This window comes from Arthrobacter sp. UYEF20 (genome assembly GCF_040546335.1).
Taxonomy (GTDB): Bacteria; Actinomycetota; Actinomycetes; order Actinomycetales; family Micrococcaceae; genus Arthrobacter.
In genome coordinates this window covers 1-48271 of record NZ_JBEPNP010000025.1, presented here as the reverse complement: position 1 = coordinate 48271, position 48271 = coordinate 1, and the positions used below count along the sequence as shown (strand labels likewise).

At 61.0% G+C, this 48271-nt stretch carries 52 protein-coding genes and 1 pseudogene; 31 read left to right on the top strand and 22 right to left on the bottom strand.

Annotated elements, in window-relative coordinates; all coding sequences use genetic code 11:
- From ABIB26_RS20545 to ABIB26_RS20535, 3 genes and pseudogenes are all read left to right on the top strand, one after another.
- Window positions 1-488, top strand: a pseudogene (locus tag ABIB26_RS20545) (transposase); the annotation flags it as partial.
- 275 nt (window positions 489-763) lie between these two features.
- Window positions 764-1984 carry a sensor histidine kinase gene (locus ABIB26_RS20540; protein ID WP_354247480.1) on the top strand — a complete coding sequence of 407 codons (1221 nt, stop codon included), beginning with the start codon at window positions 764-766 and terminating at the stop codon, window positions 1982-1984.
- Window positions 1977-2660, top strand: a complete 684-nt coding sequence (locus tag ABIB26_RS20535; protein WP_354247477.1) for a response regulator — start codon at window positions 1977-1979, stop codon at window positions 2658-2660. The genes ABIB26_RS20540 and ABIB26_RS20535 overlap by 8 nt, the downstream gene beginning before the upstream one ends.
- A 172-nt stretch (window positions 2661-2832) precedes the next feature.
- On the opposite strand, the gene ABIB26_RS20530 is transcribed toward ABIB26_RS20535, so the two are convergent.
- The 3 genes from ABIB26_RS20530 to ABIB26_RS20520 form a co-directional block, all read right to left on the bottom strand.
- The gene (locus ABIB26_RS20530) at window positions 2833-3396 is read right to left on the bottom strand and encodes a dihydrofolate reductase family protein (RefSeq protein ID WP_354247474.1); all 564 of its coding nucleotides are present in this window, start codon (window positions 3394-3396) and stop codon (window positions 2833-2835) included.
- A 970-nt stretch (window positions 3397-4366) separates the two neighbouring features.
- Window positions 4367-5326 carry a S66 family peptidase gene (locus tag ABIB26_RS20525; RefSeq protein WP_354247472.1) on the bottom strand — a complete coding sequence of 320 codons (960 nt, stop codon included), beginning with the start codon at window positions 5324-5326 and terminating at the stop codon, window positions 4367-4369.
- A 148-nt stretch (window positions 5327-5474) separates the two neighbouring features.
- Window positions 5475-6527, bottom strand: coding sequence for an SDR family oxidoreductase (locus tag ABIB26_RS20520; protein ID WP_354247469.1), 1053 nt, complete (start codon window positions 6525-6527; stop codon window positions 5475-5477).
- An 87-nt stretch (window positions 6528-6614) separates the two neighbouring features.
- Here ABIB26_RS20520 and ABIB26_RS20515 point away from each other — a divergent pair, with 87 nt between their 5' ends.
- Window positions 6615-6929 carry an ArsR/SmtB family transcription factor gene (locus ABIB26_RS20515; RefSeq protein ID WP_354247466.1) on the top strand — a complete coding sequence of 105 codons (315 nt, stop codon included), beginning with the start codon at window positions 6615-6617 and terminating at the stop codon, window positions 6927-6929.
- 60 nt (window positions 6930-6989) lie between these two features.
- Here the strand turns inward: ABIB26_RS20515 and ABIB26_RS20510 are convergent, their stop codons facing one another.
- From ABIB26_RS20510 to ABIB26_RS20485, 6 genes are all read right to left on the bottom strand, one after another.
- Window positions 6990-7493, bottom strand: coding sequence for a GNAT family N-acetyltransferase (locus ABIB26_RS20510; protein WP_354247463.1), 504 nt, complete (start codon window positions 7491-7493; stop codon window positions 6990-6992).
- Window positions 7494-7641: 148 nt separating this feature from the next.
- Window positions 7642-8613, bottom strand: coding sequence for a membrane protein insertase YidC (gene yidC, locus ABIB26_RS20505; protein ID WP_354247461.1), 972 nt, complete (start codon window positions 8611-8613; stop codon window positions 7642-7644).
- A gap of 354 nt (window positions 8614-8967) precedes the next feature.
- Complete coding sequence (locus tag ABIB26_RS20500) at window positions 8968-9363, bottom strand: hypothetical protein (protein ID WP_354247459.1); 396 nt, start codon at window positions 9361-9363, stop codon at window positions 8968-8970.
- Window positions 9364-9651: 288 nt separating this feature from the next.
- A complete protein-coding gene (locus tag ABIB26_RS20495) occupies window positions 9652-10137 on the bottom strand; it encodes a DUF2306 domain-containing protein (protein ID WP_354247457.1) in 486 nt (161 codons plus the stop codon).
- A gap of 38 nt (window positions 10138-10175) precedes the next feature.
- A complete protein-coding gene (locus ABIB26_RS20490) occupies window positions 10176-10640 on the bottom strand; it encodes a VOC family protein (protein ID WP_354247455.1) in 465 nt (154 codons plus the stop codon).
- Window positions 10579-11016 carry a MerR family transcriptional regulator gene (locus tag ABIB26_RS20485; RefSeq protein ID WP_354247453.1) on the bottom strand — a complete coding sequence of 146 codons (438 nt, stop codon included), beginning with the start codon at window positions 11014-11016 and terminating at the stop codon, window positions 10579-10581. The genes ABIB26_RS20490 and ABIB26_RS20485 overlap by 62 nt, the downstream gene beginning before the upstream one ends.
- Window positions 11017-11435: 419 nt before the next feature.
- On the opposite strand from ABIB26_RS20485, the gene ABIB26_RS20480 reads away from it, so the two are divergent.
- The 11 genes from ABIB26_RS20480 (at window position 11436) to ABIB26_RS20430 (ending at window position 19394) form a co-directional block, all read left to right on the top strand.
- On the top strand, window positions 11436-11918 hold the full coding sequence (locus ABIB26_RS20480) for a MarR family winged helix-turn-helix transcriptional regulator (protein ID WP_354247450.1): 483 nt from the start codon (window positions 11436-11438) through the stop codon (window positions 11916-11918).
- Window positions 11919-12002: 84 nt separating this feature from the next.
- On the top strand, window positions 12003-12611 hold the full coding sequence (locus tag ABIB26_RS20475; protein ID WP_354247447.1) for a DsbA family oxidoreductase: 609 nt from the start codon (window positions 12003-12005) through the stop codon (window positions 12609-12611).
- Window positions 12608-13135 (top strand): nucleoside deaminase, encoded by a 528-nt coding sequence (locus ABIB26_RS20470; RefSeq protein WP_354247444.1) that lies wholly within the window; start codon window positions 12608-12610, stop codon window positions 13133-13135. The genes ABIB26_RS20475 and ABIB26_RS20470 overlap by 4 nt, the downstream gene beginning before the upstream one ends.
- Complete coding sequence (locus ABIB26_RS20465; RefSeq protein ID WP_354247441.1) at window positions 13132-13452, top strand: DMT family transporter; 321 nt, start codon at window positions 13132-13134, stop codon at window positions 13450-13452. Before ABIB26_RS20470 ends, ABIB26_RS20465 begins: the two co-directional genes overlap by 4 nt.
- 74 nt (window positions 13453-13526) lie before the next feature.
- Window positions 13527-13931, top strand: coding sequence for a DMT family transporter (locus ABIB26_RS20460; protein ID WP_354247439.1), 405 nt, complete (start codon window positions 13527-13529; stop codon window positions 13929-13931).
- A gap of 541 nt (window positions 13932-14472) precedes the next feature.
- On the top strand, window positions 14473-14889 hold the full coding sequence (locus ABIB26_RS20455; RefSeq protein ID WP_354247437.1) for a GNAT family N-acetyltransferase: 417 nt from the start codon (window positions 14473-14475) through the stop codon (window positions 14887-14889).
- Window positions 14890-15081: 192 nt separating this feature from the next.
- Window positions 15082-15858 carry an aminotransferase class IV gene (locus ABIB26_RS20450; RefSeq protein ID WP_354247434.1) on the top strand — a complete coding sequence of 259 codons (777 nt, stop codon included), beginning with the start codon at window positions 15082-15084 and terminating at the stop codon, window positions 15856-15858.
- A gap of 237 nt (window positions 15859-16095) precedes the next feature.
- Window positions 16096-17475, top strand: a complete 1380-nt coding sequence (locus tag ABIB26_RS20445) for an MFS transporter (RefSeq protein ID WP_354247431.1) — start codon at window positions 16096-16098, stop codon at window positions 17473-17475.
- A gap of 281 nt (window positions 17476-17756) precedes the next feature.
- A complete protein-coding gene (locus ABIB26_RS20440) occupies window positions 17757-18524 on the top strand; it encodes an SDR family NAD(P)-dependent oxidoreductase (RefSeq protein ID WP_354247428.1) in 768 nt (255 codons plus the stop codon).
- 61 nt (window positions 18525-18585) lie between these two features.
- Window positions 18586-18795 carry a hypothetical protein gene (locus ABIB26_RS20435; protein WP_354247426.1) on the top strand — a complete coding sequence of 70 codons (210 nt, stop codon included), beginning with the start codon at window positions 18586-18588 and terminating at the stop codon, window positions 18793-18795.
- Window positions 18796-18869: 74 nt separating this feature from the next.
- Window positions 18870-19394 carry an AAA family ATPase gene (locus tag ABIB26_RS20430; RefSeq protein WP_354247423.1) on the top strand — a complete coding sequence of 175 codons (525 nt, stop codon included), beginning with the start codon at window positions 18870-18872 and terminating at the stop codon, window positions 19392-19394.
- Window positions 19395-19558: 164 nt separating this feature from the next.
- Here ABIB26_RS20430 and ABIB26_RS20425 read toward each other — a convergent pair whose 3' ends face one another.
- The 4 genes from ABIB26_RS20425 to ABIB26_RS20410 all read right to left on the bottom strand — a co-directional run bounded on the left by ABIB26_RS20425 (window position 19559) and on the right by ABIB26_RS20410 (window position 23255).
- Window positions 19559-20464: an alpha/beta hydrolase gene (locus tag ABIB26_RS20425; RefSeq protein ID WP_354247420.1), complete on the bottom strand. Its 906-nt coding sequence runs from the start codon at window positions 20462-20464 to the stop codon at window positions 19559-19561.
- A 222-nt stretch (window positions 20465-20686) separates the two neighbouring features.
- Window positions 20687-21940, bottom strand: coding sequence for an RNA polymerase sigma factor (locus ABIB26_RS20420; protein ID WP_354247418.1), 1254 nt, complete (start codon window positions 21938-21940; stop codon window positions 20687-20689).
- Between the two features lie 7 nt (window positions 21941-21947).
- Window positions 21948-22367, bottom strand: a complete 420-nt coding sequence (locus tag ABIB26_RS20415) for a YciI family protein (RefSeq protein WP_354247415.1) — start codon at window positions 22365-22367, stop codon at window positions 21948-21950.
- A gap of 681 nt (window positions 22368-23048) precedes the next feature.
- Window positions 23049-23255, bottom strand: coding sequence for a hypothetical protein (locus tag ABIB26_RS20410; RefSeq protein ID WP_354247412.1), 207 nt, complete (start codon window positions 23253-23255; stop codon window positions 23049-23051).
- Between the two features lie 1189 nt (window positions 23256-24444).
- Here ABIB26_RS20410 and ABIB26_RS20405 point away from each other — a divergent pair.
- Window positions 24445-24786 (top strand): DUF6176 family protein, encoded by a 342-nt coding sequence (locus ABIB26_RS20405; protein ID WP_354247409.1) that lies wholly within the window; start codon window positions 24445-24447, stop codon window positions 24784-24786.
- 125 nt (window positions 24787-24911) lie between these two features.
- Here ABIB26_RS20405 and ABIB26_RS20400 read toward each other — a convergent pair whose 3' ends face one another.
- A complete protein-coding gene (locus ABIB26_RS20400) occupies window positions 24912-25325 on the bottom strand; it encodes a hypothetical protein (RefSeq protein ID WP_354247408.1) in 414 nt (137 codons plus the stop codon).
- Window positions 25326-25708: 383 nt separating this feature from the next.
- Here ABIB26_RS20400 and ABIB26_RS20395 point away from each other — a divergent pair, with 383 nt between their 5' ends.
- The 3 genes from ABIB26_RS20395 (at window position 25709) to ABIB26_RS20385 (ending at window position 27565) form a co-directional block, all read left to right on the top strand.
- Window positions 25709-26392, top strand: a complete 684-nt coding sequence (locus ABIB26_RS20395; protein ID WP_354247405.1) for a nuclease-related domain-containing protein — start codon at window positions 25709-25711, stop codon at window positions 26390-26392.
- Between the two features lie 92 nt (window positions 26393-26484).
- On the top strand, window positions 26485-26967 hold the full coding sequence (locus tag ABIB26_RS20390) for a tetratricopeptide repeat protein (protein ID WP_354247402.1): 483 nt from the start codon (window positions 26485-26487) through the stop codon (window positions 26965-26967).
- Between the two features lie 118 nt (window positions 26968-27085).
- Complete coding sequence (locus ABIB26_RS20385) at window positions 27086-27565, top strand: hypothetical protein (protein ID WP_354247399.1); 480 nt, start codon at window positions 27086-27088, stop codon at window positions 27563-27565.
- 316 nt (window positions 27566-27881) lie between these two features.
- Here ABIB26_RS20385 and ABIB26_RS20380 read toward each other — a convergent pair whose 3' ends face one another.
- The 3 genes from ABIB26_RS20380 to ABIB26_RS20370 all read right to left on the bottom strand — a co-directional run bounded on the left by ABIB26_RS20380 (window position 27882) and on the right by ABIB26_RS20370 (window position 30300).
- Window positions 27882-28835 carry a hypothetical protein gene (locus ABIB26_RS20380; protein WP_354247397.1) on the bottom strand — a complete coding sequence of 318 codons (954 nt, stop codon included), beginning with the start codon at window positions 28833-28835 and terminating at the stop codon, window positions 27882-27884.
- Window positions 28836-28963: 128 nt separating this feature from the next.
- A complete protein-coding gene (locus ABIB26_RS20375; protein WP_354247394.1) occupies window positions 28964-29965 on the bottom strand; it encodes a hypothetical protein in 1002 nt (333 codons plus the stop codon).
- Entirely contained in the window at window positions 29962-30300 is a 339-nt protein-coding gene (locus ABIB26_RS20370; RefSeq protein ID WP_354247392.1) for a PadR family transcriptional regulator, read from the bottom strand. The genes ABIB26_RS20375 and ABIB26_RS20370 overlap by 4 nt, the downstream gene beginning before the upstream one ends.
- Window positions 30301-30618: 318 nt before the next feature.
- On the opposite strand from ABIB26_RS20370, the gene ABIB26_RS20365 reads away from it, so the two are divergent.
- Window positions 30619-31371: a toll/interleukin-1 receptor domain-containing protein gene (locus ABIB26_RS20365; RefSeq protein ID WP_354247389.1), complete on the top strand. Its 753-nt coding sequence runs from the start codon at window positions 30619-30621 to the stop codon at window positions 31369-31371.
- A 189-nt stretch (window positions 31372-31560) separates the two neighbouring features.
- Complete coding sequence (locus ABIB26_RS20360) at window positions 31561-31965, top strand: VOC family protein (protein WP_354247386.1); 405 nt, start codon at window positions 31561-31563, stop codon at window positions 31963-31965.
- Between the two features lie 57 nt (window positions 31966-32022).
- Here the strand turns inward: ABIB26_RS20360 and ABIB26_RS20355 are convergent, their stop codons facing one another.
- Entirely contained in the window at window positions 32023-32448 is a 426-nt protein-coding gene (locus tag ABIB26_RS20355; RefSeq protein WP_354247483.1) for an NUDIX domain-containing protein, read from the bottom strand.
- Between the two features lie 243 nt (window positions 32449-32691).
- On the opposite strand from ABIB26_RS20355, the gene ABIB26_RS20350 reads away from it, so the two are divergent.
- From ABIB26_RS20350 to ABIB26_RS20335, 4 genes are all read left to right on the top strand, one after another.
- On the top strand, window positions 32692-33306 hold the full coding sequence (locus ABIB26_RS20350; protein WP_354247383.1) for a hypothetical protein: 615 nt from the start codon (window positions 32692-32694) through the stop codon (window positions 33304-33306).
- Window positions 33307-33365: 59 nt separating this feature from the next.
- Entirely contained in the window at window positions 33366-33869 is a 504-nt protein-coding gene (locus ABIB26_RS20345) for a GNAT family N-acetyltransferase (RefSeq protein ID WP_354247380.1), read from the top strand.
- 754 nt (window positions 33870-34623) lie between these two features.
- Window positions 34624-34854, top strand: a complete 231-nt coding sequence (locus ABIB26_RS20340) for a hypothetical protein (protein ID WP_354247377.1) — start codon at window positions 34624-34626, stop codon at window positions 34852-34854.
- Window positions 34855-35309: 455 nt separating this feature from the next.
- Window positions 35310-36380, top strand: a complete 1071-nt coding sequence (locus ABIB26_RS20335) for a hypothetical protein (RefSeq protein WP_354247375.1) — start codon at window positions 35310-35312, stop codon at window positions 36378-36380.
- Window positions 36381-36538: 158 nt separating this feature from the next.
- Here the strand turns inward: ABIB26_RS20335 and ABIB26_RS20330 are convergent, their stop codons facing one another.
- The 4 genes from ABIB26_RS20330 to ABIB26_RS20315 form a co-directional block, all read right to left on the bottom strand.
- Window positions 36539-37153, bottom strand: a complete 615-nt coding sequence (locus tag ABIB26_RS20330) for a hypothetical protein (protein WP_354247372.1) — start codon at window positions 37151-37153, stop codon at window positions 36539-36541.
- Window positions 37154-37214: 61 nt separating this feature from the next.
- On the bottom strand, window positions 37215-37793 hold the full coding sequence (locus ABIB26_RS20325) for a recombinase family protein (protein WP_354247370.1): 579 nt from the start codon (window positions 37791-37793) through the stop codon (window positions 37215-37217).
- Window positions 37790-38644, bottom strand: coding sequence for a nucleotidyl transferase AbiEii/AbiGii toxin family protein (locus ABIB26_RS20320; protein ID WP_354247367.1), 855 nt, complete (start codon window positions 38642-38644; stop codon window positions 37790-37792). Before ABIB26_RS20320 ends, ABIB26_RS20325 begins: the two co-directional genes overlap by 4 nt.
- Complete coding sequence (locus ABIB26_RS20315) at window positions 38644-39000, bottom strand: transcriptional regulator (RefSeq protein WP_354247364.1); 357 nt, start codon at window positions 38998-39000, stop codon at window positions 38644-38646. Before ABIB26_RS20315 ends, ABIB26_RS20320 begins: the two co-directional genes overlap by 1 nt.
- A gap of 851 nt (window positions 39001-39851) precedes the next feature.
- On the opposite strand from ABIB26_RS20315, the gene ABIB26_RS20310 reads away from it, so the two are divergent.
- From ABIB26_RS20310 to ABIB26_RS20285, 6 genes are all read left to right on the top strand, one after another.
- The gene (locus tag ABIB26_RS20310; protein ID WP_354247361.1) at window positions 39852-40859 is read left to right on the top strand and encodes a LacI family DNA-binding transcriptional regulator; all 1008 of its coding nucleotides are present in this window, start codon (window positions 39852-39854) and stop codon (window positions 40857-40859) included.
- Window positions 40860-40933: 74 nt separating this feature from the next.
- Window positions 40934-42337, top strand: coding sequence for an ABC transporter substrate-binding protein (locus ABIB26_RS20305; RefSeq protein ID WP_354247359.1), 1404 nt, complete (start codon window positions 40934-40936; stop codon window positions 42335-42337).
- A gap of 11 nt (window positions 42338-42348) precedes the next feature.
- Window positions 42349-43308 carry a carbohydrate ABC transporter permease gene (locus ABIB26_RS20300; RefSeq protein ID WP_354247356.1) on the top strand — a complete coding sequence of 320 codons (960 nt, stop codon included), beginning with the start codon at window positions 42349-42351 and terminating at the stop codon, window positions 43306-43308.
- Window positions 43309-43325: 17 nt separating this feature from the next.
- Window positions 43326-44192, top strand: a complete 867-nt coding sequence (locus ABIB26_RS20295) for a carbohydrate ABC transporter permease (RefSeq protein ID WP_354247353.1) — start codon at window positions 43326-43328, stop codon at window positions 44190-44192.
- Between the two features lie 103 nt (window positions 44193-44295).
- Entirely contained in the window at window positions 44296-46473 is a 2178-nt protein-coding gene (locus tag ABIB26_RS20290; RefSeq protein WP_354247350.1) for an ADP-ribosylglycohydrolase family protein, read from the top strand.
- Complete coding sequence (locus ABIB26_RS20285; protein ID WP_354247348.1) at window positions 46470-47327, top strand: ribokinase; 858 nt, start codon at window positions 46470-46472, stop codon at window positions 47325-47327. Before ABIB26_RS20290 ends, ABIB26_RS20285 begins: the two co-directional genes overlap by 4 nt.
- The last annotated feature ends 944 nt before the right edge of the window (window positions 47328-48271 follow it).

Below are 48271 nucleotides of genomic sequence, written 5' to 3'. Positions count from 1 at the left end.
CAGCGCTGCCGAACCCACTACGCGGCGAATCTGATGTCCCTCACACCCAAGACCTCCTGGCCCTGGGTGAAAACCCTGCTGCACAGTGTTTACGATCAGCCCGACGCGGACGCCGTGCACGCCCAGTTCGACCGCGTACTGCGCGCCCTGGAAGAGAAGCTGCCCAAGGTCGCGGACCACCTCGAAACCGCCCGCGCCGACGTGCTCGCCTTCACGCCGTTCCCGAAGGGCCTCTGGCGCCAGGTGTGGTCCAACACCCGCAGGAACGCCTGAACCGGGAGATCCGCCGCCGCACCGACGTGGTCGGGATCTTCCCCGACCGGAACTCGTTGATCCGCCTCGTCGGCGCCGTTCTGGCCGAGCAACACGATGACTGGATCGAAGCCCGCCGCTACCTCAGCCTGGACCTCATCCAACAGGCCCAGACCATCGGCAGCACGACCACAGAGGAGGCAGCGAACACCCCAGAACTGGCGCTCAGCGCCTAAACAAACCAAAGATCACGCGGCAACCGCGTTACACCACGCATTTGGACTTGACCCCTTGGCCTGAAGGTTGAATTGTTCTAGCTTCTGGGTGGAGATCGGCCGGATATGGCCTGATCGGTCTGGTTGCCGTGGATAGGGTGACAGGCATGGAACCAGTTCTGAAGTATGCGCGGCGTTGGGGCGCCCCTGTGGTGGCCGGCGTTTTCTTTGCCCTGTGGTGTGTGGCTGAAGCTGGCCGGATGGGACCCAACGGGGGTCATTGGGGTCCAGGAAGTTTGGATACCTGGGAAGGCACCTGGCCGCTGGTGCTGATGACGTTGGCGATAGCGGTGGCCGTCTGGCTGCCAGTGGTTTCCCTAGCGCTCACTGCCCTGTTGCTCATCGGCCAGCTCGCTCACCTGATTCCGCCCATGTACGCCAACTACTGGGCGATCTACATTGGCTCCTTCATCGCGCTGGCCTTTATCGCGTGGACCACGCAGGGACGGATGCGGTTGGCCGCTGCCGGCGCGAACGTGCTCTTCGCTTCCGTCATGACGTTCCTCATGCTGTCGTGGAGGTACGGTGCGGGAGTGGGGTGGTTCAGCCAAATTGGCGGGGACAGCGGGATCCTTCTTCGGAACGGCTGGCAGCTATTTGCCTTGCTGTTGATGATCGCTGCTGCATGCTTCACCCTGGGTCTGCTGCTGTCGCTGTATCAGGAAAGAGGCAGCCTGTTCCGCGCCCGCGACCTGGCGGAGAGGACCCTGCAGGCGACCGAGGTCGATCTAATCGTGGAACAGGAACGGACGCGCATCGCCCGGGATCTTCATGACGTCCTTGCCCATTCTCTGGCTGTTATCGCGGCGCAGGCAGACGGCAGCCGGTATTTGAGTAAGGACCAGCCAAAAGCAGTCCTGGGTGCCCTGGAAAACATCGCAGGGTCCGCAAGGACGGCGTTAGTGGACGCCCAACGGGTCATCGAAGGGGTCCGTGGTGACGGTATGGCCGTCCCACAGCCGCAGTTCAGTGATGTTGAGGGTCTGGTTGAGGGGTTGCAGCGTGGCAGTCTAAAAATTCAGACCAGTGAATCCGGAACCCGCATGGAGCTTTCGCGGGGACAGCAGGTCGCGGTCTTCCGCATTGTGCAGGAATGCCTGACGAATGCTCTTAAGCACGGCGGGCGTGGCACGGCGGTCCGTCTGCACTTCGATTGGACCGGACCTGGACTCACGGTGCACGTTGCCTCGGAAGTTGCCTCCGGCAAACACGGTCAGCCGGTGGTTGCCGGTCCACAGCGCCTTGGACGGGGTCTGCCTGGCATGCGGGAGCGTGCCCATTTGGCCGGCGGGTGGCTAACTGCAGGACCGGACGGCGAACAGTTCCGCGTCACCGCATTTATCCCTTACCTGGCAGACGTTGACGACCCCGCAGGCGAAAACACCGTCCTAGAGCACCCTGTGACGCATAACGACCTTGAAGTGGCGGCCGCAGGAAACACCGACCGCAATGACTGAAACCGCAACGCAAATTAGCGTCGCGTTGGTCGATGACCAGCCGCTGTTCCTGGCCGGTATCCGGATGCTCATTGAAAGCCAAAGCGATATGCAGTTCTCCGGCCAGGCCGCGGACGGGGAACAGGCGGTGGCACTAGCAGCCGAAAGACGTCCGGATGTGATGCTCATGGACCTGCGCATGCCTGTCATGGACGGAGTCGCCGCCACCCGCCAAATCATCAGCGACGCGGACGCGTGTAACTCTGACAGGCCCCGGATAATTGCGCTTACTACCTTCAACCGCGATCACGCCGTTCTGGATGCAGTCCAGGCCGGGGCGAGCGGATACCTGCTCAAAAGCGCCGAACCCGAATTCCTGCTCGCAGCAATCAGGACCGTTCATTCCGGCTACTCAGTCATAGCCCCAGGATCCGTGCACTCGCTGTTCGAACACGCCGCCAGCCGCGGTCCTAGTGTGGGTCCGGATCTCTCGGTGCTGGACGTCCTCTCGGTCCGTGAACGGGATGTGTTTCTCCTAGCCGCCAAAGGACTCAGCAACAGGGACATAGCCGAAGCCTTGTTCGTTTCCGATGCGACAGTGAAAACACACTTACGAAGCGTCCTAGACAAGCTGGCTCTGCGCACCAGACTGCAACTGATTGCGTTCGCTTACGAACGCAGACTCTTGGGCGACTGAAGGAGTGCGGGACCAGCGTTCTACGACGGAGACGTCCGCTGGAGGATCCCTATCCGAACGGATCGTCTGCGGTGAAGAACAGGATCCGGCAGGAACGTCACGATCGCCTCGGAACACAGCGCCACGAGATCCTTTGGTGGCCCGAAGCCCGCGCGGATTCGACGTCGGGCACTCAGCGCCTGGTCTCGTACCTGGTAAGGACCACACCGTCGGGAAACGTCCGGGTCTCCACCAGGCTCAGGTTCACCCAGTTGTCCAGGGCTGTGAAGAACGGCGTGCCGCCGCCCACCAGGACCGGATGGGTGACGAGCGCGTACTCGTCGATCAGCCCGGCCCGCATGGCCGCCGCGGCGAGTGTGGCACCGCCGATGTCCATGGGGCCGCCGTCGTCGGCCTTGAGCCGGGTGATCTCGGTGACCGCGTCGCCGGTGACCAGGCGGGTATTCCAGTCGACCGTGCTGGTCGTCGAGGAGAACACCACCTTCGGCATGTCCCGCCAGCGGCGGGCGAACTCGACCTGCGCCGGTGTGGCGCCAGGCTGCTGGTCGGCGGTCGGCCAGTGGGAGCTCATCGTCTCCCACAGTTTGCGCCCGTACAGCGCCAGGCCCGTCGCCCCCACCCGGTCGGACCACCATTGGAACAGCTCGTCGCTCGGTACGCTCCAGCCGAGGTCGTCGCCGGGCGCGGCGATGTAGCCGTCCAGGCTCAGGTTCATGCCGAAGGTCAGTTTGCGCATGGCGTCAGTCTCTCATCCAGTCAGCTGTTGTTGGAGGGCAATTCGGGAGCTCTGCCGCTAGGCGGGGGGCAACGTCATGGGTAAGAGGTGTCACTCCGAGGGCTGGTTGCGTGAGTCTTTCCTTTGCTGCCGCCACAGCCGGGCCATCCGTACAGTCAGCACCAGTGATATCAGCCCGGATATCAGTGACAAGACGTTGACGACGGCACCATCAGCGTAGGTTGCTGCAATGACCAATAGGCTAAGAGCAGTCGGAGCAAAAGCGACCGTGAGGGCGGGGATAAGCCACTTAGGCGTCCCGGGTGGGATTCGACGACCGTTACCGCTGCCGGACTCTTCAAGTGTCATCAGGCGTAGCTTAGCCCTCAGCGCAAGTGGTGCATACCATCCTGTCTAGTGAACGTGTCGACTGGGGAACCTCTACCGGGACGGTTTTCGGTCTAGTCCATGAATCGCCCGCAACGAAGGACCTACCGGATTCTCGCAGTTCGTGGTTCAGTTCAATCATGCCGTTTGAATCATCAAAATGACCGGCTGGCCTCCTAGCGGAGCAAGTCCTGAGGTGAAGCGCAGACCCCGTCGCCTCATTTACTGGAGCAAGCTTCCGAAGATAATCGTGCCAGTCTTTGCTCTGCTTCTGGCGGGGTGCGCTGCGTCGCCGTCGGATTCGTTCCGTCGTTCCTCCAGCGGCGACGGCTCCTGGAACGTCGGCGCAAGTCATCCCAGATAAAGAGCAGTTGTTTCTAATGACCTGCCGGCCTCGCAGCTTGGGATGAGACTCTTGCCAGGTTCGACGGAAAAAGACGCGGTACGTATTGCCGAATGCCTTGCCCGGACTCTCACCAGTGGAGAGATATGGATTTCTTCGCCCAGTTAAGTTCAACGAAGCAGGAGCGAAGAGGTACCCGAAACGGGGATGTCCGGAAGCGGAACCTTTAGCGGGCGATCTCACTCTTGCTCCTGCTGTTGGCTAGTCCGCGGTAATGCGGAGTCTGTTGGTTGGCCCGACTGTCAGCTCGGCTCGGCCGCCAATGGGCAGCGTGATCTGCGGCTGTGTGTGTCCGAAGTCAGCATTGGCCAGGACGGGAAGCCCTCTGAGGCCCGGCTGGGTCCTGACGATTTGCTCCAGAAGGTCCCGGGTCATCTGGCTTGCCCGCTGGAAGCGGCCAATGACCAGTCCCGTGATACCTCTGGCATCCGGCACCTGCAAAAGGGAGGTCAGGTCACGGGCGAACGTTGCCGGATGACTCTCGTAGTCATCCTCAAGGAAGAGCAGCGCACCATCGAGGGCCGGCATGTGAGGCGTCGCCTGGAGCAGATTAAGCGTGCATAGATTGCCGCCGACGACGCGGCCGGACGCCGTGCCCGGCTGGAGCGCCCACCAGCCGTCTCCGGCGAGAGTGTTCCGGTTGTCCTGGTCAAGAAACCAATCGTCGTCGGTCCACAATTCGGAAGGTTTCAAGTCCAGGGGCCGGTTGTCCAGGAGGGTTTCAATGAACCACTGTCGAGTTTGCTCGAAATGGTCTCTCATTCCAAAGCTGGACCAGTGTGGGCCGGAGTAAGTCACCAGTCCGGTGTGGGCGAGGATGGCGTTCTGCAAGGCCGTGATATCCGAGTAGCCGCACAGGATCTTTGGATTGGCCGCAATCATGTCCCAGTCCAGGTAGGGAAGTAGTTCGTTGCTGTTGAACCCACCAATGACGGTGAGGATACCTGCCACCTCTGGGTCCGCGAAAGCAGCGTGAATGTCAGAGACTCTGGACTCAATCGAGGAGGAGTCAAGGCTGTCACGTTCGTCCACGTGGGACCCGTACGAGATGCGCAGTTCCATCTGAGCGAACCGTTGCTCGATCAGGGCGCTGTGGTCATGTTCGGCTACCATTGCCCGGCTCCGGGCCGGCGCGACAACTCGGATCAAATCGCCGGGCATGAGTTTCGGAGGATATGTGACATTCATGTCAGGGACGCTAACGTGCAATGCCTTCCGAGGCCAACCGTCGGACAGGGCAGACCCCGGATGCCGCAACCACCGCCCCGGGCTAAATAAGCAGTACCGTAAGCCGATCCTCAAGCGGGCGCTAAGGGATGATGCGTTGGTTACGGAGGTCCTGGAAGATGTCCATGAACATGTCCTCGGTGCTGACGTATTCATGGAAGCCGGCGCGGCGGGATTTGGAGCTGTCGGACAGGACGTCGTAGTCCCAGGCGAAGACGAAGTCCCCGAAGCTCCAGGAGGAGACGTCTTTGTAGGGAACCGGTTGAAGGTCGTGCGTGTGCACCATGGTGTGCCAAAGCTCTTGCTTGTCGTCCATGATGGTGGCCAGGGACATGGGCAGGGGTGGGGCAGTGTCGAGGTCGAAGAACGCTGCAATCTTGGGCCACATGCTGTCCCAGCGGAAAAGGTCGCCGTTGGTGATGTTATAGGCCTGATTGGCGCAGCTGGGCTCGGTTGCTGCCCAGACGGTGGCCTTCGCAAGGAGGCCAGCGTCGGTCATCTCGATGAGGCTGGTGTAGGCGCCTGGCTTGCCCGGGAACCGCAAGGGGATACCGAGTTCCTTGCTAATGGACGCGTAGACGGCGATCACCATCGCGAGGTTCATGGGATTGCCGAGCCCGATCCCGCACACCACGGATGGGCGTAGGGCTGACCAGGTCCAGGTTTTGCCGTCTTGCTGGGCTTCGAGGAACTGCTGCTGGTCGACATTGAACTCCGGCGGCATATGCGCAGGAGCGTCCTCCCTCGCCGGGGTTGCAAAAGGCCCGAGGTGTGCCCCATACACCTTGTATCCCTGCATGAGCGACACATGCTCGAGGTGTGGTGCCACGGCCTCGATCGTCTCAACGACATTCATGAGCATCACCAGATTCGGAGCCACCAACTCAGCCCACGTGGGGCGATCCTGGTATGCGGCATAGAACACGTGCGTCGCATCCGAGAGCCCGGACAATTTCGCCTCTGCGTCACCCCGGTCAAGCAGATCTACCGCGATGTGCCGAACGCGCCCATTGTCCACTCCGCCGCGTCGGGAAAGCCCTATGACATCCCAGTTCCCGAGCTGTTCAAGGTGCGCTACCAGCTTCCCGCCGATAACACCGCGCGCCCCCACCACTACCGCTGTCTTCGTACCCATACCCGCCCCTAATCGCGATATCGTTAATTACCGATCTAATGTGTATCACGGTATCGAAAGATCGGGAAGTGCCGATATCATGGTGCGATGACTGGTTTGAGTGAAGACGAGCTAGTGCAGGTCTTCAAGGCGTTGGGGCACCCGACGCGACTATGCATCATGCGCTGGTTGAAAGAACCCGGGTCCTTCCCACCGCAGGAAAGGCCCGCTGAGGAGGTTGGTGTGTGTTTGAAGCACATCCAGGCCAGGGCCGGGGTGTCTCAGTCGACAGCCTCGCAGTTTATGGCGATCCTGCAACGCGCCGGTCTGGTGACAAGTCATCGAATCGGTCAGTGGACCCACTACCAGCGCAACGAAAAGCGCATTGGGGAACTGGGAAGCACCATCGCCACGATGATTTAGGGGGCGGAGCAGTCAGAGCCATGCACGCTGAGATCCTCCAGCGGACAGAGTCGGACGTGTCTACAGCTGCATGCTGAGGACTGTTCGGACGGGGATGCTCCCGCCTCGATCATCAGCGACGCGATGCATTCCGATTTTCTCAGCTACCCGCTCAGAAGCTCGGTTATCCGGATGGATGATAGCTATCAGTTCGGTGGCTTCAATATGTTCTCGGGCGTAGTCGCGACAAGCAGCGGCTGCTTCCGTCGCGTACCCCTGGCCGTGTAGGTCGGAACGCACGTGGTACCCGACCTCAAGCTTCTGCGCGCCGTTCACTTGCTGCCAGGTCAGGCCGCAGTCGCCTATGAACTCTCCGTCATGCGTCTCGATAATCCACAGGCCGTACCCGTGCTCCGCGCAGTTCTCCTGGTTCCAATGAATCCAGCTTGCTGCTTCCTCCTGAGACTTGGGTGCAGGGTAGAAGCGCATCACCTCGGGGTCTGCGAGCAACGCGGTCATGTTGTCGAGGTCCGCATCAGTCATCTCCCGGAACTGCAATCGATCAGTCGGTTGTGGCGTTAGCATCCAATGACTCTATTTCCATTGCGTGGCTAAGGCCCGCAAGCCGATCCCCTACCGGGCGTACTCGACGTGCGGCGGCTTCGATCAGGAGAGTGAGCGCGCCAAATGGGCGAGTTGGTCCACACATCGAGAAGGTCGACGGCCTAGGAGACTATTTCCGTTTCCTGTTCTTACGCTGCGGCTGGAGGCGCTGGCCCCTCCCTTCGATAGCTGAAGCTGCTGCTCCGGCTTGTGTTTCCTCCTCGGTCTTCCTGCCTTCCAAGATGGGCAGAGTAGGCAGGCCTTTCGCTTTACGGCGTTCGGCGAGGGCCCTCGCCGCCGGTGATCCTGGGGTGGGCATGCGTCGGATGACGAAGAACTGCTGTGCCATGGTCCAGAGGTTGGTGGTGGTCCAGTAGATGAGGACACCGATGGGGAAATTGATGCCGCCCACGCCGAAGACGACGGGCAGGATGTAGAGCATCATTTTCTGTTGGCGCATAAAGGGGCTGGCCATGGCCTCTTCGGACATATTCTTGGCCATGATCTGCTTCTGGGTGATGAACTGCGAGGCCGTCATGGCCAGGATCATCACGATAGTTAGGACCGTGACGGCGACATTGCCGGAGTCGTTGCGCAGTAGCACCGCTGACAGCGGAGCGCCGAAGATGCTGGACTCATCGAACTGCAGTACCTGTTCGTGGCTCATCGCGCCAACACCCTCACCTTCACGGGCGTTCGTGCTGATGCCGGACAGAACCTGGAAGAGCGCAAAGAAGAACGGCATCTGGATCAGCATGGGAAGGCATGCCGAGAACGGGTTGGTCCCGTGCTTCTTGTACATGGCCATCTGTTCCTGGGACATGGCCTGGCGGGACAGCTGGTCGGTCTTGCCTTTGTACTTGTCCTGAAGCTTCTTCAGGTCCGGCTGCAGGAGCTGCATGCCGCGCTGCGCCTTGATCTGCTTAACGAATACGGGAATCAGGGCGGCGCGGATGACCAGCACGAGCCCGATGATGGAAAGTGTCCAGGTCCAGCCGGATGCCTCAGGCAGGCCAATGGCGCTCAGTCCTTCGTGGAAGCCCACCATGATGATGGAGACAAACCACTTGAACGGGAACATGATCGTCTCAAAGAAGTCCATGCGATTCCCCTATTCGTCAGACCGAAAGCCCGGCCCACTCCATGAGTCCGAGCTGCCGTTGCATGTTGAAGCAGCCACGCACAACAGATTGTGGTGGATCTGGTCTTCAGGCCGAGCCCGGTGGCAGGCTTGGTACTTCATACGGTGAGCCTAACTCAGCAGCCAGCCTGGTGATCGGTGCCACCGCTGGCTGCCCACGCGGTGATTTGACGACCTGGACAGCGTGCCACGTGAGTGGACGGCTCCTGCAGGGCTGACTTTCCAACTCGGTCATGGAGCTAGGCTCTGGATTTAGTCGCTATTTGCCGGCGTTCAGTGATCGCCTAGTGTCGCACCCGCGCGTAAGAGGATCCTTTAGCGGACACCGGCCTCAGGATGAGATTGCAAGTTCGCTTCCCTGACGGATCGGGCTCCGGTGCGCTCCTTCCCCAGCCATCCGTGAAGCATGAGCACGAGCGCGGCACCTGACAGTAGCCCGTCAGCGAGTCCGGCGGGCAAAAGAAAAATCATTAGTACGAGCGTGACTACGCAGTTGATGAGTGAAAGCGCAAGGCCCCATAGGCGGTCCCGCCAGAGTGCAATACCGCCGATCACCCGGAGAATCGCGAAGACGCCGCTCATTGCCATCATGAGATAGAGGTTGTCCTGCAGGTAGGGCAGGGCGAATATCGTCGCGTTCCGGGTAATGACGTCCTGGGCGACGCCTAGGGCTAAGAGGACAAAGAGCCCGACGAATACGAGGCCCTCCATGAGAACACCCTGTGCAATGAGCAAGGCTGCCGCGCCGCGTAGCTCTCTGGTCGACCGTGGTTGCTTTTGCACGGCAGGAGTTTATCAGCGTCCGTTCGGGCCACGCACGAAGCTTAGTGTCCGTCCGCCCAATGCCGGTGCCTGCAAGCCGCTGGCTCAGCGGACGCCGCTGCGTCCGCTGAAGGAATCGGCGTACGGAACTTTGAAGTCCGTGGATCCTGACCGCCTGCGAGTACCGCAGTGTTCTGTTCCTGCTCTTGGTTCCCATGCTGCGGTATAGGGCCGGGACTAGTTGATGGGGACCGACGGTGTTTTGTGGAGCTGGGCGATGCCGATGACCGTGAGTGCGGCGGTGGCCAGCAGGACCAGGATCAACAGCCCCAGCAGGGGGAGTTCGTGGATGGCGAGCTGTGGAATGCGGCGCGAGGGCACTGCCAGGACGCCCACGAAAGCGCCGATCAAACCGAAGTAGCTACCGGTCATGAAACTGCGATGGGCCTTGATGTTTTTCTTCCAGATGGCCCACAGTCCTGCCGTCAGTGTGCAGAACGTCAGCACTGAGAGTGCGTGGAGCCAATTGAACCCGCCGTCGATGGTCCTGATTCCGAACGAGGTCAGCACCACGACATACATAGAAACAGCCCAGATTCGGCCCACGGCCCGGTGGACGCTGCCGCCTTTGGTCCGGCGCAACAGATTCACTGCTCCGAAAATCAGTGAGTAGCTGGCGGCGATTGCGTGAAGTGAGATCAGGATGGTCCAGGAGGATGACATAATCCGGAGCCTAGCGGAACGTGCCGCAGAAGGATCCTTTAGCGGGCGCGATGGACGTCAGTGGTGAAGCCTTTTCTGCTGGTGCGTTCTTGCAGTGTTTCAAGTTCTTGGAAGAAGGTCAGCTGCCAGCCAGCAGGACCTTGCACTCTTCCGTTGATGGTCTCGAACGGAGTTCTGATTGGGGGCGCGAGCACCTTCAACCCAAACTCTTCGGCGGAGGTCATCGCAGCTTCGGTGTTGTCCACCTCGAGGGCGATTCGGAGCGTAGGCCCTTCGGCAGATGGTGCGTTTTCGATAGCGTCAATGTTGCGAACGTGTGTGGGTGTGGCGAGCTCAATTGTCGCCGCGCCGACGTTCAGTATTGACACTCGATCCTCACCTTCAGTTGCGAAAGCGGGCTGTTCCGTCAGGCCGAGGACATCGCGGTAGAAGCGTAGGGCGCTATCGAAGTCGTCTGTTTCGATGATCAAACGCAATTGCTTGGGCTGCTGTGAAGGAGTCATGTCCATCATTTTGGAGGGTGACATGCGTGTCAGGTGCAAGCCCGTATCGATCCCCCAGCCGTTTCAGTTTTAGAAGTTCGGTTTCGACGGATTCCTTCTCGCTCTTCAGCCGCGCCTGCGCAGCAGTTAAGGAGGCCCGGAGCAGATCACGGTTTCTTAGGGGATTGACCAGGGCGGGAAGCAGTGTGCGAATTACGGAGCTGCAAAAACCAGCTTCAAACAAGTCTTGGATCTGAAGCACAAGTCGCTCGTCCTGGATCGAGTAAAAACGGTGGCCTGCCGAAGTGCGTTGCGGCTCAAGTAGGTCTTGCTGTTCGTAGTAGCGCAACGACCTGACGCTGACGCCAGTCTTCCTCGCGAGTTCTCCAATCCTCATGCCCCCATCTTCGCTGATTCCCGGCGCCCGTTCACCCTTCCTGTTACGGGATCGGCTAACGGACGGGCGGGGAGTGTGTGTGGACGTCGGGCAGCTCTGGCGGACGTACGCGAACGCTCGGGGGCCACGTGCTTGCTTAGGGCTTCGATGCATCGAGCAGACCTTGAAGCGAAGCTCGCGTGCTGAGTAAAGCGGCGTGCGCGAAGGACACGTCCGGGGAGCCAGCAACCAAGCACCAGAGAACGCCCGGTAACGGATCCCCTTGCGGGCTTTCCCGTGCGCCAATAGCGCTGTGAAAACGCCGTCATTTATCGCTGAAAGTCACAGATTTGGCCTGCTTGGCACTCGACAGCAGGGATCCCATAGGGGGGCCGGTGACGAATTTGCCAGACGTCACAAAATAGCGATACGGTACTTGCATGCACATGCAGGTATCTAATCATGAAGACCCAACATCGGTAGGGGGCCTCAGTGCGGCCTGGTCCCAGGTCGCCGTGTTTGCCTCGGCAATGGATGCCAGCCTCGGCAAGTGGCTGACGGATACCAGGGGGATCGGTCTCACCGACTACCGCGCCCTTGTGCATCTCAGCCAAGCCTCCGATAAGGAATTGCGTGTCAACGAGCTTGCCCAGCGGATAGGCCTGAACCAGAGCTCCGCCACACGCCTGGTGAGTCGCCTAGAAGCAAAGAACCTGACGTACCGCGACACCTGCCCTGATGATGGGCGCGGAGTCTATGCGGTCATCACCGAGCGCGGGGAAGCGATGCTCCGGGAGGTGCGCGGCATCTACGAGGAACGGGTGCGTGAGCTTCTGGGCAACATGGGCGCGTACTTTCCGGAGCTCGATGCACACCAGCTGACCGGTGCACTGCGAGACATTAGCAACCTCACCTCCCCTTAGTGGTTTAGGCGTTCAGTGGTGCGACAAAGCCACGCCATATTACATGCATGTACATGCAGAAACTTTACGAAGGAGTTGGATCGAATGAGTACCAAGGTCGAGATATTTATGGATTACGTGTGTCCTTTCTGTTTCCTGGTCGAGGAGGCAGTGGCCGAACTGCAGCGGGACCGCGATGTGGAGGTCGAGATCCGGTCGTTTGAATTGCGTCCCGATCCGGTGCCGACCTTACGGCCAGAGGACGACTACCTGCCACGGATGTGGGACGGGGCCGTCTACCCGATGGCGCGCCGGCTGGGCATGGACATCATCCTGCCCTCGGTGTCCCCGCAGCCACGCACGATTAAGGCGTTCATGGTGTTACAACTGGCGAACGAGCGCGGGATCGGGCAGGAGTATTCGGCGGCGATGTTCCGGGCGTTCTTCCAGCAGGACCGCGACATTGGCCAGGACAAGGTGATCATCAACGTTGCAACGACGGTTGGCCTTGACCGTGAGGAGGCGATACGGGCGCTCGGGAGCGAGGAGCGGCGTTCCAGGCAGCTTGCCGACCAGGAGTATGCGTCCGAGTCGGTGGGAGTAAGGGCTGTTCCCAGCTTCCGTGTCAACGGAAGGCTCTACCCGGGGGTGCTAAATGCCGATCGGCTGAAGCACGCCATCGATGAGGCGACCACGCGGGAGCCGCAGTCGTGAACCGCACCCACGCGGAACTTCTCGGTCTCATGGAAGAAGCGGTGGAGTTCGGCGTCCGCCATGTCGAAGCCGGCGGCCTGCCATTCGTCGGGGTTCTCGTCGGCCCTGACGGCTACGTCTCCGCACCAGGTGTCAACCTCGCCCACGAGACCGGGGACCCGAGCGCCCATGCGGAGATCGTGGCCATGCGCGCTGCCATGCGCGGCCAGGGGCTCAGCGACCTGCAAGGCACTTGGCTGTTGGCAACCGGCGAACCGTGCGGCCTGTGCTACCGCTTCGCCATCGACCACCGCGTCGGCCGAATATACGTTGCCGTGGACAGCGACATCGTGGCCGAGCAGGGATTCGACTACCGCGGCGGCTATGCGGCGTACGGAATCGACCGCACCCAGCTCGCCGACATGATGCACCGGCTTCCCGTCGAACACGGACTGGATCCGTTCCAACGATTTATGCACCTCAGACAGGGTGGCGTCAACGCGCCACTTACCCCAGCAACACCTACGAAAGGGAACAAATCATGAATTGGATCTACCTGGGAGTCGCCGTGATCTTCGAAATTGCGGTCGCTCTCGCAGCGAGCAAGGCACAAGGCTTCACCCGCTTGTGGTGGACCATCACCACACTCGTCAGCGGCGCAATCGCCACCTTCTTCCTCAGCCTGGCACTCCTGACCTTCGATGTGGGTGTCGGCTACGCGCTCTGGGTCTCGGTCGCCGGGATCGGCATCACCATCCTGGGCGCCATGCTCTTCGGCCAGCGTCTGAACTGGCGACAGGGAGCCGGCATCGGAATCGTCATCGTCGGCGTTGTCGGCCTCCAGCTCGGTGGCGCCGCGTGACAAAGTATGCGGCGCTAGCCCTGCCGCGCCAGACCTTCCACTTTTCCTTCCACCCTTCTCGAAAGGACTGACCAATGGGCGCAATACCCGTCACCAACCAGAGAGACACCGGCGCATGGCTTGTCTTGCTCCTGGCCGGAGTATTTGAAGTCGGCTACGCTCTCAGCGTCGCCGGCAGCCAAGGATTCAACGTCCTGGGCTGGTCGATCTCCGCCCTAGTGTTCTTCCTTTTGACGCTGTTCTGCCTCAGCGTCGCACTCAAGAAGATCGACGTGGGGATCGGTTACGCAGTATGGGCCGGAATCGGCTCGGTCGGCGCCGCCGTCCTCGGGCCGGTCTTCTTCGACGAAATACTCACCCCGGCACGCGCATTCTGGTTGGCCGTGATCATCGCCGGAGTCATCTGGCTGAAACTGGCCGACAGCCCGAAGTCCGAAAGAATGGAGAAGGCAACTATGGTTGGCGCCTCGCAGCAATAAACGGATGATCCCACGAAGTGCCTCCGGGGCGCAGCCGCCGTGGGGACAGCCTTCGCTGGTTTCTACCCCGCTGGTCCCGTTGGCATTCGCAGCCCACCTGGCTCCAATAATCGGGTGGGCTGCCCGGTGCTGACGGGATTCCGGTTGTCGCCGATGACGGTATCCCCGCTGATTCGTCATGAACCGGCTACGTATTCCTTCGTTAGCCGCGGGCGGTCGATTCTCGGGCAAGGAGCGTCGGTGGTAGGCAGACCCGGTTCAGCGACACCGCCCTCGACCGCGACGTCAAGGTTCCGCGGGCGAATCTCCGTGGGGCACATTCTACGTGCACACCTCAAGAAGGGTTCTGCAGCAGCCCGACCGCCCCAGTGGGAATTTCCATTCGCGACCCAAGCCTTAAATAATTCCTGCCACGCTCCCACTGAAATGCTTCTGCACTTTGAAAAGATAAGTGCCTGCACCGTAAGGGGAACCTTCACTGGAACGGCCGTTGGCACGCGTTGGTCCGAGTCGCCTTACCTGGTTCCCCTAGGGTGTTGTCATGACTGAGCGCTATTTCTTCTCCGCCGAAGCGGACAGAGTTGATCGTGCCCGCGTGCACCTGTGGCTCAGCGAGCAGTCATATTGGGCGCAAGGCCGGGTTCGTGAGAAGCAGGATGCAGCTATCGACGCCTCCCGGAACTACGGGGTTTACGACATCGGGACGGGAGAGCAGATTGCTTACGCTCGTGTCGTGACTGACGGCGTTACGTTTGCTTGGCTTTGCGATGTGTTCGTGGCGACCGAAGCCCGCGGCCAAGGCATCGGCAAAATGCTCGCGGCTGGCGTCGTGGCGGACCTGGAAGCTCTAGAACTAAAACGGATTCTGTTGTCTACCGGCGATGCTCACGGGCTTTACGCCCAATTCGGCTTCACCGAGCTGACAGAGCCATCGAGAATGATGGCTCGCGTCCGTTGACCCATCGGCTTACGGGACGATTCGAACACGCCCATACCGGGACGCCCCTTCCGGGACGAAGTGGCGGATCAACCGGCACAGAAATGCTCCTTTAGGTTCCCCAGAGGGAACCGCACAGCCACCAGCCCAAGCAGTTCTCCCAGTCGTAGTCGGTGCGAGTTGGCGACTTCAGCCCTGCCATAGGCTGATGAGATGACTGACAACGTAAGTATCAGAGTTGACGGCCGTGAAATTGTCGACGAAACGCTTTCACAACTCGCTCTGGTCAACTACGGGCATTTCACCGCGATGCAGATTCGCGGCGGGCGCGTACGGGGGCTTTCCTTCCATCTTGATCGTCTGCAATCCGCTCACGCTGAGTTGTACGGAACCGTCGTTGATCCTGCGATCGTCCTGGACAGGGTCCGGGACGCCGCGATTGATGCGCCTCATTCATACCTCCGGGTGACGCTCTTTGAGAGCGAGTCGGGGAAAATGCGGGTCATGACCGCTGTACGTCCGCCCGTTGCCCCATCCTCCGCACCGGTTGGCCTTCTACCGGTCATTTATCAACGGCCCGCCGCGCACATCAAACATGTGGGCAGTTTTGGCCAGCTGTACTTTGGTCGCTTGGCAACCCGGCAGGGCTTCGATGACGCACTTCTCACGACCGCGGACGGCGAGATCTCCGAGACGGCCACAGCCAATATCGCCTTCATTGACGGCGACGGAACCCTCGTCTGGCCATCAGCACCATCGCTATACGGGATCACTTGGCAGATACTTGACACGGCTCTTGCTAACGCAGGAATCACGACTCGCAGACAGCCCGTCACGCTCAACGATATTTCCGGATTCTCCGGAGCATTCGTCACGAATTCTGTCGGCGTCAGCGGCGTCTCAAGGATTGGCACAGTTGTATTCAACGACGAAGCGGCTGTTCATGCCATCGGGGAGATTTACGAATCCAGCCCATGGGACAGCATCTAGCAACCAAGCGGTCCACCATCGCGAATTCGCGCCTTCGTGTCCGGTAAAGGATCCCCTTGCGGGCTACCCCCCCTGCGCCAAATAGCGCTGTGAAAACGCCGCCATTTATCGCTGAAAGTCACAGGCCCCGGCCAGCAACTGCGCGGACCGTGCCGACGGGCTCCTACGGCACGGTGATCGACCGGCTAACGGGCGGCTGGCGGCGCCCTCGGGCGCCCCTGTTTCTCTATGCTCCCTATGTCCCGCATTATGACCGCTAGGCTCTATGGCTACCAGGTGATTGGGGGAAACATGGGAGTCTCGGACATCGGCTCTTCGGCAATGGAGCCGAAGCTTCGCCGCTATCCGGCCTTTGTCAGGTTCTGGCTGGCCTCGACGGTGTCCGATTTCGGCACCTACATAACCACCTTGGCTTTATCCGTTCTGATTTTGGTGACAATGAACGGCACACCATTGGACCAGGGTCTGGTCAATGCTGCCAGGTGGACCCCATATCTACTGTTCGGGCTGGTTGCCGGAGTCTGGATTGACCGGTTCCCCCGCCGAACGGTGCTCATCGGCGGAGACCTCGGCCGCGGCCTGATCCTCGCGGCCGTATGCGTCCCGGCAGTGGCGGGGGCCCTCTCGGTTCCGACGCTGCTGATTCTCATGTTCGTCTTTGGAACCCTCGCGCTGACCAGTGACGCTGCGTATCAGAGCTTCATCCCCCAACTGGTCCCCAGACCCCTACTGACAAAGGCAAACGCCCGACTCCAGCAGAGCGACACCGTGGCCCAAACAACGGGAAGCGCCGTAGCCGGTGGCCTGGTCGCAGTGGTGAGCGCCCCCGTGGCTCTTCTTTTGGATGCTGTCTCGTACTTCTTCTCGGCAGCGGTGCTCGTTACCCTGGAACGGCCATCCGGCCGGGTGCCGGTTCGAAGCAAACAAAGACTTCATCGAAAGGTCGCGGAGGGTCTGCGGTGGGTTTATGGCCATTCCCATCTGGCGCCCTTGGCGTGGAGTACCCACATATGGTTCATCGGTTCCGCCATCCTCGGGGCTGTCTTGCCGACTGTGATTCTGAATGACCTTCGGTTGGGCGCCTTGGGGTTGGGTCTGGTGATGGGGTGTTCCGGCATCGGGGCCGTCGCCGGCACCACACTGTCCACCCGACTGGGGCACCGATGGGGTACGGGCAACGCCATGGTTGCGGCGCGTCTGGCCCAACCCTTTGCTATCGCTTTGGTGGCGTTGGCGCCCCTCGCCGCCGGCGGGGAACGCACCGGAGAGATCTACGGTTCTCCGCTGCACTGGCCGGGAGAGTTGTGGGCTGCGTTTGCTCTGGCCGGCTTCGGGCAGCTGCTATTCGGCATGGCCATGGGAGTCGAAGGGCCACTGGAAATGGGCTACCAGCAGGCTGTGACGCCGGACAGGCTCATAGCCCGCATGAGTGCCACGAGACGGTCGGTGAACCGGGGAATGATCGTCATCGGAGCCCCCTTGGGCGGCGTCATAGCCACAGTCGCGGGTACCGATACGGCGCTCTGGGCCGCCGCCGCCTTCCTGCTCCTGGCCTCCCTCGTGCTTCTGTTCTCGAGGTTCAGAGACGCACGGATAGAAGAAGCACTCATTCCATAGGCGGTGGCCACCCGCTCCAAACAGCGCCCGGCCGGCCGACAAAGCAGCGCAACAGCTGGCCGGAGCGGTTCCCTCCGCAAAACCTTCGGATCACGCAATGGTCGCTGTAATGACGGAGTGCGGACGGCTTCTGACATTCCGTGCAGACGACTTCTGAAACTGACATTTTGGTCAGCGCTCCATGGGACTGAATAGCGGCCGGTGGAGGACCGGCTTACGGACAATCAACTGTGACTTATCCAAGTGCATGGAACGCGAGGTACCAGCGCTACGCTCATGCGATGGACTCGTCGACGTACCTTCGTGATCTCTTCGGCTTGCATAAGCGCGTGGCACTCGTGACGGGAGGAAGCTCAGGTATCGGCAAAGCAATTGCACTCGCGCTCAGCGGAGCGGGCGCACACGTGCTTATCGCAGCCCGGACCGCGGTGGCTATCGACGCGACAGTGGAGGAAATACGCGAGGTAGGAGGGTCCGGTGATGGCATCGTCGTAGACCTCTCGACCCGCGAGGGGGCACACGCCCTTGCCAATGCTGCCGGCGCTGTCGACATCCTGGTGAACTCTGCCGGTATCAATCTTCGCCCGGCCATGCCCAACCTCGACGAGTCAACCTGGGATACGACCATGCAGGTGAATCTCGAGGCCCCGTTTATCCTCGGGCAGCGCCTGGCACCAGGAATGGCAGAACGCGGTTTCGGCCGAATCATTCACATCAGCTCTCAACAGGCACGCCGTGCGTTCGCTTCAAGTGGCGCCTACGGAGTTTCGAAAGCTGCAATCGAGGCTTTGGCCCGATCGCAGTCCGAGGCTTGGGCGCCATACGGTGTCACCGCGAACGTATTAGTACCAGGCTTCGTAGAAACCCCCTTGAACAAGCGCCTCAGCTCGGACCCGGATGCCGTCAAAGCTCTGGCCAAGCGCACACTCGTCGGGCGAAATGGCACGCCGGAGGACTTCGCAGGTGCAGCAGTTTTTCTAGCCAGCGCTGCATCGACCTACGTCATCGGGCAGTTAGTCACCGTTGATGGAGGATTTTCGGTCCACTAAATCGGTTCGATGCAGGATCGGCTACCGGGCACCTATCCGTAGCTTGCCTAGACTCGAACGCATGGTCAACGTTGTTTGCGATGCGTATTCACGCAGAGCGGTGGAATACGTCGAACGCTTTGCTTCAATGGATGCTGTGCACCCTTCAGATCGTCAACTGGTGGCGACTTGGGCGGGCGGTGTCGAGGGTTTGGTACTCGACGCGGGCTGCGGTCCGGGCCAATGGACGAACTTTCTCAATGAAGCTGGGGTTCCTGCAGTTATCGAATGAACCGAGGCGGGCCGCTTATTGTTCGGCTAACGAGCGCCGCATGACGGACACTTCGTGGCACTAAAGTTCGGACCATGATCATTTGGCTCAACGGCACCCACGGCGCCGGCAAGACGACGACGAGCGCACTCGTGCAGCAGCTGATCCCGGATTCACGGGTGTTCGACGCCGAGAAGGTCGGCGAGACACTCATGGACATTACCCCGGGGCTGCCGAAGACGGACAACTTCCAGCACTGGCCGCCGTGGCGCCCGCTCGTAGTCGAGACAGCCCGCCGCGTACTCGAGTACACCGGAGGCACACTGGTGATGCCCATGACTGTCCTGGTTGAGGCGTACTGGCGCGAAATAAGCGCAGGCCTTGCCCAACATGCCATTCCGTTACGGCACTTCGTTCTCCATGCTGACCAAGACACCCTCCGCCGGCGCATCGCTGGTGACACTGTTCTTGGCCCCAATTCCCCGTTCCGTCTCAAATACCTTGAGGCGTACGCCGAGGCCGCCCGCACATGGCTGCCCGACGAGGCCGAGGTGGTCGACGCCAGCCACCTCACGCCTGCCCAGACCGCTCTGCAGATCGCAGAGGCCCTCAAGAGTTAAGGTCCACCGGACACCTGGACCAGGATCTCGTCGGCGGTCCTGGTCCAAAATGAAGGGCGTCATCGGTCATTCCACCAGGAGGGACGCTGTTCTTCTGCTTCACCGCGTGCCCCGGTGGGGGATCCCTCAGCGTGCACTGACTCCGGAGGGCAGAGGGCGGATGGTCAGTCCGCGGCGATCGAGCGCTCAAGGAGCCAATCGTTGATGCTGCTCAGGGCTGCTCGAGCCATGGAAGTCGGGTGCCCCGTGAAGGCGTGCGGCGAGGCAGGGTAGATGCGCAGGTCGACGGTGTTGCCAACGGCCGCGAGCCGTGATGCCATCACCAGGTTGTCTTCGAGGAGCACGTCATCCGCGCCGATCACGATCAGCACGGGCGGCAGATGCCTGAGGTTGGCGAAGACGGGCGATAGGTCGGGGTGGGTTCGGTCCGACGCCGCTCCGGCGTAGGCGTCGAGGAAGTACTCGTCAGCGATCAACCGACCCGCTGGGGTCCGGGCGGAGAGGTCGTAGGTTCCGCACTGAAGTACGCACCCGCCGAAAGCGGTCAGCCCTCGGTCGCGCATGCGGAGGAGCGTGGTCATGGCCAGCGTCGATCCCGCGGAGAACCCGCTGATGAGGACACTGGTCGTGCCGAAACGCGCTTGAGAGTGCTCGGCGAGCCACAACGCGGCGGTCTCGCAATCATCTGGTGCGGCAGGCCAGGGATGTTCGGGCGCAAGCCGGTAGTCGACGCTGACCACGGCGACCCCCAGCTCATCCACCAGCCGCCGATTCCGAAGGTCGCTGCCGGCCGCCGAGCCCATGAAGAACCCACCCGTGTGTATCTCCAAGACAACGCCGGTGGGCGGTCCGCTCACGGGCATATGAGTACGCACCGGGACGTCGCGACCGTCGGCTGAAACGACCTCGGCAGCCGGGAGGGGGTCGCAGACTGCCGGCGCAGGGGCTTTCGCTTGGAAAGCGTGGAGCTCTTCGAGGCTGCTCGTGCCGCGACCAGACTGCCGACTCGCGTAGAACGCGCGTGACTCGTCGACCAGGGCCCACAGCTCCGGATCAATCAGAGAATTCATGTCGAACAGCACCATTCAACTGTATGAGCCGGGCGCCGAGGCGCGCGACAGGACTGCCCGTAAGGCGGTCCCGTTATGCAACGCTCAGCAGGAAGGCCGTCGAAGAACACGGTTACGTTTGGGCCGGCTTGTGTTGGCATCGGCACTGGCGACCGCGTGAAGCAGCTCGGGTAACAACTGTTGAGGTCTTCGTTGGCAGTGTGGTCCGGCGGCGGGCGACCCCTATGGCCGGGCGCCACCGTCGAGTTTGCGCTGGAGTGCCGCGCGTTCGGCGGCGTTCCCGCACAGTTCAAGGGCCTGCAGGAGTGCGGAGCGTGCCTCGTCGCGACGGCCGAGCCGGGTGAGCATCTCGCCGCGGATCGCGGGGAGCAGGTGCGAGCCGGCGAGTTCGTCCCGTGACTCGATCGCGTCGACCAGCGCGAGGCCGTCCGCCGGACCGGAGGCCATCGCGACAGCGACCGCGCGGTTGAGTTCGATGATAGGTGACGGTGTCAGTCGTCCGAGGGCTTCGTAGAGGATGACGATTCGCTGCCAGTCGGTCTCTGCTACCGAGTGCGCCACTGCGTGACACTCGGCAATGGACGCTTGGAGGCCGTACGCGGCCAGTCCAGATCCGGCCCCCACGGCCCGTGCCAGTGCCGCACGTCCGCGCCGGATCGCTGACTGGTCCCACAGGCGTCGGTCCTGGTCCTCAAGAAGCACCGGGCTCCCGGAGGCATCGAGTCGGGCCGGAAATCGGGCGGCGGTGAGTTCCAACAGTGCGAGCAGCCCGAATACCTCGGGCTCGGGCGCGAGCCGCACCAGCACACGGGCCAGCCGGCGCGCCTCGCTGGCCAGATCCGCACGAATCCACTCCTCGCCACCCGACGCGAACGAGCCCTCCGTAAAGATCAGGTAGACGACCTGAAGCACCGAGCCAAGCCTCTCCGCCACCTCCTGCGGTTCGGGCACAGCAAACGGCACTCGGCCGGCGGCCAGCGTCTTCTTGGCCCGTGTGATGCGCGCCTGGATCGTAGGCACTGGCACAAGAAACGCCTTGGCGATCTCATCGCTGCCCATGCCGCCGACCACCCGAAGCGTCAACGCGATCCGCGCCTCCTTCGACAACACCGGATGGCAGGAGATGAACATCAACGCGAGCACGTCGTCGTCGATCGCGTCGGGGTCGAACAGGGCGTCCGCCCCCGGCGTCGAGTCGTCAAGGCCCCGGGCGAGGTGGGCATACCTTTCGTCGCGCACGGCGCTTCGCCGGAAGGCATCGATGGCCCGGCGGCGGCCGGTGGTGAGCAGCCACCCGACGGGCTCTGCAGGTACTCCGTTGACGGACCAGGAGACGAGTGCCTCGGCGAGGGCCTCCTGTGCGAGATCCTCAGCAAGCGGAAAGTCTCCGGTGTAGCGGGCGAGGGCGCCGACGATGCGGGCGGATTCCATCCGCCACACCGCTTCGACGGCGCCCCGCGCCTCGGTGGTGCTCACCGCCGGGTCAGAGCTGCGCGGTTTGCTCGCGCCAAGCGCGTTCCTTCTGGATCCACTCGTTGTCCTGCGGGAACTCGTCGATCGTCGTCACGCGGCGGATCTCGGTCTTGCTGCCCGCCGTGAGCGGCGCCCGCTTGGCCCACTCGATGGCTTCCTGCTTGGACGCGACGTCGAGGATGTAGTAGCCACCGAACAGTTCCTTCGTCTCCCCGTAAGGACCGTCTGTAACCACCGGGGTCTCGCCGGTGAAGTCAACGACGACGCCCTCGTTCGGATCGTCCAGGCCCTCGGCCGCCAGCAGGACGCCGGCGCGGATCAGCTCGTCGTTGAACTTGCCCATGCTCTCCATGATCTCCGCGAAGTCGATGTTCGCGAAGTTCGCGGACGACTCGTCCGTCGCCCGCATGATCAACATGTACTTGGCCATTTCATACTCCTTGGTTTTGGAAGGTCGCCCTTCGACCTTCTCACCCACAGGTCGAACGGCGCGAGGCCAGATCGACACAAGTCGAAGAATTTTTGCTTGCTTCCCGGGCGGGATGATTCGCCACCCCACGAGCAAGGCTAGCCTGACCGCTGTGACCGTATTATCCAAGACGCGAAGTCTGCGGTCAGGCCGCCCGTAAGCCGGTCGATCACCGTGCCGCGGGAGCCTGCTGACATGTTGTCAGTTTCCGAAGTCGACTGCACAGAATGTCCAAAGTCGTCTGCACAGGCCGCCGGTTGGGGGATCCCCTTGCAACCCGCGTCTTTCCGGCGTTCGGGGCTGGACGGTGCGAGTGTGGATTCTTGGTGGAGCAGGCGCGCCTGTCCGGGTGTCCGCTGACCTCGTTAAGGGGCCGGCCGAGTGTGGTCGCTGTAGTGCCTGAGGCCAGGAGCTGTTCTGTGGATGGTGCCGGTTGGGAATGCAGAGGCCCCTTCCCGCCAACGGCGGAAAGGGGCCTTGTGAGCAGGGAAACATCCCCTCACGTCCTAGCGTAACGGGGTCTCCCCCTGCACTTGTGGGCTGGGTCGGGTTGGCTGTGCGATGCTGTTCAGCGTTGGCCGCTATCCAACAACACAGTGGTAAAAGATGGTGCGTCTTGGTCCATACCGGGACGCACCGTCTCTACTCGGCGAGTTTGGTCACCGCTTGGGCCCAGAGGAAAAATTTGTTGGTGCCGAGGTCTTTGACGGTCTTGATGCCGAGCGCGGACTGGAGTTTTTCGGCGTCGGCGTCGGAGAGTCCCTGGAGTGCACCGACGGGTGCTTTGGCCAGTTCCTCGACGCTTTTGCCTTCGTAGGCTTTATCGAACTTCGTATCCAAACCTGCCATGGGTGATCCTCCGTTTCACAGCGGTCGGGGACGCCCCGGCCGCAGCCGATATGTCAGTGCCGGGAGGCACTGCGGCCATTCAACCACAGCCCCCTTGTGACTCCTGGGGAATGCTATTTGGCGTTGAGTTCTATGCGGCGGCAGGCGCCGGGCGGTTCAGCGGAAGCCGGCGTCCGCTTGGGGAGCCTTTACCGGGACACGCTAAGACGGGTTTGAACCCTCCGATACCCATCCCCGCCCAGGTTCGATTCTCCTCCGGCCACCACATGCGTTCCCAGAGGTCCGGATGCGGCGCTGCTAGCGTTTGTCGCGTGGATATATCTACATGGCACGTACCCGCTCCAGCCAATGGTGACAAGACTTGGACTCGACTTGCCAAACTTGTCGCAACCAACGACTTCGTGCTGCACGGTTCACAGACACCAGGTCTGTCAATGCTTGCCCCCAGGGCGCCCGTCGACTTCAGCCTTGACGAGTTCTCAAAGAAGACCGCCGTCTACGCGACCGAAGACCCTACCTGGGCTATTGCGTACGCGATCCGGTCATCGTCATGCCGACGTTTTTTAAATGCCTGCTTCTATCCGGGCGCAGCTGCCGGGCACTGGTCGGAACGGCGCATCTTTCTCTCATTCGCTTCAACCGAGGGTGGCCAGACTCCTACCAAGGCAGGGGTGGTGTACGTTCTTCCCAGCAGGAGTTTCACAAGGATGCCCAGCTATACGGACCCTGTTCTCGGCCCTATTACTGAGTGCCAGTTCATCAGCACCGAGCCCGTTCCTGTCTTGGCCGAAATATCAGTGGAGCCCCAAAACCTGCCACTCAGGCCGGCGCTCCACCACTTCGAAACCGTGTCTAGTCGCGCGTCTGCCAACCCGCTGGGTTTCCCATGGCTCGACTGAATAGTTGTCCATCTTCAACGCGCCCGTAAGCCGATCCCTCACCGCACTCGACTCTGACTCGTCCCTCGTGAGACGGCCACACCCAGGGCTAGGTGACCACCACGCCAAGCAGACTCTCCCCACGGAAAGGATCCCTGAGCGAAACACGTCTGCGTTGGAGGTGCCTCCGTGCGGTCAACGCCGCGAGAATACCTTAATGACCCCTCATGACAATGACTTCGAGATCCCTTTCACTCCGGTACCGCGCGACTTTTCCCGGGCACCAGATGCCGCCATCAGTACCGCAGGGCATGCGACTCGAGCTGAGTCGCTCACGCATCGTCAGCGGCAAGGAGCACGCGTTCGAGGAGTGGATGAACATGCTCAATTCGCGACCGGATGAACTGCAACAAGGACTCTCGGCGGAACGCGCGGCCTTTGAGGCAACGTTCCGAAATGTCGAAGCCGACGGCTCAACGTGGATCTATCATCTTGCTCTCATGGGCGAGGAATCGGGTGGGCTCGACGAGTCCATCCCCATTGATGCCGACCATGCAGCGTACAGCCGGCGTGTGAAAGAGCCCGGCTGGGAGGAACTCGAACCTCGCTTCATGCTCACGCCACATCATCTCCTCGAAGCAATGAAGCAATGAAGCAATGAAGCAATGAAGCACTGGGCCGCGACCGGACACGAGTGAGATCTGGATCAGTCGCGGGCGACGCCGCCCGACTGGTTCGGCTGCCCGTAAGCCGATCCCTCACTGCGGCACGAATCAAGTCAGAGAGCGGCAGCGCGGCCGACGATCATAGCTAGGAGGTCATCGAGAGTTCCATGGCACTTCTCCAACTCAGGTAGGTGGTAGAACGTGCTGGTGGTCGCAAGGTTGTTGATGACTTCGTCCGGAGAATGCAGGATTGTCCTTCTGCCTTGGGCGATCGCGATGCCGAGCTCAACGTGGATCCCCTTCCCGCCTGGAAGCAAGATCACGACGACGTCGGCACCTATCACGGCGTCTCTTTCACGCTGCCCGATCGAGCGCAGGTCACCGATGGTGACCTTACCCGCATCGCCGCCGACGCTTTCATGGGTCCAGTCGTACGTGTTGACGTAGCCCATGGTTTCCAAGGTTTGCGCGACGTACCGGACGTTGACGATATTCCTGAAGCTCGACGCAACATAGAACTTTTTCAAGGCCTCTGCCTCCTGATTGGAATTGCGACCATTGTTCCTTACTGAGCCGGCCCGGTGCGTCACGTACGTACCTAGAGGCATCCTGCACTGGGACAGTTCGCGAGGTATTGAAGGCTACGCGGCGCACCCAAAAATGTTCCTGCCAGGGGTGAGGATTGAGCCATGACAAAGCGCCGCCGCGGCCTAACCACCGCCGTGATCCACAAGCAGACTGGGTCCGTGCCGGTGACCCAAAGTGCATCCTCATGAAGCAGATGAGGCTCCGGTACGCCGGAGCGTGCCGCCTTTGTGGTGCCACTCTTCCGGCCGGGACAGAAGCAATCTATGAGAGCGAGACGAAGACCATCCGCTGCTTTGAGTGTGCCACCGCGGCTACGGAAACCATGTCCTCCAACCTGGAACCACCTCGTGATGACTCGTTGTCCACTGAATCCGGAGTAGCCGGGTCGTCCGCCCGGCGCGAATATGAGCGCCGCAAAGCGAAGGACGAGGAAAAGCTCCGCGAGAAGTGGGGTCGCTTCGGCGGCCTTGCAGTCGCCCTCTCTGACGAGCGGCCACACACCAAGTCCTGGGACCGAGGGGCGATCGGTGAGGAACGGCTCGGCGCTCGGCTAAATGCCCTGGCCGCCGATGGCCTGGCTGTCCTCCACGACCGACGCATCCCCGGCTCGAAGGCCAACATCGACCACATCGTCATCACTCCCGGTGGAATCTGGGTGATCGATGCCAAACGGTACAAGGGACGGCCTGAACTGAAGATCGAGGGTGGCATCCTTCGCCCACGCGTCGAGAAGCTCCTCGTTGGCCGGCGTGATTGCACGAAACTGGTCGATGGCGTGCTGAAACAGGTCGACATCGTGCGCGACCTTGTCGGGGAGGTTCCGGTCACCGGGGCGCTGTGCTTCGTCGAAGCAGACTGGCCCCTGATCGGGGGCACGTTCTCGACTCGTGGCGTTCACGTGCTCTGGCCGAAACGGTTAGCCAAAGTGCTTCAAGAGCAGTCAGCCGGCGACATTGATGTGGCGAAGATGCGTGAGTCGATAGCCTCGCGGTTCAAGTCTGCGTGACGTCAGGTATCGATGTTCAAAGCTGTCTGGAAGCACGCTAAGGCATCGGCTTCTTGGCACAGAAGGTTATGTCGCCATGGAAGAATCGGCGCATGACGGACAACTGGGAAAGTCGCGTTCAGGAGTTTTGGGCACAGGCTGATGACACAGACCCCGCCGGAACCTTCAGGAGCATCAGAGCGCTCGTCGATGAGCGGGCTGATGGGGATGCCGCGGCTCTGTACGAATGGGCTTCTGTTCACAACTTCCTGGGCAGCGAGACGGAAGCGATTCCCCTGTACCGCCTTGCACTCGACGCCGGTCTCGACGATAGAAGACGGCCTCAGGCGCTCATTCAACTCGCCAGCTCACTGCGCAATGTGGGCGAGTTCGAGGCGGCCATTCAAGTCCTCGAGGATGTAGAGGAAAACGACGTCGCCGGGGACGCGCATCGTGCCTTTCTCGCCCTTGCACTTTTTGATGCCGGCCGGCCGGATCAGGCTCTCCGTGTTGCACTCGAGGCCCTGGCTAAGACCCTTCCCCTCTATCGTCGCGCAGTCACCGGGTACGCGGCCGAGCTCATCCCGAGCCGCTGAAGTTCCCATCCAAGGTTCGTCACACGAACATCATCCTCGCAATGCATCGAGCGTGCGGTAAGGGATCCTCTAACGGGCGGACATACATGAACGTTTTGCGCATCGGTAGGCTAGGCCCATGGCGTTGGGGGACGCGGCGCAGCCGCAGGCAGTTCGATCACACAGGGTGGTCCTGGACGCGTACGCATTTATCAAGGGCTGGTTGATCGCCACTTCGCTCTGGGTAGGCCTACTGCTGCTCTTGGTTGCGGCAGGCTACGGCGTGCCCGCCGCGAGAGACGGCACCGATGCCGGCTACGTGTGGGGTTATTTGGGCATAGTGGTATTTTATGGCTTCGGAGTTTCCCTGGTTTTCGCGGCGCCACTGGCCTGGGTGTTGGCCTATCTTCTGCGCCCGGTCCGCAATCAATGGATCCACATCGGAGCCTTCTTCACGGTGCCCACCCTCGCGTTCTGGCTGCTGGGAAGCGTCCTGGGTCTCGGCTGGCAGCCCTTGCTGCTGATCCCATGGGCAACCGTTGGCGCAGCGGCAGCGATCGGCCGTTGGGCGGTCCGCAATGACGTCCTTTCCTCGGCTTCCGCAGCTGCCCCCGGCTGACCGCCCGCTGCATGATCGGCTTACGCAGGTGCGACATTAAGCGATCACAGAATGCCGCCACGAAGCGATCAAATCCACAGAACCGGGGCGCGGGCTGCCGCTTTTTCTTCGTCGAGCCAATTTTCCGCGGCAGGACGTCGCGCCACTTCGATGAGTCATCGACCCCGGGATTCTCGATTCGATGTTTGCTCGGAATCCTTCGTTTTCAAGAACAGCTGTCGCTTTCAGAGCCTGGAACTGCGTCGGACACCCCCCCATGAGTGTCCGACGCGTCCCACTGTTCAGGCAGTTGGCGTCACGTAGCCGCTGTCTGGGTTCAGAGGCTTACCAGCGCTCCTGCTCTGTCGGCCAGGGACTGAATCTTCGGGGACAATTCTTTGATTGCGGCAGCGTTGTCGGCTTCAGCCTTCTGCTCGGCGGAGAGGGTTATATGGTCCAGTTCGGCCCGGACACCCGTGGTTTGGGAGCATTCGTAGAGCGCTGAGGCGAGCAGGGATTCCTCCGCTGTGGGGATATAGCGGTTAGCCGGTCCTCCAGGGATGATCTCCACGCCTTTGGTTCCTGTAGGGGTGGGTCGCTCATCGTGGGGCCTTTCCAGCCCGCCGAGCGCGATGCCGAAGTCCATTCCCCAGGTTCCGCCGCCGGTCGTGACCGGATGCCCCTGATCGGAAAGGCAATGGGCGAGCTTGGCGGCCCAGCCCGGCATTGATGTTGAAACAGCGTTCATGGGTGCCGCGAGAAGCCGGGAATGCAGCTGGCGATACTGCAGCACTGTTGCCTCCGCGCCTTCTCCCAGTGCCTGCCAGGCCTGCTCGCCGCAAGTGTCGCTGATTGCTTCGTAGGCTGGGTCGTGGGGTATCAACTTGGCAGGGGTGGCCGGTACAGGATGGCCGAAGCCCCTGGCTGCGGCGTCTTCAGCCGACGCGAAGAAGACGTCCTGATCGGACACCTCATTCTGGCCCTGCACGGTGCTGAGCTTTTTTGGAATGAGGGTTGCAATGTCGGGGAATCCGTTGTCGGCGATGCAGCCGAGCCTCGTTACAGTCTGGGCGTGCTGGATGCGCTCAAGCTTGTCTGCCACGGACGTGCTGAAGGTGGCGCCCGCGGCAGTGGATCCTAGAGCTACGCCCCCTTCAGCTGCGGTGAGCTTGACTCCGGAAGGTTGGGTGGATGATGCACATCCGGCTAGCAGCAGACCGCAGACGGCGGCTCCTGCCACCAGTCCGCGGCGTACGAAGCTTGTTGTCTTTGGTGCGTTGACTCGTTCCATGGTGTCCCCCTTGGTTATGGATGGTTGTCGCCCCGCGGTGCGGACCGGAAACCGGAATGGATTTTGGGTGCAGCGATCAGCGGTACGACGACTGGTGCCCCGTCATACCTGTTGTTGGTTAGCCCGGATCAGGCCGGTTGTAGTGCGGGTGCGACGGTGCGCCGATGGTGCCAGCGCATCCATAGGGCAGCGATAGGTGCCGTCACGAGGACGGCGATGGTGAGCGTTCGGAGATCCTGGGCGGAAAGGATGCGTGGCAGGAAAAACTGAGCCATCAGTGGAAGCGCCAGTATTGAGAGCGCCACCGCCCAGTGCCGGCAGATTGCCGGGGCCGTCAGAGCGGCCGTGCCCAGGATGAGGGCCAGTCCAACGGCGTAACTAATCGAATGGGAGTCGACCGCAACGACGCTGCGCGCGTTGTAGAAGAAGATTGCCTGGCCAGGGAGTTGGAACACTGTCACGGCCAGCAGCCCTGCTGTGAGCAGCGGAGTGCCCCATCGGCCCAGCCGCAGCTGGTGGACAGTCCGGGTCGCGTTGCCGGCAAGAGCCAGTACAGCGGCAAGCACCATGGCCACGGACACGACAGGTGGCGGAGCCATAACCCCTCCGATCCAGCTGGACAAAGGGAGAAGTATCGACGTCAGGACAGCGAGGATCAGAAGCTGCCGGCGGGCAGCGCTGCGCTGCAGCACCGTGGCTACAAACACCGCGATCCACACAATATAGGTAGCTGCCGAGAGGGTCACGAATGGTCCCAGCTCCACCAGCCGTTCGGAGAATCCCGCTTCGGTGGGGCGCCAGCGCAGGCTGCCGGCCCTGACCCAGGGCCCCCATTCACCCAATAACAGCATCAAGACTGCCATCGAGGTGCCCAGCATCGTGGCGAGTGTCGATACACGATCGCGGGCCCGGGGACCGACCTTTCCAACAATCAGCAGGAGCCGTGCCGCAGTGCCGCTGACGAGAATATTGGCCAGATCGAGGACGGTCGCCCTGCTGCGCTGCTCTGCCGCTGCCACCTCAAGGAATACGCCGATGAGTTCCTCCCCGGACTCAGCACGCCACTGCCTGGGATAGGAAGCCCGGACAGCTGCGCGGTAAGTCTCCTCCATCCGCGCTTCGGGCCTCATGCGGTCATCCCGGCGGCGCGCACTCCCAGGTTCGCCAGTGCGTGCCTCGCGTTGGCCTCGAGCCGGGCGGCCTCCGCGCCCAGCCGCTGTGCCCCCTCGTCCGTCATTTCGTAGTAACGCCGCAACCGGCCATCAACGATCTGCTCGCCGGCCGGGACGACCAATCCTTCTTCCTTAAGCCGGTCAAGAACGGCATACAGGGTTCCCGGCTTCATCTTCACGCGGCCCTGGGAGAGGGACTCCGTTTCGGCCAGCAGGGCATAGCCATGCATCGGGCCGCCTGCCAAGGCCGAGAGGACCAAAAACGTCGGTTCGCGCATCTCCTGCTTAGTCATGCAAGGAGAATATTCATTTTAACTGAGTATGTAAAGCCTGCGCCTGAAATTTTTTTCGCGCCGCCCAGGTAACAGGCTCTTTCGCCCGCCGGCATCCGGAAACCTGCCGCAAATTTTGCTGAAGCGGCCTGATGCGGGCCAGTGCCACTCTCCTCATCAGTGCAGACGACTTCTGAAAATGACAACCGTTGTCACCGACTAAACACGCGACCTTGTTGCGTTAGACCTCCCGAGAAGGTGCCCGCTCAGGGATCGGCTTGCGGGCACCGACGGGCCATTGCTGCACTCGGTGTCGTAGGCCTGCAGTATCATCAGCGCATGGCTCAATGCACAGCTCCAAGAGATGGCCACCGCACTGCAAGCGGTCGGGCGAACTGCCCTGCATGCTCGTCCGGCTATGGGCGTTCTTCATACTCGCCGCCTCGGTCGTACCCGTCCTACACCACACCGGCCGCGCCTGTGCGGAGGAGCGGGGGTCTGTCGGGCAGTAGCGGGGGCGGGGGACGTGGTGTCGCCCGCCCGGCTTGGCAGCCCAGCGGGTCGACTGCCTCGTACACGGAACAGCAGGTGCGCGACCTAGAGTCTGTCCGCGCGGCGACTGTCTTACGGACTCAGGTGAATGACGTTTTCCTCTGTCACGCCTGGCCCGACCGTCAGGCGGCCGCAAATGACGTCTACGAGTTGCTCCTCGGAAAAAACGTGTCGGTGTGGTTCAGTGAGGTGAGCCTGAGACCTGGCACGGACATGCGAGTAGCCATCGACCGTGGATTGGTGAGTTCGCGCATGGGGATCGTGTTGGTGACGCCCGCCATGCTCGACAAGCTGCGTACCGACCGCAGCATTGCGAGCAACGAGCTCAGCGCTCTGCTGCGCCGGAGCCTCTTAGTACCAGTCATGCACGGGGTAACGTTCGAGGAGCTCGACCAGGTCACCCCGACACTCGCGTCGCGTGGTGGATTCAGCACAGCCGAAGAGCCCATGGAAGACATCGTCGTGAAGATTGCCGAGCTCGTTGGAATCGTTACGGAGGAAGAGGCTGACGAACTCAGCATGAAGTCGGCCGCCCAGTAGCGCCGAGTAGCAAGCCTCCACGACGCCTCGATGGCCCAACCAGCAACAACCCGATGAACCAGCGCCAAATGCTGACGGGCCGGTTAACGACATCAGCGTCGTGCCCGTAAGCCGGTGGCTGAGCGGACGCCGCGTCCGGTAAAGGATCGGTCAGCGGCCAGTTGTAGTCGAGTATGGAAGACTCCCAATGTGAATACCCCTCCCACGGGATCCCTGCACCATATCGAGGTGTGGGTCCCTGACATCGACCGCGCCAAGCAGGAATGGGGTTGGATTCTGCCCCGATTGGGATACTCCACCTACCAAAGCTGGGACTCAGGAATCAGCTGGCGACTTGACCAGACCTACATAGTGGCTGAACAGTCACCAGCCTTGAGCAGCCGGCAACACGAGCGCACAGCACCAGGCCTCAACCACCTGGCGTTCCACGCCGGAAGCCCAAAAGACGTCGATGCGCTTGTCGTGGAAGGCGCTCGTTACGGATGGATGCCGCTGTTCGAGGACAAATATCCGTACGCTGGCGGCCCTGATCACTATGCCGCTTACCTCTTCAACTCAGACGGCTTCGAGATCGAGCTCGTAGCCGCCGGGTAAGCAGAATGCCGCCAGTGTCCGGTGAAGGATCGACCTGCGTGCGAACACCCGTTGTGATTAGGAGTTTCTCTGTTGTTCTGCAAACCGGGCCACAGCAGTAGCATCCTGCTTGTGGAAAGTACGCCAGTCTGAGCCAACGTCGATCCAACGCGCGGGTTGACCAACTTCCGGCAGCAGCTTCATTGCAGGATCGGCGATCGCCCAATAGGACAAGTTCAGTGTCGCTGACCAATCCGATCGGTATGAGCGGGCAGCAGCGAACGCCGGGCGGTCAGCAACGACTAGTTCAAGACCTGTCTCTTCGGCAAGTTCGCGAACGGCGCCCTCGCGCGGGGTCTCCCCGGGTTCCACTCGTCCACCAGGCGGCACGAGGCCCCGCCAGCGATGCTCAACGACGAGTATGCGCTGGAAATCTGGTGGGAACACCCACACATCCGCTGCCAAGGGGCGGGGATCCGCTCGCCAATTGGACTGGAACCACACCAGGAGTCCGTCTTCAGCTACGTGCGCGGTGGACACGTCATGGATGGCCGCATCAACGCCCCGCTCGTCGTGCAGCGCCGGCGCGTGTTCGGGAGTAAGAGGGCGGAGCCCCGAGCGTATTGTCGAGTCGTCGGCGTGGATGTTCGTTGAGGGCACCCTCCAACCGTACGTCGTGAGTTCCGCCGCAGCGTCCCGGTAAAGGATGGCTCATCGGAAAAGGTCCGCTCGTTATAGCATCGTCCGGTGATTGTGGCAGTTGAAGGCCCCAGTGCGGCCGGGAAAACGACGTGGTGCAGAACGGCTGCGTTCGACTTCGTGGCGGAATACGCTCAAACAGGTACCGAGCCGGACGGAAGTGACGCTGCGCGCCAGGCGCGTTACTGGACCGACGTCAATACGGCGCGCTGGGCACAAGCGCTGGATCTTGAAGACCGCGTGCGAGTAGCGATCTGCGACTCCGATCCGATGAAACTGCACTACTCGTGGTGCTTGGCGCGGGTCGGCGCCGCCCCGGCTTCCCGATTCGCTCACGAGCTAACATGCGTACGCGAGGCAATGGGCCACAAACAGCTCGGATTTGCAGACGTCGTGCTGATGACAATGCCCGATGAGACAACTTTGCGGCTACAGAAGGTAGGCGATTCAACCCGGTCTCGGCGCTCATTTGAGCTTCATGCGAAGCTGCGCGAGCCCCTTAGTGAGTGGTACCAGTCCCTGAATCGGCTGAGACCGGGGCAAGTCGTGTGGGAGCTGCCTGAGGACGGCGTCGGCTCGATCGGCGTAACAGCGCCCTGTGCCGGCCGGTACGATGTGCGGGTTCTCGATTCACTGGTAGGCGAGCTGCCCGAACTCAAGTGAGGTGTCCCCGTAGCCGACCGGCTTCGGGCACAGCGATGCACTCGAAATAGAGTCATTGGATGCTAACGCCACAACCGACTGACCGATTGCAGTTCCGTGAGATGACTGAGGCCGACCTCGACAACATGACCGCGTTGCTCGGAGACCCCGAGGTGATGCGCTTCTACCCTGCACCCAAGTCCCGGGAGGAAGCAGCAAGCTGGATTCATTGGAACCAGGAGAACTACGCGGAGCACGGGTACGGCCTATGGATTATCGAGACACATGACGGAGAATTCGTAGGCGACTGCGGCCTGACCTGGCAACAGGTGAACGGCGCGCAGAAACTTGAGGTCGGATACCACGTGCGCTCCAACCTACACGGCCAGGGCTACGCGACAGAAGCAGCCACTGCTTGTCGCGACTACGCCCGAGAACACGTTGACGTCGCCGAGCTGATAGCCATCATCCATCCGGATAACCAAGCTTCTGAACGGGTAGCTGAGAAAATCGGAATGCACCGTGTCGCTGATGATCGAGGCGGTAACATCCCCGTCCGAACAGTCCTCAGCATGCAGCTGTAAAAACGTCCGAGGCCGCCAGCTGGAGGATCGGCTACCGCAGTGCCCAACAGTGCCCGGTAAAGGATCCTTCGACGGACGCTACTTCACGGTCCTGTGCCAACTGCTCAGGGATCCGGTGCTGGATTGGTGAGATTCCATTTATTGAGGAGCACTAGGCTTGCTCGGCTGGCCGCCAGCTGGAATGTTGTGCCGTCTGAGCTGAGGGTCACCACGAGACCTCCGGGAAAAACAGTCCAGGGGGCTTTTACAGGCTTTCCAATGGCCGTGGGTGCTGAGTAAATTTCCAGTGGCCCCGCAAGAGGCCCGTTCTCGCTTGCACCCAGCTGGAAGATTAGCCGGTTTGGCTCTGCTCTTGCATAACCTCGGGCCCATCTACTCCGGAGTCCGGATCCGGGCTCTCTGTGGGCGCATTCGAACAGGCCTCGTTCCGCGTCCTGAGCTGCCCGCTTCTTTTGCAGGGGGGCAATGACAATGAGCTGAATGGCAGTTATGAGGACGATGCCAGCCGTGATCATGATGGCCAACGTAGGCCACCAGCCCAAAACGGCCTGCAAAGGGACAAAGAGGACGCCGGCCAAGACGATCAGCGGCAAGGAACCGAAGGCATCGTATGCCCGTTCCAGGCGACTCCTCGGCGTTGGTTCCAAGTCCGGTTCGCGCATGGGAAACCTGCTTCCTGTGATGTCACATCAACGACATTGCCGCTAAAGCAGCCGCGAAAATTGACGCTGCCAGGGACGCTAAGGTCAACGCTGTGAAGAACGCTGCGGCTAGCAGCGTTGACCTTCAAGAGGCCGCGCAGCTGCTCGCAGCAGCAGAGCAGAAGTACGCCAAGGACTACCAAGCCGCACTACGTGCAGAGTGGTCAGAATCTGACTTGCGCGGCTTCGGTCTGGATACGCCGAGCAGGAAGGCCGGCGGACGGCCCCGTGGCAAAAAGACGGCGCGCGAAACCTCGGCCACAACAACGGGATCGGAACAGTAGCCCCTCGCCCACGGCACGGCAAAAGCTAAATCCTTCGGCCTTTTCCCGCACACATGTGGACGACGGGACCCAGCTGACCGCCTGCACACAACCACCACGTCACCACCGGGATAAACCTCACCAGGGCGAGCGGTGGCCGTGCACAGCCTCGAAAGTTGTGCCCTCACCCGTGTTACAACCTTGCCCCGTTTCCCATGGTTCAAGACTGGCGTTGCCGTCGCGCCGTGGGGGCGGGGCCGGGTCTTTTTCAGCCTCGACGACACACACTGGCCGCGCGGGGCTGGGGGCGTGCAGGCACAGGAACCACGGCTGCGGGGAGACCTCTCAAGCGGCAGGGGGATTCACGTCGGGGTACTCCCAGCGATCACCCAAAACCCACCACCCAGCCCACACCAGAAACGACAAAAACCCAGGGAGAGCCACGTGGGCAATCGATCCTGGGATAGCTTTGCCTGATGACAAAAAATGGCCCTTTGAGTATCCAGAGGATTGGCCCTGAGGGGCTCCCTGGCAACACCGAGGCGATGGAGGAACTACTCAAGGATCACTACTATCGTGTGGACCCCGCCGAGTATTTTGAGCGGAGGCTTTGGGGCATAGTCGCCTTGGCCGATATGAAAGCCGGCGCAGTGAACTGGGACAGCGCCGATGGCGATTCGCTCTTCGCCCAGTTCAGGGGAGTCCTGAAAAACAAGCGCTTCGCCCCCGATGTTCCACCAGGTGAAACCCTGAGTAGCCGAACGATGGCTTCCATCGAGTCCTACACATTGATGCAACACGTAATCGAAACCGCGCTGCGCCTTTTTGTGGCCAGCGGAGAACGGGTTACAGGCAGCAGCCTCATGATGAAGCTGGTCAACATGCGGGATGCGACAGAGTTCCGAGTTGCGCTGAAACCTCTCCTGGGAGCGGCAGCAAGGCACACGGTGCAGACGTTGATGTTTCCGCCTGAGCTTCGTAAGGATGAATCAACCGAAGCAAAACAAGAGATGAAGCAACATCTGGCCTTTTTAACAGCATGGCTCTCATTTTTCGCCCGGTTCTATTCCGATGATGAGTTCAATGGGGCGCAGGGAAACAACCAGCTCAAACACGGGGCAACCGCTTCACCCCGCGACGATCTAGGCATCGTCCTTCACACCGCCGACGAACGTCCGCAAAGCCTAAGCGAGAAGGAATGGAAGTCCGCCGCCGCCGTAGTGAATGCGGAATCAGTTAGCTATGTGGTTCAGGAGCGGGGCGCCAAGGGTACCGTTCCGGGACTCAACCTCCGGACGGACAACTCTGACCCGGCCACGAACCTGGCAATCGCACAGGTTGGCATCACCATCGTGCGTTCACTCTGGCAAATGTCTCAGGTGGTGGCCTTCCCAAACACTGAACGAAATTACGAATACGACTACTCCCCGATGCCGGATGAACTGTTCGAAGCTTCGACTAAGCCTCCCCGTGCGGTCCTTCATCCGCTACTCAAACCCACTCCGCGTCAGCCACAAGCCAACCAACGACGGAAGCGTAGAAGCTGAGCACAACTTTCGAGGCTGTGCACGGCCACCGCTCGCCCTGGTGAGGTTTATCCCGGTGGTGACGTGGTGGTTGTGTGCAGGCGGTCAGCTGGGTCCCGTCGTCCACATGTGTGCGGGAAAAGGCCGAAGGATTTAGCTTTTACCGTGGGCGAGGGGCTTTAGACGATTCTCTCGGCAGTGTTGCCCTGGTTTGGCAACGGTGGCTTACGCTCCGGTAGTTGCCTTAGAGCCTTTTCGCCGGCTGCAATCATTTCCTCGATGCTGGCCTCGACGTCGGGGCTTGGTTCCAGTTTTCGTGCCACCCGGAGATTGTTAATGAACGACGCGGCCCACTCGTTCGTCGCGTGGTGGGCGTCCTCTATCTGCTTCATCGTGTGGCCGGTGCCGTTCAGCTGAACCATCGTCTGTTCGAGCAGCCCGTTGATCACTTTGTGCTCGACACTCATCCATCTGTCGAGTCGCTTGTAGTGCTCGCTGGTTACACCATCGACCAACTCCATCATGGATGAACGAACACGCACGAGAACTGGCCGCAGGTCCTGGGCAAGAACATTGGCTCCCACAACGTCCTGCATGGCACTAATGACTTCGCTCCACAGTTCTCGTTGCCGTGCCCGTGCGCCTTCCTCTTCAGCTCGGACCGCCCGCTGGTCGGCTGCGGCCGCGCGCTTGTCCGCCCGCGTGGCGCGACGGTTTGCACGGACGGAGATGACGAAGCCGGACAGGCCTGTTAGGCCGCCGAGGATGGCAATTCCGGTTGTAAGTGCGTCCATGGCGCGAGTCCCCTTTGAGCGATGTCCGGTTAATTCTCGCTGCTGCCTGGAGTAAATCAGTTCAAGCGGATTGTTCAGCCTGTTGTTTCCGCAGGGCGCGGCTTATGCTCATCCGTCCAACTCCGAGAACCTGGGCGATTTCCGTGATGGGTGTTTTCTTCGCGTGCATGGTGCGTGCGGCGTTCACCTGAGCTGCGGTCATGGTGGATGGCCGTCCGCCGACGCGGCCGCGAGCACGGGCGGCTTCAAGCCCGGCCCGGGTGCGTTCAAGCATCCTGCTGCGTTCATGTTCTGCCAGTGCGGAGAAGATGTGAAAAATCAGTCGGCCGTCTGCGGTGGTGGTGTCAAGGAAGCTCTCGGTGAGGGACTTGAACTGGATGCCTCGTTGGTCCAGTTCCGTCACGATGCGGGCAAGGTCTGCAGTGGATCGACCCACGCGATCCAATTTCCAAACCACCAAGACGTTTCCCGGTTGGAGGAAGTCTAAGCACCGCTGCCATTCGGGGCGGTCCTGCGTCGAACCGGAGGCATAATCGGTGAAAGTGCGGATGACTCCGGCCCGGTCCAGTGCGTCTTGCTGCAGCTGAGGGTTTTGCTCAGCTGTGCCGACGCGGGCGTACCCTATGAAGTTCGCAGTCACCGCGATTTGTCCTGTTCGGTGCCTCGCCCCTTGGTCTGCTTCGCTGCTTCAGCTGCAGGCGCCTGGGCCGGGGGCCGCAGGGCATCACGTGGCGAAACCGGGTAGGAGGCGTGTACCAGCTTCATGACCTTTTCCATGCGGGGATCCACGGCCGTCGATTGTTCCTGGTTCTTCTGGGGCGGGTGCTGGCCAAGTGTCGGCGGGTTGGTGCGCAGCTGCTCGGCCCATCCGCTGAGCCGGGATTTCAGTTGTGCCAGTTCGTGTTCTCCGACGCCGTACTCCTGCACTCGAAGAGTGGTGGAGATGCGCTTTACTTGGTCGAGCTGCGCGGCGAACATTCCGACATCGAAACCGGGGTCGCGGTCAGCTGCGATGTCGAGCAGTTGCCCGTCAGTGAATCGCTTGGATTCCCTGATGGCGTCAAGGTCAAGGTAGTCGCGGACTTCACCGCGGCTGTAGACAGCAACGACTTTGCTTCCCACGGCGTCCTCCAGGCTCAGGACCGGGCCGATGGAAAGGGTTACCGGCTCAGCCGCGCGCCAGTCGACACCAAGGTCCACTTCCACGATTTGGCCGGTAGGGGATGCGACAGAGAAGTTCGCGAACTGCGGTGCGTTCCTGACCTCCACGACCTCGAGGCCGCGCTCCCGCATAGCGGCCGCGAGACGTTGTGTTGAAAGCGCGAAAGCCTCGGTGCTGGTGACGGATGTGAACAGGTCGATGTCCTGTGTCGGGCGGTCGATGATCCCGTGTTCACGGATGGCTCCGGAGCCTGCCAAAGCAAAACCTCCGCTGGCCAAGGCATCAAGCGCCAGGCGCGTGACATCACGCTGGTATTCGACGTCCGACATTAGGAGTGCTGCGCCAGCTGCGGGAACTTGTTCTCCCACAGATCGCGCACGCGAACAGGAAGCATCAGCTCGTCCCACATCTTCACCAAAAGGCCGGCGTTGAGCAGCTGCTCCTGGTCCGCCCGCGTACCTTCACGCAAGATCGCCTGATACGCCTTGAACACACCCTCGGGCTGCCCCAGATCGCAGTCCGCCTGCGGACCCCAGTACACGTGGTGAGGCAGCGTCAGAACGCCCTCCCCCGGCCCCCGCAGGGCATCAAGACTTCCGGCCACCTCGTAGGGGATCACGTCCTGTATCAGGACCCGTGGCTCGTTGGAGTGGTCACTTGCGTGCCTGGGCTTGAGGGTCGGCATTGGTCTCTCCTGTTAATGCGGCGTAAGTTGCCGCTGCGCTTAGATTAGCAAGAGTGCACGAAACTCAACACAGCGCGCCGTTGTTCATTCTTCCTGTTTCGTGCAGAGTTTCGTGCAAAAGCTGGGGGTTGGATTCCCCAACATGATGTCATCTTCAGAAGTCGACTGCACTGGATGTCAGAAGTCATCTGCACCGGGATAGTCGGTCCGCAAAGAGAACCTTTACTGGGTGCGCACCTAAGGTCCATGCACCGTCGAACGGACGAATAATAGTGATGGTAAGTCCACTACTCAGTGCCGTCTGCTGAGCCTGTGCTTGAAGGCCGGAAAACGGACTGGCAAGGCATCACCGCCCGGTGAGTTTCCAGCGAACGGGGCTCAAACCATCGTGACCGTCGCCGGCATCATCATTGCCGCCTGGATAGCTGTCCGGGTCGCAGCAATGCAACATGACAGGCAGGTCCACCAGACGTTGCTGATGCCCTCGTAGTCCTTGAAGATATTTAACCACGATCTACGGCCACCCCCACATCAGCGCCGTGACCCGGGCGTAACAGCGATGCCGACCAGAACCTCTGCTACCTGGCCCCAACGGCTTAGCGTGACTTCCCGAACATTTGTCCTCAAGCCCCAACTAACTATGGCCGTCAATTCCTCATTTCCGGTTGGGGCTGGGGGCATGCCACCGGAAACTCGATCAGTGCGAGAGGTGCACGGCCCTGCCCAAGACTCGCCCTTTGGGACTTTGCATATTTTGCTTAGCATTGCGTCTTGTGCCCCTGTTTCAGCTGCCGTTACCGTATTTGTATAGCCATGCAAATCGATTGGTATGGCTCGAGGAAGGAAGCGACATGACGCGGGTCAGTATCAGCGATGTCGCCTCCGACGTGGGTGTGAGCGAAACGACGGTGAGCCACGCTCTCAGTGGCAGGCGTCACGTTGCGGAGGCGACCATTGTTCGGGTCCGCGAAGCGTCCGAGCGGCTCGGGTACCGCCCCAGCCAAGTGGCCCGTTCACTACGGACCCGGCGTACTTACACCACGGCACTCATCGTTCCGGATCTGTGCAACCCCTTCTACCCCTCGCTGGCCCGGGGACTACAGGACGTGCTCTTCGAGCGCGGGTACCAGACATTGATCTGCGACGCGGACAGCCGACCGGACCGAGAAGAGAAATTCTTCGATGAAGTGATCGAGCGTCAGGTTGACGGGGTTGTGATCGCCCCGTTATTGGGGACCGTGCCATCCAGGATTCTCACAGCGCCGGAATTAGCGGTCGTGGTGATCAATTCGTCTCAGAGAGGGCCGAAGTTGGCGATTCAGGCGGACACCGTGTCCACCAATGACGAAGCCGGAATGATGCTCGCCGCGCAGCACCTGATTCGCAAGGGGCACCGTCGAATCGGCTATATCACCGCGCCGATGCACGTCGGTCCCGCCCAGCGCCGGTTCGATGGGTTTCGCCGCGCTCTCCGTCAAGCCGGCTATCAGTATGACGATGGCATCATCGCGGCCACTACGTTCACCCGGGAGGGAGGCTTCAGAGGTCTGGAGCAGATAATGCGGGCACCGAATCCGCCGACGGCCGTCCTGTGCGCGAACGACCTCATTGCGATCGGGGCCATGGACCTGGCTGCCGCGCGCAACATCCGCATCCCGGACGATCTCGCCGTCGTGGGCTACGACGACATCGAACCCGCTTCCCTCGTCTCCCCGCGGTTGACGACGGTACAAATCCCGACCCGCGACATCGGGAAAGCCAGTGGAGACCTACTGGTAGGGAGAATGACCGGCGCCTACAGGGGCCGCCCGCGGGAAGTGCAAATCGAGAACACCCTCATCGCTCGCGACTCCACATAGAGGTCCAAGCACCAAGCGAACAATCGCATTTAGCAGTCACGAGTTATACAACATCAAGACGAAGGAGTCCCTCAATGACGCTCAAAAATGCCCGGCAGCGGCCACTGGAGCCGCGCCGAATGGGATCTAAAATCGCGGCCATTAGCCTAGGAGCCGCCCTCCTACTCACCGCTTGCACCCAGGGGGAAGGAGGAGGCGTCCCGGGTGCACTGAACGTCTGGTACCCGCTACCGACCGGTGGTTCGTCCGCTGACGGCGCAGCGACCTACAAAGAGTTCGCGATCGACCCGTTCACCGCTCTTCATCCCGAGGTGAAGGTCAACGCCGTTCCGAACAATGTCGATACCATCGATCAGAAAATCCAAGTGGCTTTGGCCGCTGGGGGCGGGCCCGACCTGATACCCACCCCTGGTACTTCGAATGTCGTTCCTTTCGCATCAGCGGGCTATCTAGCGGACCTCTCCTCTACCGTCGACAAATCCAACCTCAAGAGCCGGCTGCTGCCTTGGGCTCTAGACATGGGGTACTTCAACGACAAACTTGTAGCACTGCCGACCTCCTATGAGAGCCTCGTGCTGTATTACAACAAGACCCTTTTTGCCCAGAACGGGTGGAAACCTCCGACCGACCGAGCCTCTCTGGAAACCCTGGCCGGCGAGATGCAGTCCAAGGGAATCACACCCTTCGCCGCGGGGAACGCCTCATACCAACCCGGAACGGAATGGCTCGTTTCGGCGTTCTTGAATGAGGTCGCCGGACCACAGAAACTGCACGACGCGCTCAGCGGGACGATTCCGTGGACTGACCCGGCCATTGCGTCCTCAATCGAGCTGCTCAAGGAGTACTTCGACAAGGGATATTTCGGCGGTGGGGTAAAACAGTACTTCACTACTCAGGACCCACAGAAGTATGCCGCCTTCGCAGACGGGAAAGCAGGTATGTACATCTCCGGTAGTTGGGAAATGTTCTCCCTCCCGGAGTACTTCGGAGCGAATGGCAACACGAACGACTGGGATTGGGCTCCACTGCCAGCCCTTGCCCCGGGTGTACCAAGTGACATCTTCCCGCTTGCCGTGGGCGGCACCATCTCGGTGAACGCGAAGTCGAAGAACATCCCGGCGGCGACCTCCTACATTGACTGGATGTTCTCAGACACGAAGACCATGTGGGCCGCCGCGGAGGCTAACGGCTCGCAACCGCTGCCGGTCAAATTCACGGCCTCAGATGTCCCCTCCGGCATTGATCCCCGGTACTCCTCGCAGTATCTCGCGATCAACAAGGCTTCCGAGGAGAAGAAGGTCGGCTACGTCACCTGGACATCGTTCGGGCCGAAGGCCAATACCTACATCGTCGAGCACATCGACAAGGTCCTGAACAGCGATCTCTCCGTGGGCGATTTCACCGCCGGAATTGAAAAGGAGTTCAGTTCTGATAAGTCCGCCGGACTCGTTCCGCCTCTGTTTGAAACCGGAAAGTGACGATGCGGGTCGTGGCAATCACTGATAGAAATGGGCCGGCTCCTGCGATGGTGGAACAAATACCGACCAGGCGGGTGAGCAGCATGGGACGATCGGTCCGGCGGCGCCGCCGCACCATTGCGTTCTTGTTCCTTCTCCCCGCGCTTGCGGTAAACCTCCTCGTCATAGGCGGCCCCGGGGCGAGCAGCCTGTACTACGCCTTCACGGATTGGAACGGTTTCACATCGCCAGAGTTCACCGGCTTCGCGAACGCCGCGAGGCTGGCCGGTGACACGGACTTCTGGAACGCCATCGGACATAACTTCATCTATATGATCTTTTTTCTTTCCGTGCCTTTGGTTATGGGACTAGCGGGTGCGTTTATGCTGTCCCGCATCCGCCGCGGGGTGACTCTCTTTCGGGTTCTCTTCTTCATCCCCTACCTGATCGCAAGCGTCGTGAACGCCCAGATCTGGAAAAACCTGCTCGACCCGGTGTCCGGTCTCGCCGCGCAGCTGAACAAGTTTGGGATCCACGCCTTGGATAACATCTACTTCTTCGGGGACTCGGACCTTTCCCTGTTGAGCGTCGCATTCGTCGACAACTGGCATTTTTGGGGCTTCCTGGTTGTCCTTTTCGTTGCTGCGATGCAGGGCGTGGACGGAAGCCGCTTCGAGGCGGCCCGCATCGACGGGGCAAATGCTTGGCAGGAGTTCTGGCACGTCGCTTTGCCAGGAATCAGACCGACCCTGATGTTCGCTGTCATGATGATTTCCCTCTGGTCACTGCTGGCCTTTGACTACGCCTACGCGCTGACCGGAGGCGGTCCGGCCGGGTCGAGCGATCTCGTATCCCTTCTGGTGAACCGAACCGCATTCGGGTCACTCGAGGCCGGGTATGCCGCCTTCATTGCCTTGGCGATGTCAGCGCTCGGGGCAGCATTCCTCGTGATCTTCGCCATCATCCGCCGAAACGAGGACGAGACAAATTGAGTCTAGATACCAGCATCATGCGTCGGCTGCGCCGCCAGAGCCAGCGATCCGATTCGCGCCCCGGCGGTATAGGCCGCACACCGGCCTCATACACGTGGCTGACGCTACTCGCCCTTTTCGCCGGCCTGCCCCTGCTCGTCCTGCTCTTCAACTCCCTGAAAAGCGGCTTGGAACTTGGACAGAACCCACTCGGACCTCCCGAAACCATCGACTGGGGCAACTACTCCACCGCCTGGGAAACGGGTAACCTCGGCCAGGGCATGCTCAATAGCCTCGTCCTCGTTATCGGAACCGTCATCGGTGTGTGGATCTGCGCCGGCCTGGCCAGCTACTCACTGGCGCGACTGGACCTGCCCTTCAAGAAAGCTTTCGGGTCATACTTCTTCATCGTGATTTCCTTACCCGTGCAACTCTTCCTCGTTCCGCTCTTTTTCCTTTGGTCAAACCTTGGACTGATTGACACCCTGCCCGGCCTGATCATTATCTACATCGCGCTCAACACCCCATTCGCGACCCTGCTCTTGCGGACCTTCCTCGTCGGGCTTCCCCGCGAGCTGGATGAGGCAGCCCGCATAGACGGTGCCAACGAATGGCAAATCGCCACGAGAGTCATCCTGCCCCTTGCCAGACCCGGATTCCTCACGGTCGGCCTGATCACCGCCCTCGGCGCCTACAACGAACTCTTCTTCGCCGTTACGTTCATGCAAACCCCATCCCAACTCCCCATCGCGGCAGCCTTTTTGCAGTTCAGCCAAGGGAACACGCAGCTCTACGGGCTTGTGAACGCCGCCGGCGTGGTCATGATCATCCCCGTCGTCATTCTGTTCCTTCTGATGCAGCGACGTTTCATCAGTGGAATGGCATCTGGCGGCCTCAAGGGATAGACCACGGCCGTTTCCACCCCGGACCATCGGCGCCCTCCGACGCCTGGTACAACCTCGGACGTCGTCGACAGACGAACCAAATCCAACCAACTGGAGCAACTTAATGAACGACAACGCAATCAACGAGAGCCTCAGCATCATAGCTGGAGCGGGATACGCTGAGCAGGTCTATGCTGGCCTGCTCGGAAAAGTCATCGGCGTGTATCTCGGACGTCCCGTCGAAAACTGGACCTACGAAAGCATCCAAGAGCGACTCGGGGACATCGAGTACTACGTGCACGACAAGCTGGGCGTGCCGCTTATCGTCACAGACGATGACATCGCAGGAACGGTGACGTTCCTCCGTGCCGCTGAAGACAGCGGTCGGGGGTACGACACCAGCGCGATGGACGTCGCCGCATGCTGGCTCAATTACCTGATCGAGAACCGGTCCGTGCTTTGGTGGGGCGGTGTAGGGAACTCCACCGAGCACACCGCGTACATGCGCCTCAAGGAGGGCTACCAGCCGCCCTACTCCGGCTCCATCGAACTCAACAGCAAGACCGTCGCCGAGCAAATCGGTTCACAGATCTTCATCGACGGCTGGGCGATGATTGCACCCGGGTCCCCCGATCTCGCTGCGGAACTCGCCCGACGGGCCTCCACCGTCAGCCACGACGGTGAAGCGATCTACGGCGCACAAATGCTTGCGGCCATGGAATCGATGGCTTTTGCGACAGCAGACATCAACACCATTATCGAAGCGGGCCTGGCTCAGATCCCGACCGACAGCGTCATCGCCATGATGATCGCGGACATCCGCCGCTGGCACGACACGGAACCGAACTGGCGGAAGGCCCGGGAGAACCTCCAGGCCAGCTATGGTTACGAGCTCTATGGCGGTAACTGCCACATGGTGCCCAACCACGGTCTCATCATCCTTGCGTTCCTCTACGGAAACGGCGACTTCTCCCGATCCATGATGATCGTCAACACCGCAGGGTGGGACACCGATTGCAATTCCGGCAATCTCGGATGCTTGCTCGGCATCATGCACGGTCTCGCGGGACTCGAGGCAGGGCACGACTGGCGCGGCCCCGTCGCCGACCGAATCTACGTGCCAACTGCCGACGCCGGAAGCGGAATAACTGACGTCGTTCTGGAATCCCTACGGATCACCAATATTGCCCGCGCCGCAGTCGGGCTCGAACCCCTGGCTCCGAAAAACGGCGCTCGGTTCCACTTCTCCTTTCCCGGGTCCATGCAGGGGTTCACTGTTCTGGGCGAAGGATCGGTGTGCAACGCAGAGCTCCCTGACTCGTCCGGGGAGCGCGGGCTGCTTATTACTGGCAGCGAACCAATATCGGTTGCTACCCCAACGTTCATTCCCCCGGAAGCCCGCACAATGCCAGGCGGTTACGCCCTTGACGTCTCTCCGACCATCTACAGCGGCCAGGAAATGACAATGGAGTTCCTCGTCGCCTCCGATGACTTCGACACCATCACCGACGTGACCGCTTTCGTGCGTCACTACAACGGCGAGGACGAGTTGGTGGAGGTACAAGGGCCGGCTCAGGCCGTCACCGAAGGACGGAACTCCCTCTCTTGGATCATTCCCGACACCTCAGGCCAGCCAATCGCCGACATCGGAATAATGGTCCGGCCGCGCCCCGGCAAGATAGCCCGCCTCTTCCTTGACCGGGTCGACTGGTCCGGGATCCCGACCATCAGCCTGCGCCGGCCGGCCGACGGCGGCACCATGTGGCGCCGCGCTTGGGTTGACAACCTGGATCACCAGGAATGGCAATGGCCTGAAAGCTTCCGTCTCATCGCAAACACCAGAGAACGACGCGTGATGATTACGGGGTCACTTGACTGGCAGGACTATGCCGTCGAGGCCGCACTCACTCCGCACATGGCTGACAGCATGGGAATTGCCGCCAGGGTGCAGGGCCTTCAGCGGTATTACCTCCTGCGGTGCGACCGCGGTGGCGAACTGCAGCTGATCAAACGCGACGGGGAAGACCGCGTCCTCGCCCGGGCCTCGTTCCACTGGCGCCCCGAGGAGCAGGTACGCCTACGGCTGGAAGTGAACGGGGGAAGCCTGCACGGATTCGTTGACGGGACGCTTATGCTTTCGGCTTCGGATGACTTGCGACCGCTGCTTACAGGCGGGGTGGCAGTTGCTTGCGAGGCCGGTCGCGTTGGCTGCGACGAGGTGAACGTCGAACCTCTGGTCCCCTCGGTCGAAGCCGCGGTGGCCCGTATGGACCTGCAGATCGAAGCGGACGCTTCGTTGTGAGTAACGTCGCCGTAGTCGGATCGGCCAAACTTGACCTTGTCATTGAAGTTGGCCGGCCCCCTGAAGCCGGTGAGACGGTCCTTGGGTCTGCTTACTCCGAGACCCCCGGCGGCAAGGGCCTCAACCAAGCCACCGCCTCTGCACGGATCACGACCACGTCGTTCATCGGAGCTGTCGGGACGGACACAGCGGGCAAGTACCTCACCGATCGGCTATTAAGTGGCGCTGTGGGCATCGGACAGTTGCGGCGCGTGGACCTTCCAACAGGGCGCGCCATTGTAGTCGTCACCCCCGAAGGGGAGAACTCCATCATCGTGCTCCCGATGGCGAACAGCGCATTGCAACCTGACCACGTCGGTCAGGCACTCACAGTTGAAGGACCCAGCGTCGTCATGTGTCAGCTTGAGATCCCGATCGAATCCGTAGCAGCCGCCGAAAGCTGGTGTGTGAAGAACGATGCCAGGTTTATCCTGAACCCGAGCCCAGTGGCGGACATTCCTCCGGTCCTCCTGAACTCCGCAGACCCCCTCGTCCTGAACCGAACCGAAGCAGAGGAACTGCTGGGCGCCGCGCACGGTCTTCATACAGGATCCGAACTTGCACAACTACTGGCCGCCCAAGCAAAGTCCGTTGTAGTAACGGGTGGCAGCAGCGGGGCGTGGGTAGTCGACCAACGACAAACAGGTCACATCCCAGGACTGGACGTTCCGGTCAAAGACACGACAGGCGCTGGCGATACTTTCACAGGCACCCTCGCCGCCCACCTTGCCCTCGGTGCCGAGCTCATCGACGCCGTCACGCACGCAAACGCCGAAGCTGCCCGAATCGTTCAACTGGATCGCCTCGCCCGGTAGAGGTGGAGCCGCACCACTCAGTTACCCCGGCACAGGCCTGAGTATGTGCAGATACTGAAAGACATCTGGAGGAACCTGACATCGAAGCGGGCGGGGCGATCGGGAGCAAACCCAGCCGATCGCCCCGCCTTCAGCATCGGAGTGTCGACCTCACGGCAACGACGGGGGCTGGATTCGAAACAGACAAGAACTCTAAGAGAGACCGAATATGAACGAGGTTGTTTGCGTCATACACGCCATATCTTCAGCAGACATGGAGCAGCAGATCGAGGAAGCCGTTGTTAGGGCCCAAAGGCAAAGTACGGAGTGGCGAAGAGTGGGGATCGTAATCACACGCCACAGTCACAGCCACTTCACTGTGGAACTGGATTCTGACATCCCCTACGGCGAGACCCATGAGCGCTACGCAGAGAAGTCGCAAGAAACGTCAACCGATGAGGCAAACAAGGCTTTGCCGCCTTCAAGCATGTTCGGTTCCACTGATTCTGCCCCCAAGCGTCTGTAATTCCCATTCTCAATCTACTTGCCCGGTGCCGGGGTTCCGAAGGTGCGCTAGTACGTGTTGAAGCGAGATGCTAACTTTTCCCGTTCTTGGAAACGAAGGATTTCAAGAACAGGTTGATTCGAGAATGGTGGTGCCCGCCGCGCACTGCTGCACACCGGCGCCGTTCCGTGGGAAACCGCCCTTGCGATGACAACCGCCGACCATGGGCCATTGTTCTCATAAATAGTTCTCGAAACTGTACAGTCGAGCTGGAAGGCTGGATCGAGTTTTGAGAAAAGAGAACTGCCCGCATGACTACTCACCGCATCGGATACGCCAGAGTCTCCACACGGGACCAGAACCTTTGCGGCCGTATGGTTTTGTGAGACAGCTTGTTAGGAGCCCTTCTTCACAATGACCGACCGTAAGATGTATAGCCAGAAGTACAAGGACGACGCCG

What these genes read in the sequence shown, in the direction of transcription:
- ABIB26_RS20535 (WP_354247477.1), top strand. Translation starts at nt 1,977, where the DNA reads ATGACTGAAACCGCAACGCAAATTAGCGTCGCGTTGGTCGATGACCAG.
- ABIB26_RS20530 (WP_354247474.1), bottom strand. Translation starts at nt 3,396, where the DNA reads ATGCGCAAACTGACCTTCGGCATGAACCTGAGCCTGGACGGCTACATC.
- ABIB26_RS20525 (WP_354247472.1), bottom strand. Translation starts at nt 5,326, where the DNA reads ATGCCCGGCGATTTGATCCGAGTTGTCGCGCCGGCCCGGAGCCGGGCA.
- ABIB26_RS20520 (WP_354247469.1), bottom strand. Translation starts at nt 6,527, where the DNA reads ATGGGTACGAAGACAGCGGTAGTGGTGGGGGCGCGCGGTGTTATCGGC.
- ABIB26_RS20515 (WP_354247466.1), top strand. Translation starts at nt 6,615, where the DNA reads ATGACTGGTTTGAGTGAAGACGAGCTAGTGCAGGTCTTCAAGGCGTTG.
- ABIB26_RS20510 (WP_354247463.1), bottom strand. Translation starts at nt 7,493, where the DNA reads ATGCTAACGCCACAACCGACTGATCGATTGCAGTTCCGGGAGATGACT.
- yidC (WP_354247461.1), bottom strand. Translation starts at nt 8,613, where the DNA reads ATGGACTTCTTTGAGACGATCATGTTCCCGTTCAAGTGGTTTGTCTCC.
- ABIB26_RS20500 (WP_354247459.1), bottom strand. Translation starts at nt 9,363, where the DNA reads ATGGAGGGCCTCGTATTCGTCGGGCTCTTTGTCCTCTTAGCCCTAGGC.
- ABIB26_RS20495 (WP_354247457.1), bottom strand. Translation starts at nt 10,137, where the DNA reads ATGTCATCCTCCTGGACCATCCTGATCTCACTTCACGCAATCGCCGCC.
- ABIB26_RS20490 (WP_354247455.1), bottom strand. Translation starts at nt 10,640, where the DNA reads ATGACTCCTTCACAGCAGCCCAAGCAATTGCGTTTGATCATCGAAACA.
- ABIB26_RS20485 (WP_354247453.1), bottom strand. Translation starts at nt 11,016, where the DNA reads ATGAGGATTGGAGAACTCGCGAGGAAGACTGGCGTCAGCGTCAGGTCG.
- ABIB26_RS20480 (WP_354247450.1), top strand. Translation starts at nt 11,436, where the DNA reads ATGCACATGCAGGTATCTAATCATGAAGACCCAACATCGGTAGGGGGC.
- ABIB26_RS20475 (WP_354247447.1), top strand. Translation starts at nt 12,003, where the DNA reads ATGAGTACCAAGGTCGAGATATTTATGGATTACGTGTGTCCTTTCTGT.
- ABIB26_RS20465 (WP_354247441.1), top strand. Translation starts at nt 13,132, where the DNA reads ATGAATTGGATCTACCTGGGAGTCGCCGTGATCTTCGAAATTGCGGTC.
- ABIB26_RS20460 (WP_354247439.1), top strand. Translation starts at nt 13,527, where the DNA reads ATGGGCGCAATACCCGTCACCAACCAGAGAGACACCGGCGCATGGCTT.
- ABIB26_RS20455 (WP_354247437.1), top strand. Translation starts at nt 14,473, where the DNA reads ATGACTGAGCGCTATTTCTTCTCCGCCGAAGCGGACAGAGTTGATCGT.
- ABIB26_RS20450 (WP_354247434.1), top strand. Translation starts at nt 15,082, where the DNA reads ATGACTGACAACGTAAGTATCAGAGTTGACGGCCGTGAAATTGTCGAC.
- ABIB26_RS20445 (WP_354247431.1), top strand. Translation starts at nt 16,096, where the DNA reads ATGTCCCGCATTATGACCGCTAGGCTCTATGGCTACCAGGTGATTGGG.
- ABIB26_RS20440 (WP_354247428.1), top strand. Translation starts at nt 17,757, where the DNA reads ATGGACTCGTCGACGTACCTTCGTGATCTCTTCGGCTTGCATAAGCGC.
- ABIB26_RS20435 (WP_354247426.1), top strand. Translation starts at nt 18,586, where the DNA reads ATGGTCAACGTTGTTTGCGATGCGTATTCACGCAGAGCGGTGGAATAC.
- ABIB26_RS20430 (WP_354247423.1), top strand. Translation starts at nt 18,870, where the DNA reads ATGATCATTTGGCTCAACGGCACCCACGGCGCCGGCAAGACGACGACG.
- ABIB26_RS20425 (WP_354247420.1), bottom strand. Translation starts at nt 20,464, where the DNA reads ATGAATTCTCTGATTGATCCGGAGCTGTGGGCCCTGGTCGACGAGTCA.
- ABIB26_RS20415 (WP_354247415.1), bottom strand. Translation starts at nt 22,367, where the DNA reads ATGGCCAAGTACATGTTGATCATGCGGGCGACGGACGAGTCGTCCGCG.
- ABIB26_RS20410 (WP_354247412.1), bottom strand. Translation starts at nt 23,255, where the DNA reads ATGGCAGGTTTGGATACGAAGTTCGATAAAGCCTACGAAGGCAAAAGC.
- ABIB26_RS20405 (WP_354247409.1), top strand. Translation starts at nt 24,445, where the DNA reads ATGCGACTCGAGCTGAGTCGCTCACGCATCGTCAGCGGCAAGGAGCAC.
- ABIB26_RS20395 (WP_354247405.1), top strand. Translation starts at nt 25,709, where the DNA reads ATGTCCTCCAACCTGGAACCACCTCGTGATGACTCGTTGTCCACTGAA.
- ABIB26_RS20390 (WP_354247402.1), top strand. Translation starts at nt 26,485, where the DNA reads ATGACGGACAACTGGGAAAGTCGCGTTCAGGAGTTTTGGGCACAGGCT.
- ABIB26_RS20385 (WP_354247399.1), top strand. Translation starts at nt 27,086, where the DNA reads ATGGCGTTGGGGGACGCGGCGCAGCCGCAGGCAGTTCGATCACACAGG.
- ABIB26_RS20380 (WP_354247397.1), bottom strand. Translation starts at nt 28,835, where the DNA reads ATGGAACGAGTCAACGCACCAAAGACAACAAGCTTCGTACGCCGCGGA.
- ABIB26_RS20375 (WP_354247394.1), bottom strand. Translation starts at nt 29,965, where the DNA reads ATGAGGCCCGAAGCGCGGATGGAGGAGACTTACCGCGCAGCTGTCCGG.
- ABIB26_RS20370 (WP_354247392.1), bottom strand. Translation starts at nt 30,300, where the DNA reads ATGACTAAGCAGGAGATGCGCGAACCGACGTTTTTGGTCCTCTCGGCC.
- ABIB26_RS20365 (WP_354247389.1), top strand. Translation starts at nt 30,619, where the DNA reads ATGGCTCAATGCACAGCTCCAAGAGATGGCCACCGCACTGCAAGCGGT.
- ABIB26_RS20345 (WP_354247380.1), top strand. Translation starts at nt 33,366, where the DNA reads ATGCTAACGCCACAACCGACTGACCGATTGCAGTTCCGTGAGATGACT.
- ABIB26_RS20335 (WP_354247375.1), top strand. Translation starts at nt 35,310, where the DNA reads ATGACAAAAAATGGCCCTTTGAGTATCCAGAGGATTGGCCCTGAGGGG.
- ABIB26_RS20330 (WP_354247372.1), bottom strand. Translation starts at nt 37,153, where the DNA reads ATGGACGCACTTACAACCGGAATTGCCATCCTCGGCGGCCTAACAGGC.
- ABIB26_RS20320 (WP_354247367.1), bottom strand. Translation starts at nt 38,644, where the DNA reads ATGTCGGACGTCGAATACCAGCGTGATGTCACGCGCCTGGCGCTTGAT.
- ABIB26_RS20315 (WP_354247364.1), bottom strand. Translation starts at nt 39,000, where the DNA reads ATGCCGACCCTCAAGCCCAGGCACGCAAGTGACCACTCCAACGAGCCA.
- ABIB26_RS20310 (WP_354247361.1), top strand. Translation starts at nt 39,852, where the DNA reads ATGACGCGGGTCAGTATCAGCGATGTCGCCTCCGACGTGGGTGTGAGC.
- ABIB26_RS20305 (WP_354247359.1), top strand. Translation starts at nt 40,934, where the DNA reads ATGACGCTCAAAAATGCCCGGCAGCGGCCACTGGAGCCGCGCCGAATG.
- ABIB26_RS20295 (WP_354247353.1), top strand. Translation starts at nt 43,326, where the DNA reads ATGCGTCGGCTGCGCCGCCAGAGCCAGCGATCCGATTCGCGCCCCGGC.
- ABIB26_RS20290 (WP_354247350.1), top strand. Translation starts at nt 44,296, where the DNA reads ATGAACGACAACGCAATCAACGAGAGCCTCAGCATCATAGCTGGAGCG.